Here is a 48,558-nt window from a genome sequence, read left to right as displayed (position 1 = left end):
CCTCACCCGGCTCAATCTCGGGAATAACCAGCTCACCGCCCTGCCCCCCGAGATCGCACAACTCCAACACCTCACCCTGCTCGACCTCTGGGATAACCAGCTCACCGCCCTGCCCCCCGAGATCGCACAACTCCAACACCTCACCCTGCTCGACCTCAGGAATAACCAGCTCACCGCCCTGCCCCCCGAGATTCAAGAGTTGGACGACTTGCGTGGGTTGGGGCTCGAGGAAAATGCGATGGAGGCGCCTCCTTTAGAAGCCCTCGACCCGGAAACCGAGTATTCACCGCACTACATTCAAGGAGCGGTGGACATCACCAAACTCCGCAACTGGTTCCGCCAAGCCGCCGGCGAAGGGGTGGACTACCTCTACGAGGCCAAGCTCCTCATCGTCGGCGAGGGCGGCGCCGGCAAGACCAGCTTGCTGCGCCGGCTGGTCAACCCCGACGCGGAACTGCCGGAACCGGACGACTCCACCCGCGGCATCGACATCCAGCGCTGGGAGTTCGACTGCGAGCCCCGCCACCAACCGGCCGACGCCGCCAAGCCGCAGACCGTCCCCTTCCGTGTCAACTTCTGGGACTTCGGCGGCCAGCAGATCTACCACGCCACCCACCAGTTCTTCCTCACCAAGCGCTCCCTCTACGCCCTGGTGGCCGATACCCGCAAGGAGGACACCAACTTCTACGACTGGCTCAACATGGTGGAGCTGTTCGGTCAAAAAAGTCCTGTCTTCATTGTCAAGAATCAAAAAGACGAACGACCGGTGGAACTGGACGAACCCTCGCTGCGGGAGCGTTTCGGCAACCTGAAGGAGGTGTTCGACTGCAACCTACTCACCAACCACGGACGACAGGAGGTAGTGGATTTCGTCCGTTACCAGATCCAGCGCCTGCCCCACGTCGGCCAGGCGCTGCCCAAGACTTGGCTCCAGGTGCGTCGGGCGCTGGAAAGCGACCCGCGGGACTACGTCACTCTGGAGGAGTATCTGACAATCTGCGACGCCCACGGCTTCAAACGTCGCCAAGACGCCCTCGACCTCAGCGACTACCTCCACGACCTGGGGGTCTGCCTCCACTTCCGCGACGACGAGCTGCTGGAGCGGATCGTCATCCTCAAGCCCACCTGGGGCACCGACGCGGTCTACCGGGTGCTCGACAGCAAGCCGGTGAACGAGGCCCAAGGGCGCTTCACCCGCGACGACCTGAGGCGCATCTGGAGCGAGGAGCGCTACGCCGACCGCCGCCCGGAGCTGCTGCGGCTGATGACCGAATTCAAGCTCTGCTACGAACTCCCCGAGCCCGGCCACTATATCGCGCCGCAGCTGCTCGGCCGCGAGCGGCCCGCCTACGCGTGGGACGAGACGGAGAACCTGCAACTGCGCTACGCCTACCCCCGCTTCATGCCCAGGGGGATCCTCACCCGCTTCATCGTCGAGCTGCACGACCGGATCGAGGCCGGACGCGAGCGGGTGTGGCAGCACGGCGTGGTGCTCGCCGACGACGCCACCCGCGCCGAGGTGCGCGAGGACCCGGAGCGGCGCGAGATCCGCATCCGGGTGAGCGGCGCGCACAAGCGGGACCTGCTCTCCCATCTGGTCTACCGCCTGGAGGAGATCCACGCCCCCTTCCGCAAGGCGGGACTGGAGTATGAGCGGAAGATCCCGTGCAACTGCGAACGTTGCGGCACCCACCGTGAACCGTCGTTCTATGACTACAGCGAATTGACCCATTTCCGGGACGAGGGCTGGTCCACCATCCAGTGCCGGAAGAGCGGTCAGCAGGTCGATGTGCGCGGATTGCTGGACGACGTGATCGACGAACGGGCCGCACAACCCCGAGGCTACGGTCGCAACCGAACGGAGCCGTACGACGAGCATCCGGAGGGTGAAAAACATCTCCACCTTCACCTGCCGTCACCACCGCCCCCATCCGCGCACACCGAACCGCCCCCTGCGGAGCCCTGGTACAAGGCGTGGTGGGTCGTATCGTCCACCGCCGGAGCGGTGGTGGCAGTGGTGATCGGCCTGCTGAGCGCGAACGCGGTCTGGGGTGCCGGCGCGGGGGCGGCCGCCGCGCTGCTGGCCCTCTTCCTCAATCCGCGACGCCGCTTCTTCCGGGTCGGCGTGGGCGTGCTGGGGATGACCGGGCTGGTCAATCTGATTCCCGCGTTGAACCTCCATTTCGCGCACTGGACGAACACGGAGAACGGCGCGAACGGGTTGGTGGTTCAGGGGATTTCCGAAAACCGGGGCGAGATCAGCGGGGTGCTAATCCTGTTGGCCGGCGTGTTGTTCGTTCTGGATCACCTTCAGGACCGCAGGTCATAACACAGCCGCCGCGTCTCACCGAACGACACGCATACCCGGCGTCCGGGAGGACCCCCTGCGCCGCCGCGGTGGGAAGAGCGCAGCGAAACCCACCTTCCCCAAGCCCTTGAAGACGCAACACGGGGTCACAATTCCAGGTAGTGCGGCCCCATGGCCATACCACTACGAATTAAATTCGCAGGCGCCCTTTACGGTTCCTCGACGCCTCAAATGGATTTCAGGATCGAGCGGGCCGGACTGGCGATGAGGTAGATCATGGCGATGAACGTTGCTTTGAACCGGTATCCCCTGGCTCTCGCCCTGGCTGCCTGGAACAGCCCATGGAACCCTTCCAGACGGGCGTTGGTGTAGGTCGATCGCCAGCGCCTGATCACCTGATCGGCCAGGACTGGGAGCGGTTCCTCGACGCCTTGGAAAACCCACCCGCCCCCAACGACCGGCTTCGCGAGGCATTTGCCCAACACCGGAAGCGGGTCGCTCGGTAACGCTTCCGGTGGGCCTGAACATCACGCCGCTGCACAAGCGCCATGACCGCGGCGCCTTCGACTGTGGCGTTCCCGCCCTCGACCACTACCTGCGCCGCTACGCCGGCCAAGACCTCAAGCGGCGGGTCAGCCGAGCCTTCGTCGCCACCTTCACCGACGATCCGCATCGGGTCATCGGCTACTACACCCTGAGCGCGGGCGGCCTGGGCGGTACCGAACTGCCCGAGGAGCGGCGCCGCCGCCTGCCCGGCTACCCGATTCCCGTCGCCATGCTGGGCCGCCTGGCGGTCGCCCGCGACCCCCAGGGCGACGGGATCGGCGCCATCCTGCTGGCCAACGCCCTGAGCCGAGTGGCTCAGGCCGCCCGGGTGATGGCGGTCTACGCCGTGGTCGTGGAGGCCATCGACGAACGGGCCGCGGCCTTCTACGACCGCTTTGGATTCCTGCCGCTGCGGAGCCATCCGCTGAAGCGTTTTCTACCCTTGGATTCCTTTGCCGAATCGGCCGTCTGAGCCTGAGGGCCCGCGAAAAAATAACTTCCTGTTTTGGGACGCCGATCCATCCCCTCCGGCGGCGTTGCGCAAAGGGTTGCATACAACGAGTATGCGCCCCTTTGCGCGCCTTGCCGGACGGGCGTCTCGACGCCCCAAAACACGAAGTTATTCTTTCGCGGGCCCTAAGGGTCCGCGGATGCCTCGACGATGGAATGGCGCCGCGCTTCCCCTCTACGAGGGCTCGACCGGTCCAGTCGACCAGTTGGCCAGCGACCAGTTGGAGATAGTCGAAAAGGTGTTTTAGCGAAGTCGTCGGCGACCCGTTCGTGGGGCGCTTGAAAAATACGGCACATTATTAGCTTGGCTAATGATTAATATAGACAATTGTTATCATGCACAGAGGGGGCCGACTCGGAATTATGGGGTTCTCCGGCCGGCACTATCTATACCAGAGGCTCTAATTCCAATAAAAGTGGAAGACAATCTTACTGAAGCCGCGCAATTTTCGTCGATCGAGCTTGGTCACTATAGCGTACTTATCCCATAGAATAATCACAAGAAGAAAGGAGGAAAAACATGAAGAGCGGAGTAACACGAGGGGCATGGGTTGCATTCTTTTTTATGGCATGGCTTGTGTGCGTAGGCTGCCATGCTGATGACGATGGAAGGAGCGACTTAGAACCGTCAGCAATCTGGTACAAGGATTCTGATGGAGATGGTTACTCCGATGGTTCCATGGTGAATACGACAAAACAACCACGCGAGTATTATTCCGAACGGGACTTGAGGTCTCTTTCTGGAGATTGTGATGATGCTGATCCGTTGATCCATCCTGAAGCAACCGAAACATGTGGAGACGGTCTCGATCAAAACTGTGATGGCCGTGATCCTGAGTGTGATGACGATGAGTGCGCGGGTCCCTGGTATCGCGCCAACCTCACCACCTACACGTCCTATCCGGATCCGGGCAGCGAGGAATGCCTGGAGTACAATGGGTGCACCTGGGCCGGCTATTTTTACGGCCTGGAGGGGCAGCAGACCGGGGAGTGGGTGGCCGCGCACAATATTGTTGCTGTTCATCACAAGGATTGGGGATGGTTAGGCATGAAAACCATCAGGTTGCATCAAGACACCCATGACATACTCGCCACCGTCTACGACCTGTGTTCCGACTCCGATTGCGACGGGTGCTGCACGGAGAATCTTGGCGGTGACGGGTATCTCATCGACATCGAACACGCCACCATGGAACGCTTTGGCTCTGGTGAAGGAATCGTTGAATTTCAGGTGTGTGGTGCAAATCACTCCGGCAGTTTTTGATGAAATGATGCAGTCTAGTGATTCCAAGAAAGTGGAGAGGGTCACCCGGGCGTTTCTCAAGATGAAGAAGTTTGATATTGCAACCTTGCAAAGCGCCTATGATGGGAAATAGGAAAGGGAACAAGACATCATCGGCTAATTGCGGCGTTGGACGGGTCATGATGGATGCCCCGGTTAACGATCATGGACGAGCGTTGAACGGCCCCGGGACGATGAAAGCCGGGTAGGGTGTGCCGACGATAGGAGGCGCATCGGTCGGAAAATGGTGCGCCTCGTACCTCGGCACACCCTACGCTCGCCCCCAATTTCCACGCACTTTAGCAGTAACACACCCCGGTTAATGCACCAAAACTACGCGACCCCCTTCTTAGAACAACCCGCCACTGCGCTCCTGACTCCCGGTCGCACCCCCACTCTTCAGCGCCGCTCCTTCGCCAGTCGGCGCAAGGCTTCGAGGTGCCGCCGCTGCAGGTTGAGCCTCCCCGGCCGGTTCTCCCAATTGCTGATGGTCTGCAGGGATGCGCCCACCTGGCGGGCGAGTTCGGCCTTGTTCAAGCCGAGGCGTTGGCGCAGCCGGGCGATCGCCTCTCCGGTGGGGACGAACACCTCCTCCACCGGATCACCGTTGCCGCCCTTCGTCGTCCGTGCGGGATCTCGTCCGGTGGCGGCCGGGTTGGCGCTTCGTGTCGGCGGCCGCCGGCTCGTGGCGGAGCGCCGCGGGGCGGCCGGGGGCGATGGCTCGCGGTCGTCGATCTCCACGCCGAACAGGCTGGAGAGATCCTCCTCCTCCAGCCGGCGGTGGCGGCCGGCCGCGGGGCCGGTGAGGTCCAGATCGACGGTGATCAGCTCTTCATGATCGACGCCGCGCAGTTCGAACAGCATTTCGGGACGCTGGTCGAGGCGCGCGCCGACGCCGTAGAGGACCGCGGCGCGATGCTTGCACAGGCCGGCCCAGTCGGGACAGGTGCAGCTCATCTCGATCTCGCCGGGCTGGGGGAAGAGGCCGTGGTCGCGGTCGGTGACGATCGCCATCACCTGTTCGGAGAGCTTGCCCTGGAGCAGTTCCAGCAGGGAGCCGATATGCCCCGCGCACTGCTCGCGCAGCCTTTCCCATCGGGCTTCGGGAAGCGGTTGGATCCGGATGTCGACGTCGTAGAGCGTGGAGCCGCTGACGATGGCCTGGATATGCCCCCTGCGGATCGCCAGGTGGCAGATCGAGCCGTTGCGCGCGTAGGTGCGGCCCCTCGGCAGGCGGTTGGCATAGTCGCTGAACCGCTCCAGGTGGTGGCACCACGCCTCGCCCCAGAAGGTGTGGGCGATCTTGCGGCCGTGGATCGCCAACGGTTCGATCTCCAGGCCCTGTTTCTCCATCTGCTTCATCTTCCGGGCCGCGGCGGCTCGCCGTTTGGCGACCGGCACGTAGGGGTTCCAGCGGGGGGCCATGGGGGTCTCCTAGGAGGCTGTCGGGCTATGGGGGATCGAGGTCGAGGGCGACGAGGTCGAGCAGCGCCGCGTCGTCCATTTCGGTGAGGGGGAGTTCGCCGCCGTCGCGCAGCAGGTCGTCGGCCAGGCTGCGCTTCTCCCGGATCAGGGCGTCGATCTTCTCCTCGATGGTGCCGCGGCAGATGAATTTGTGCACCAGGACGTTCTTTCGCTGGCCGATGCGGAAGGCGCGGTCGGTGGCCTGGTTCTCCACCGCGGGGTTCCACCAGCGGTCGAAGTGGATGACGTGGGAGGCCTCGGTGAGGGTGAGGCCGGTCCCTCCCGCCTTGAGGGAGAGGACGAAGAACGGCGGCCCCTCCTCCCGCTGGAAGGCCTCCACCCGCTCGCGCCGCTGCCTGACCGGGGTGCCGCCGTGGAGGATCAGGCCGGGCCGGCCGAAGATCTCCGCGAGGAAGGCGGCCAGGGGCGCGGTGATCTCGCGGAATTGGGTGAAGACCAGCACCTTCTCCTGGCGCGAGGCGATCTCCTCGCACAGTTCGGCCAGGCGCTGGAACTTGCCGCTGTTCTTCGGCTCGTAGTCCCCGCCACCGAGCCCTTGCGCGGGGTGGTTGCAGATCTGCTTGAAGCGCTGCAGGTAGGCCAGCACCAGGCCGCGGCGCTGGATGCCGTCGAGGGTCTCGAGACCGTGCTTCAGCTCCTTCACCGCGCGCCGGTACTGCGCCACCTGGACCCGGCTCAGGTTGCACCACGCATCCACCTCGCTCTTCTCCGGCAGGTCGTCGATGATCCGCCGGTCGGTCTTCAGGCGGCGCAGGATGTAGGGGCCGGTCAGCCTGCGCAGCGGTGCGTACTGGTCGTGCTCGCGTGCGGCCAGGGAGTCGACGAAGCCCTTGAAGCGTTTGGCGCTGCCGAGCAGGCCGGGGTTGAGGAAATCGAACAGCGACCAGAGGTCCGACAGGCTGTTCTCCACCGGGGTGCCGGTGAGGGCGATGCGCGCGTCGGCCTGCAGCCGCTTGACCGCCTTGGTCTGGCGGGTGGCGGGATTCTTGATCGCCTGGGCCTCGTCCAGGATCACCAGCCGCCACGCCGTGCCTTGCAGCCATTCGCGGCGGGTCAGGGTCCCGTAGGTGGTCAGCACCAGGTCGCAATCGGCGAGGGACGGCGGGTGATCGCGCCCTTCGCCGTCGGGCCGGGGGGTGTCGTCGAGTTGGGAGCCGTGGACGAAGCGGGTGCGCAGCGAGGGGGCGAAACGTTCCAGTTCCGTCTGCCAGTTGGCGAGCAGGGAGGCGGGCAGCAGCAGCAGGGAGGGTTTGGCCTCGCCGGCCGGCGGATGCTGTTTGAACCGCAGCAGCAGGGCGATGATCTGGATGGTCTTGCCGAGCCCCATGTCGTCGGCGAGACAGGCCCCCAGGCCCAGGCGGGAGAGCAGCCAGAGCCAGTTCACCCCTTGCTCCTGATAGGGGCGCAGGGTCCCCTTGAGTCCCTTCCCCGGCCGCGCGGCGGCGATGCCTTGCGGCGCGCGCAGCTGTTCGAGCACTCCCGCGAGCCATTCGCCCGGCCGGACCCGGGACCACGCCTGCCGCGCCTGGTCGTCGTCGGCCCGCCCCAGGTCGACCGGCGCGCCGGCCAGCAGGCGCATCCCCTCGGTGAATCCGATCCGCCCCTCGCGGGCCTCCGCCGCCACCGTCCGCCAGTGGCTCAGCGCCTCGTCCAGGCGCTGCCGATCCACCTCCACCCAGCGCCCCTTGAGGAACACCAGCCCCGCCTCGGCGGCCGACAACGCCGCCAGCTCCGCCTCGCTCAACGGTTCGTCGTCGATGACGACCTGGAGTTCGAAATCGAGCAACGCCTCCTTGCCGAGTCCGCCTTGCCGTTCGTTGCCGATGCGCACCCCGACCTGCGGGCGGCTGCGCTTGCGCCACCAGTCGGGCAGGCGAACCACCAGTCCGCTCTCCTCGTAGCGCGGGACTTCGCGCAGAAACCGGTAGGCCTCTTCCGGCGTCCAGGCCAGCGGGTGGTAGAGGTCGCCGCTCTTCACCAGTTCGTCGATCAGCGGGCTCGCCACGGCGGCGCGATGGACCGGCGACAGCAGGCGAACCAGCCCCGGCTTGTCGTCGGCATCGGCATACTCCCGCAACGCGTTGCGCAGCGGCTGGTAGCGCGCCGCGCCGCGCCCTCGGGGCGGCCCCGCATCGTCGGGGGCGTAGGTCGCCATGAAGGCGAAGGGGTAGTCGGGGTCGCGCCGATTCTCCGCCAGATGAAAGCAGACCCGGCCCAGTGGATGCCATTGCGGCGCACGGGCGTCGAGCAGCGCGGCCAGCGAGCCGTGTTCGCGGATCCGTGCGCGCACCCAATGGTCCAGCCGGTTCCACAAGGTGCACAGCAGATCGATGCCGAGATACTCGGCGCCCTGCATCGGTGGTGCGGCCTGAAGCCACCGTTCGGCCTCCGCCGCGGTCAACGGGGCGACGGGGGGGGCGGGGTCTTCGGGGTGATCGGCCGGCAGCGCATCCTGAGTGGCGGGCGGGTCCGGCAGCCGGCAGCGGGCGCCCAGGTAGCTGCCGGCGAAATCATGCCAGTAGCGCAGCGTCGGGGTCAGCCCGTCGGTCGAGCGGTCGGCGGCCAGCTCGAACAGCCCCTCGGCGACGTGGCGGGCGAAGGCGTCGGCGAGGCCGGGCCTCCCCTGCCCACCGGGTGAGGGGACCGCGTCCGCGACGGAAAGGCCGTGTAGGTGGCCGGAGGGCAGCAGGCCGAGATCGAAGGGCATCGGGTTGAACCGGAGTGGGGTTGGCATGTTGCGGGACGGATGAGCCACCCCGGGGGATCGCGCTCAGCGGATCAGGCCGCGCCCTTCCACTTCAACGAAATCGGCCAGCAACTGTACCGCCGATTCGTCGGCGGCGATCCCGCGCAACCGCTCCACCACCTGCTCGCGCTTCAGCCCGGAGCGGTAGATCGTCTTGTAGGCCCGCTTCAGGACGGCGATGGTCTCGGGGGTGAAACCCCGCCGCTTCAATCCCTCGCGGTTGATGCCATAGGGGCGGGCCGGGGAGCCGTCGGACATGACGTAGGGGGGAAGGTCCTGCTTGAGCACGGTGCCGAGGCCGCAGAAGGCGTGGGCGCCGATGCGCACGAACTGGTGGACCACCGCGAAGCCGCCCATGATCACCCAGTCTCCCACCTCGACGTGACCACCGAGGGAGGCGGCGTTGGCGAAAATGGTCTGGCTGCCGATCCGGCAATCATGGGCGACGTGGGTGTAGGCCATGAACCAGTTGTCGTCGCCGATGCGGGTCACCCCGCCCCCCTTCACCGTGCCGCGATTGATGGTGCAGTACTCGCGAAAGTAGTTGCGGTCGCCGATCTCCAGCCGGGTCGGCTCGCCCTTGAACGACTTGTCCTGGGGCGCCTCGCCGATGGAGGCGAACTGGAAGATGCGGTTGTCGCGGCCGATGGTGGTGGGGCCGTTGATCACCACGTGGGGGCCGATGACGCTGCCGGCACCGATCTCCACGTCGGGGCCGATCAGGGTGAACGGGCCGATCTGCACGTCTTCGGCAATGCGGGCCTTGGGGTCGATTACCGCGCGCTGGTCGATCACGATTCGATTTCCCTCGCCGCGCACATCAGTTCGGCCGAGCAGACCACCTTGCCGTCCACCTTCGCCTCGCCGCTGAAGCTCCATACCCCGCGCCGCGAGCGGTTCAGCTTCACCTCCAGGACCAGCTGATCACCCGGCTCCACCGGCTGCTTGAAGCGCGCCTTGTCGATGCCGACGAAGTAGTACATGGTCTCTTCGTCGGGGGTGCTGTCCTGGGTCTTGAAGGTGAGGATGCCGGTGGCCTGGGCCATCGCCTCGAGGATCAGCACGCCGGGCATCACCGGCCGGTGGGGGAAGTGGCCGGGAAAGAACGGTTCGTTGATGCTGACGTTCTTGATCGCGGTAAGGGACTCGCCGGGAGTGTAGTCCACCACCCGGTCGATGAGCAGGAAGGGGTAGCGGTGCGGCAGGTACTTCAGCACCTCATGGATATCGAGCGTGTTCAATTCAGGACCTCTTCAAAAAAACATCCAACGCAAAGGCGCAAAGACGCAAAGGGCGCAAAGCGGAAAGGAGACGGCGGGGTCCCCGGATGAAGTCCGAATCCCCCTTTGCGTCCTTTGCGCCTTCGCGCCTTTGCGTTGAAAACTCTTCCTACTCCGATGACCGTTTGGCGAGGCGTTTCACCTCGCGGGCCAGTTCGTCCAGGTGGCGCAGGCGGGCGGCGTTGCGCTTCCAGTCGCGGTTGGCCATCACCGGCAGGCTGGAGGAGTAGGTCCCCGGCTCGTTGATCGAGCGATCGACCAGCGAAGTGGCGGTGACCACCACGTCGTCGGCGATCTCCAGATGGCCGAGCACCACCGCCGCCCCGCCGATCTGGCAGCGCTTGCCGATCACCGCGCTGCCGGCGACACCGACGCAGCCGGCCATCGCGGTGTGGGCACCGACGCGGACGTTGTGGGCGATCTGGATCTGGTTGTCCAGCTTCACCCCCTCCTCCAGCACCGTGTCCTCCAGCGCCCCGCGGTCGATGGTGGTGTTGGCGCCGATCTCCACGTCGTCGCCGATCTCCACTCCGCCGAGCTGCGGCACCTTGATCCAGCGGCCATCCGTCTCCTGCGCCAGCCCGAAACCGTCGGCGCCGATCACCGCGCCGGGATGGACCAGCACCCGCCGCCCCAGCCGCACCCCGTGACAGAGGGTGACGTTGGCGACCAGGCGACACCCCTCGCGGAGTTCCGCCCCCCGCCCGATCACGCAGCCGGGGCCAACCTCGCAGCCGGCGGCGAGCCGGGCCCCCTCCTCGACCACGCTGTTGGGCCCGATCGAGACCCCTTCGCCGAGGGCCGCCCCGGGGGCGACCACCGCGCTGGGATGGACGCCTGCCGTCCCGGGCGGTACGGGATGGAGGAGAGCGGCGGCTCGCGCATAGGCGAGGTGGGGACGCTCGTGGACCAGTGCCGCCACCGGACAGGCAGCCCGCTCGGCGGGGGCGAGGATCACCGCGGCGGCGCGGGTCTGCCGCAGCGGTCCGCGGTACCTGGCATTGTGGAAGAAGCTCAGCTGGCCGGGGCCGGCGCGCTCCAGGGTGGCGACGCCGGAGACGCGCAACGCGCCGTCACCGTCGAGCGCGGCGCCGATCGCCTCGGCCAGCTCCGCCAGGGTCACCCCTTCGCTCATCGGCTTCGACGGCGATCAGGGGGCCGGGGCCGCCTTGAACTGGCTCTTCAGGCGATCGAGCAGCTTCTGCGTCAGGTTGACCTGGTCGCTGGCGTAGACCACCCCTTCGCTGATCACCAGGTCGTAGTGCTCCTCCTTGGCCAGCTCGGCGACGGTGGCGAGGGTCTCCTTGAGCAGCTTGCGCAGCTCCTCGTTGCGGCGGATGTTGTAGTCCTCGCGCACCTCGCGCTGCAAGCGCACCAGCTCCCGCTGACGGGAGCGGATGTCGCGCTCCAGGCTGCGGCGCTCGGTCTCGCTCATCACGTCGCCGTCGCGCTCCAGCTTGTCCTCCATCCCCTTCAGCTCCTTCTGCTGGGATTCCAGCTCCCGCTGGCGGGGGGCGAACTCGCGCTCCAGCTGCTTCTGCGCGGCATCGGCCTGGGGCATCTGCTCGGTCACCTTGGTCAGGTTGACCGCCCCCACCTTGATCCCCTCGGCGACGGCGGCGGCGGAGAACAGCGGGCCCAGCAACAGCGTGGCCCCCAGCACCATCGGCCCCACCACGGGGAGGACCATCTCGCGCATCGTTTCACTCCTGCGTATGCTCTGAATCACTCTTGAATCCTCCGGCCTGACGCGTCGCTCAAAATAAGGTCATGCGCGACGCAGCGCGTTAAAACTGTCTGCCCATGGTGAACTGGAAGCTCTGGGTTTCGTCCCCGCCCTTGTCGTTGAGCGGCGTGGCGACCACGAAGGTCAGTGGACCGAAGGGCGACAGCCAGGTGGCGGTCAAGCCCGTAGAGTAACGCAGGTCGCCGAGATCCACCTCCTGGTTGACCCCCCAGACGTTGCCGGCGTCAAGGAAAGCGGACATGCGGAAGTTGGAGGACTCCTTCCAGAACAGCGGCGGCAGCAGCAGTTCGGCGTTGCCGACCAGCTTCACGTCACCACCCATGGTGTCGCCGTTGGAGTCGTGGGGACCGAGGGTGTTGTCGCGGAAACCGCGCACCGATTTGACGCCGCCGGCGAGGAAGTACTCGTAGTAGGGCAGCGCATCGGTGCCGCCGACCCCGTCGCCGTACTGGAACTGCACGTTGCCCATCACGGTCCAGTCGTCGTTCAACGGGAAGTAACGCTGGGCCTTCAGGTTGATGTCGTAGTAGGTGAGTTCGCCGAAGGTCATTCCCGCCCCCGCCGCGAGGTAGGTCCCCCGGTCGGGGAATATGGCACTATTGCGGGTGTCGTGGGACCAGCCGACGCGGGTGTTGAGACCGAGGAAATCGTTGCCGTTGGCGGCCAGCCAGTCGGCCAGTTCGACCGAGGGGGTGGCGCCGGTGGTAACGCTCTTCTGATCCAGTCCGAGGGTGAACAGCAACTTGTCGTACTCGTTGATCGGCACGCCCCAGGTGACGTTGCCACCGATGTTGTCGAGCACGTAGCGGGAGATGTTGGCCGCCTCGGCATCGGTCTCCCGCGAGTAGAGGCTGAAGCCGCGGCTCACCCCGTCGACGGTGTAGTAGGGGTTGAGGTAGGAGACGCTGTAGACGGTGTTGACGTCGGAGTTGTTGAAGGAGAAACCGAGCCGCTTACCGCTGCCCATGAAGTTCTCCTGGGTGATGCTGGTGGAGAAGATCACGCCGGAACCGGAGGAGTAGCCGATACCGGCCATCAGGTTGCCGGAGGGCTTCTCCTTCACCGAGAACTCCACGTCCACCTGGTCGGTGGTACCGGGCACCGGCTTGGTCTCGACGTTGACCCCGTCGAAGTAGCCGACCACGTCGAGGCGGTCGCGGGAGCGGTTGACCTTGGCGGTGTCGATCCACGCCCCCTCCATCTGACGCATCTCGCGGCGCAGTACCTCGTCGCGGGTCTTGGTGTTGTTGACCATGTTGATGCGGCGCACGTAGACCCGCTTGCCCGGATCGACGAAGAAGGTGAGGCTCACCTGTTTCTCCTTCTCGTCGACATCGGGGATCGCGTTGACATTGGCGAAGGCGTAGCCCTCCTGGCCGAGCCGGTCGCTGATCGCCGCCGAGGTCTTGGTGGAGTCGCGCCGCGAGAAGGTGTCGCCGGCGTGCAGCTTGACCAGACCGAACAGCTCGTCCTGGGGCACCACCAGTTCCCCGGCCAGCTTCACCTCCTTGACCGTGTACTCCTCCCCCTCGGAGACGTTGATGGTGATGTAGATGTCGTGCTTGTCGGGGGTGATGGTCACCTGGGTGGAGGTGATGTTGAAGTTGATGTAGCCACGATCGAGGTAGTAGGAACGCAGCGACTCCAGGTCGGCGGTCAGCTTCTCCTTGGAGTACTGGTTGTCGTCGGTGATCCACGACATCCAGTTGCCGGTGGTCAACTGGAACTCATCGAGCAACTCGTCGGTGGGGAAGACGTGGTTGCCGACCAGGTTGATGGCGCGGATGCGCGCCGCCTCGCCCTCGTCGACGGTGATCGTCACTCCCACCCGGTTGCGCTCCAGCGGGGTGACCGTGGGGGTGATCTTCACCGCGTACTTGCCGCGGTTGAAGTACTGCCGGCGCAGCTCCTTCTCGGTGGTGTCGAGCAGCGAGCGGTTGAACACCCGTCCCTCGGCCAGACCGATCTGCTTGAGCGCCTCGAGCAGCTGATCCTTGTCGATGTCCTTGTTGCCGGAGAGTTCGATGGAGGCCACGGCCGGGCGCTCCTGGACCAGGATCACCAGCACGTCGCCGTCGCGTTCGAGGCGCACGTCCTTGAAGAAACCGGTCTTGAACAGGGCGCGGATCGCCTCGGCGCCGCTCTTCTCGTCCAGCCTCTGGCCCACCTTCACCGGCAGGTAGTTGAAGACGGTGCCGGCGGAGATCCGCTGCAATCCCTCGATGCGGATGTCGCTGACGGCGAAATCGTCGGCGGCGAGCGCCGAGGCGCCCCACAGCATGAGGGCGGCGAGCGGTGCCAGGCGGAGGCCGCGATGGTTGTTGGTCATTGAGTTGTTCCAGCAAGCGCGCTCAGCGGCAGGAGGGCGCCGCCAAATCATTATTCTCTGACTACCCGTCCCGACTACCGGCCCCGACTATCCGCCGAAGAGCCGGGCCAGGTCGTTGTAGAAGGCCAATCCCATGAGGGCCAGCAACACCGCCAGCCCCGCCCGCTGCCCCAGCTCCTGGGCCTGGTCCGAGAGCGGGCTTCCCTTGGCGAATTCTACAAGGTAATACAGCAGGTGCCCACCATCCAGTATCGGGATCGGCAACAGGTTGAGCACGCCGAGAGTGAGGCTGATCATCGCCAGGAAGGTGAGGAAGGCGACCGCCCCGGCCTGGGCGAACTGGCCGGCGTACCGGGCGATGCTGATCGGCCCGCTGACGTTGTCCAGGGAGGCCTCGCCGGTGACGATCTTGCCGAGCATGCGCAGGGTCAGCAACGACATCCGCCAGGTCTTCTTCACGGCGGGGATGAACGCCTCCAGCGGACCGTAGCGCAGCTCCGCGCGCAACGCCTCCAACTGCGCGGGTTCGATCCGCGCCGCGGCCCCGACCCGGCCGACCGGCCCCTCCCCCCCCTGCACCTCCCGCGGGGTGACCGTCAGGGTCAGCGACGCGCCGCCGCGTTCCACCGACACCTGCAGGGGAACGCCGGGGCGGGCCTTCACGTAGTCCGCCCACCAATCCCAGTCGGGGACCGGCAGACCATCCACCGCGGTGACCCGATCGCCCGGCCGCAACCCCGCGGCAGCGGCGGCGCCGTCGGCCATCACCTCGTCGATCACCGGCTCCAGCTTCAGCCGGTAGGGGGCGATCCCCAGGTTCTTCAGCAGCTCGCCCCCCTCGGCCAGCGCCGCCCCCGCCTCCAGGTCGATCGTCCGCCAGCGCCGCGCGCCGGAGGCATCGCGCACCTCCAGCGGGGTCTCGCCGGCATCCAGCACCGCCTCCAGCAGCGCCGCGAGGGCGACATCCCAGGTGGGGGTGGCGCGCCCGGCGACGCTGACGATCTCATCGCCCGCGTGCAATCCGGCATAGGCCGCCGGGGTGTCCGCCGCGATCTCGCCGACCAGTGGCTTGGGGCCGACGACGCCGATGGTGAGGACCGCCCAGTAGGCGGCGATGGCGAACAAAAAGTTGAACAGCGGCCCGGCACAGACGATGGCGATACGCCGCCCCACCGAGGCCCGGTTGAAGGCGAGGTGAAGCTCCTCCGGGGCCACCTCACCCTCGCGCTCGTCGAGCATCTTGACGTAACCGCCCAGGGGCAGCGCGGCCACCACGTACTCCACCCCGTCACGGCCGTTCCGCCGCCACAGCGGCCGGCCGAACCCGATGGAGAAGCGCAGCACCTTCACCCCGAGCTTGCGCGCCACCCAGAAGTGGCCGAACTCGTGGACGGTGATCAACACCCCGATGGCGACGAGGAAGGCGGCGGCGGCGGAGAGGAATTCACTCATGGGGGTATCTAAATAGAAGAGGGTCCGCAAATGAACGCGAATGAACGCAAATGGAAGAAAGAGAAGAGCAAACCGCAGATTAACGCAGATTTACGCAGATATTTCTCGTCTGAATCTGCGTAAATCTGCGTTAATCTGCGGTTCAGTCTTCCATTCCAACGATCCGCTGAATAGTCACCGATTTTCTTCTTATTCGCGTTCATTTGCGTTCATTTGCGGACAAATCCTATTGCAATCTCGCGGGCGCGGCGATCGGCTTCGAGGACCACCTCCAGGGAGACCGCATCCGCGGCGTCGAGTTCCGTGAGCGTCCGCTCGATCACCTCGGCGATGGCGGTGAAACCGAGCCGCCGGTCGAGGAACGCCGCCACCGCCACCTCGTTGGCGGCGTTGAGGATCGCCGGTGCGGTGCCGCCGGTACGGATGGCGTCGTAGGCCAGTCGCAGGCAGGGGAAGCGCTCGAAGTCGGGCGCCTCGAAATCGAAGCGCGCCAGCGCGAACAGATCGAGATCGGCCACCCCGGAGGCGATCCGCTCCGGCCAGGCCAGGGCGTGGGCGATGGGGGTGCGCATGTCGGGGTTGCCCAGCTCGGCGAGCACCGAACCGTCGCTGTACTGGACCATGGAGTGGATCACGCTCTGCGGATGGACCACCACCTGCACGTCGTCGGGCGAGCAGCCGAACAGCCAGCACGCCTCGATCACCTCCAGCCCCTTGTTCATCATGGTGGCGGAGTCCACCGAGATCTTGCGCCCCATGGACCAGTTGGGGTGGGCCACCGCCTGCTCGGGGGTGACCTCCGTCAGTTGGTCCAGCGGGGTGGAGCGGAAGGGGCCGCCGGAGGCGGTGAGCAGGATCCGGCTCACCCCCACCTGCGCCAGGCCACGGCCGAAGTCGCCGGGCATGCACTGGAAGATGGCGTTGTGCTCCGAGTCGATCGGCAGCAGTTCGGCGCCATGGGCGCGCACCTCCTCCATGAACAGCGCGCCGGACATCACCAGCGCCTCCTTGTTGGCCAGCAGCACCCGCTTGCCGGCCCGCGCCGCGGCCAGGGTCGGCAGCAGCCCGGCGGCGCCGACGATGGCAGCCATCACCTGCCCCACTTCGTCCAGGGAGGCCACCTTCACCAGCCCGTCGTTGCCGGAGAGCACCTCAACCGCCAACCCCGCATCCGCGGCGAGCGCGGAAAACCGCGCGGCGGCGGCCTCGTCGGCGAGCACCGCATAGCGGGGGCGGTGAACGCGACACTGCTCCAGCAGCCGCTCTACCCCGGTATTGGCGGTCAGCGCCACCACCCGGTAGCGCTCGGGGTGGCGGGCCAGCACGTCCAGCGTACTTACCCCGATGGAGCCGGTGGCCCCCAGAACCGTCACACCGATCATCGTGCCGTTACCCCGCTCAACCACCCAAAAACCACGAAGGGAAAAGGACTCCCTCCGTGAAGGATCTCTCCGACATCAACCCAGGTTCAGCGCCACCCAGCCGGCCCAGAAAAGGGGAGCGGCGGCGGTGAGGCTGTCGATGCGGTCGAGGATGCCGCCGTGGCCGGGGAGGATGGAACCGCTGTCCTTCAGTCCCACCTCGCGCTTGAGCAGGCTCTCGAACAGGTCACCCACCACCGAGACCAGGGCGGCGACCACGCTGATCAGCACGAAGCCGGCCAGCTCCATCCAACCGAAGCCGAGCCATGCCCCCACCAACGCGGCATAGAGGGCGACCAGCGCCATCCCACCGTAGACCCCTTCGCGACTCTTTCCCGGGCTGACCTCCGGCGCCAGTTTGACCCGCCCCCAACGGGTCCCGGCGAAATAGGCCCCGCTGTCGGCAACCACCGTGAGACCGATGACGTAGAGCACCCACCAGTGCGAGGTGGCATGCAACACCGCCAGGGCGAACCACGCCGGCAGCAGCGTGACCAGCCCCGCCCACCCCTTCACCGCCGCCCCCTGGAACGGCGAGGCCCCGGGGGCGATCCCCCGCAGCAACAGCCAGGCGAGCAGCATCCACCACACCAGCGAGGCGGCGAGCACCGCCACCACCACCTCCAGCGAGTGACCGAAGAGGACCAGCAGCGCCATGGCGAAGGCCAGGGCCAGGGGATAGAGACCACGGACCGCGATCCGCCGCGCACCGAGCAGGCCGCTCCACTCCCAGCCGCCGACCAACACCACCACCCCGGAGAAGAGTGCGAAGTGGGCGGTAGGCAGCAGCAACACCCCGGCGATCACCAGGGGAATCAGGACGACCGAGGTGAGCAACCGCAGCTTAAGCACCCTTGAGACTCTCCACCTGATGTCCGGTCATCCCGAAGCGGCGCTGGCGACTACCGAAGGAGGCGATCGCCTCGTCGAGGGCCTCGGCATCGAAATCGGGCCAGAAGCGGTCGGTGAAATAGAGTTCAGTGTAGGCCAACTGCCAGAGCAGGAAGTTGGAGATGCGCTGTTCGCCACCGGTGCGGATGAAGAGGTCGGGCTCGGGCAGATCGGCCAGGGAGAGCTCGGCGGCCAACCGCTCGGCATCGACCTGACCCGGCTCCAGGGTCCCCGCCTTGACCTGCCCGGCCAAGCGGGCGGCGGCCTGCGCGATGTCCCAGCGGCCACCGTAGTTGGCGGCGATCACCAGGGTCAGGCCGTCGTTGTCGGCGGTCACCCGCTCGGCCTCGGCGATGCGCTGCTGGAGCTTCTCGGGAAAGGCGGAGAGGTCGCCGATCAGGCGGATGCGCACCTTGTTCTTGTGCAGCCGCTTGATCTCCTTCTGCAGGGTGGTGAGGAAGAGCTCCATCAACAGCCCCACCTCCTTGGCCGGACGGCGCCAGTTCTCCGAGGAGAAGGCGAACAGGGTGAGCACCTCGATGCCGCGCTCGCCACAGGCCGAGACCACCTTGCGCACCGCATCGACCCCCGCCTTGTGGCCGAAGTGACGCGGTAGTTTGCGCCGCTCCGCCCAGCGCCCGTTACCGTCCATGATGATGGCCACGTGCCGAGGCATCGAACGCCCGAGACGCCCCTCCTCGACCACCGCGGTGTCACCCTCCTCCGCCATCACCGATCACTCCAAGTAGACACGAAACACCAAATGCTCGAAAAAACCGGGGCTGGGCGCCGCGGGGCTTTTGCCCCGCGGCGCCCAGCCCCGGTTTTTTCGCGTCAGATTTCCATCAGCTCCTTTTCCTTGACCTCGACCACCTTGTCCACCTCGGCGACATACTTGTCGGTCAGCTTCTGCATCCCCTCCTCCGCCCGACGCGCCTCGTCCTCGCTGATCTCCTTCTCCTTGAGCAGGTCCTTGAAGTCGCCGTTGGCATCGCGGCGGATGTTGCGGATGGCGACCTTCGCCTGCTCGCCCTCCTTGCCCACCACCTTGGCCAGATCGCGGCGGCGCTCCTCGGTGAGCGGCGGCAGCGGGATGCGGATCATGGTGCCGGCGGTGGCCGGATTGAGCCCCAGGTCCGACTCCAGGATCGCCTTCTCCACCGGCCCGACCATGGCCTTCTCCCACGGCTGGACGGTCAGGGTGCGCGCATCGCCGACACCGACGTTGGCCACCTGGCTGATCGGCACCGGAGAGCCGTAATAGTCGACCCGCAGGTGGTCGAGCAGGCTGGGGTGGGCGCGACCGGTACGCAGTTTGGTCAGCTCGGTCTTCAGCGCGTCGATGCTCTTGCCCATGCGGACCTCTGCATCCCGGGTGATTTCGTCGATCATCGTCTAACCCTCCACCAGACTGCCGATCTCCTCGCCGGAACAGATGCGGGGAAGATCGCCGTGGTTGTTGATATTGAAGATACGCAGCGGCATGGCGTGGTCGCGGCAGAGCACGATGGCGGTGAGGTCCATCACCATCAGCCGGCGATCGAGCACCTCGTCGTAGGAGAGCCGGGGGAAGTGCTCGGCGGCGGGGTCCTTCACCGGATCGGCGGAGTAGACCCCACTCACCTTGGTCGCCTTGAACAGCACCTCGGCACCGATCTCGATGGCGCGCAGGGAGGCGGCCGAATCGGTGGTGAAGAAGGGGTTGCCGGAACCGCCGGCGAACAGTACCACCCTGCCGGCCTCCAGGTGGCGCACCGCCTGATCCCGCTGGAAGCGTTCGCACACCCCCTCGATGGCGAAGGCCGACATCACCCGCGCGGGCACCCCGATCTTCTCCAGGTACTGGGCCATGGCCAGCGAATTCATCACCGTGGCGAGCATCCCCATCTGGTCGCCCACCACCCGGTCCATGCCGCCGGAGGCGAGACCGGCGCCGCGGAAGATGTTGCCCCCGCCGATCACCATCCCCACCTGGGTCCCGGCCTTCACCACATCGCGGATCTCCCCGGCGATCCGGTCGGCGACATCGGGGCTGATGCCGTAGACATCGCTCCCCATCAACACCTCGCCACTCAGCTTCAGCAGGATTCGCCGGTACATAAACTTCAGCCCCATTTTCGTAATCTAGCCGCAGATGAAGGGAAACCATCGGATACGCGATTCCCCTTCGTCTGCGCCCTCCCCGCGAACGACTCGCGGGGAGGATCGACGGAATCGGTTTGCCACGGAGCCACGGAGGGCACGGAGCCGTTTCGTTTTCGCTCCGTGTCCTCCGTGGCTCCGTGGCGATCCTCTCCTCTGCGGAATCAGGAGCCCTTCACCTGGGCCATCACCTCGTCGGCGAAGTTCTCCTGCTTCTTCTCGATGCCCTCGCCCACCTCGTAGCGGACGAAGGAGACCACCTTGGCACCCTTGGAAGCGAGCAGCTTCTCCACGGTCTGGTCGGGATCCTTGACGAAGGGCTGACCCACCAAGGTGATCTCCTGGAGGTACTTCTTCATCCGCCCCTCGACCATCTTCTCGACGATGTTGTCGGGCTTGCCGCTCTCCTTGGCCTGGGCGGTGACGATCTCGCGCTCCTTCTCCAGCAGCTCGGCGGGCACCCCGGTCTCGTCGACGCAGACCGGCTTGGAGGCGGCGATGTGCATGGCGATGTCCTTGCCCAGCTCGGCGTCGCCGCCCTCCAGGTCGACCAGCACCGCGATGCGGGTGCCGTGCTGGTAGCAGGAGACGGCACCGGCCGCGTCGACCACCTGGCAGCGGCGCACCTGGATGTTCTCACCGATCTTGGCGACCAGCTCCTGGCGGGCGTCGTCGACGCTCTTGCCGTTCATCTCCGCAGCCTTCAGCGCCTCGGCGTCGGCAGGCTTGGCGACCAGCGCCAGATCGGTCACCGCCTGGACGAAGCCCTGGAAATCGTCGCCCTTGGAGACGAAGTCGGTCTCGCAGTTGATCTCCACCACCGCGGCGCTCTTGCCGTCGGCGGCCACCGCCACCCCGAGCAGGCCCTCGGCGGCGACCCGGCCGGCCTTCTTGTCGGCCTTGGCCAGACCCGCCTTGCGCATCATCTCGACGGCGGCCTCGATGTCGCCATCGGTCTCCACCAGCGCCTTCTTGCACTCCATCATGCCCGAGCCGGTGCGCTCGCGCAGTTCCTTCACCATCGCTGCGGTAATCGCCATCACTAAACCTCTGAAACGGTGATGGGCCGCGTTGGCAGGCGGCCCAGTTGAAAAGAATCCGGGACGGCGCCCCCTTCCGGGAAGGGGACCGCCGCCGGCCCGCGACCGCATCACTCGGCGGCGGCAGGCTCCTCGACCTCGACGAAGTCGTCCTGGGCGCTGCCACCGACGGTGACGGTACCGCGTCCCTCGATCACGGCGTCCGCCGCACCGGCGGCGTAGAGTTTCACCGCACGCATGGCGTCGTCATTGCCGGGAATGACGTAGTCGACGTCGATGGGCGTGTTGTTGGTGTCGACCACGCCGACCACCGGGATGCCGAACTTCTTCGCCTCGGCCACCGCGATCTTCTCGTGGCCGGTGTCGATGACGAAGATCGCATCGGGCAGGCTACCCATGTCCTTGATACCGCCCAGGGAGCGCTCCAGCTTCTCCTGCTCGCGACGCAGGCGCAGCCCTTCCTTCTTGGTGAGGCGCTCGACGGTGCCGTCGGCCATCATCGCCTCGATATCTTTCAGGCGTTTGATGGACTGCTTGACGGTGCGGAAATTGGTCAGCATGCCGCCCAGCCAGCGGTTGTTGACGTAGGGCATGCCGCAGCGCTCGGCCTCTTCCTTGATCAGGTCGCGGGCGGCGCGCTTGGTGCCGACGAAGAGGATGGTCCCCTTGTTGGCGGCCAGCTTGGAAATGAAGTTCATCGCATCGTTGTAGAGGGGAAGGGACTTCTCCAGGTTGACGATGTGAATCTTGTTGCGCTCGCCGAAGATGTAGGGGGCCATCTTCGGGTTCCAGTAACGGGCCTGGTGGCCGAAGTGGACACCGGCCTCCAGCATCTGACGCATGGTCACGTTGGCCATGTTTATGACTCCAAATTAATAGGAAGCACTGATTTAAGCGTACGCGGACCGCGTTGCTTAAATCAGTGCTTCCTCTAGGGTTGAACCTCCACGCGCCCCATGAGACAACACCCCGCAAGGGTGCACCCAGTCCCATGTGACGGCACGTGTGCGGACTTGTGCCGGGCCATCCCGGCGCCGCCCGGATCCTAAAACAACGCCGGCATGAGGCCGGCGGAGCACTAGAATTGGGCGCGGTTGCGAAAAAAGCCGGCGATTTATACCATAGCCGGCCTTTTGCGGCAAACCGCCGCCCTCCCCCGAGGCGCCCATGACCATCCATATCAAGACCCCCGAAGAGATCGAAAAGATGCGCGTCGCCGGGCGCCTCGCCGCGGAGGTGCTGGAGATGATCGCCCCGCACGTCAAGCCGGGGGTGACCACCGAGGAGCTGGACCGCCTCTGCCACCACCACATCGTCGACGTGCAGCAGGCGATCCCCGCGCCGCTCAACTACCGCGGTTTCCCCAAGTCGATCTGCACCTCGCTCAACTATCAGGTCTGCCACGGCATTCCCGGCCCGAAGAAGCTGAAGAACGGCGACATCGTCAACATCGACATCACCGTGATCAAGGACGGCTTCCACGGCGACACCAGCATGATGTTCCAGGTGGGCAAGCCCAGCGTGCGCGGCGAACGACTCTCCCGGATCGCCCGCGAGTGCCTGCTCATCGGCATCGAACAGGTCCGCCCCGGCGTCACCCTCGGCGACATCGGCCACGCCATCCAGCGCCACGCGGAGGCCAACCGCTGCTCGGTCGTGCGCGAATACTGCGGCCACGGCATCGGCCGCGAATTCCACGAGGAGCCCCAGGTGCTGCACTATGGCCAACCCGGCACCGGCGTCGCCCTGGAGCCCGGCATGACCTTCACCATCGAACCGATGATCAACGCCGGCAAGCGCCACGTGAAGCTGCTCTCCGACCTGTGGACCGTGGTCACCAAGGACCACTCCCTCTCCGCCCAGTGGGAGCACACCATTCTGGTCACCGACAGCGGCCGCGAAGTCCTCACCCGGCGCTCCGACGAGACCTTTTGATCTATACTGGGCCCCTGCATCTCCACCGGCGCTGCTCGACATCGAGGAGATTTGCGACTTCATCACCCGTCTCTCTCCACCCCAGTGGGACGTCTGACGCTTCCCCGCCGAACACCGCCCCATGAACACCCCCCCCACCTTCGACCTCACCCAATTCGAACAATCCCTCGTTCGCGCCCTCGGCGCGAACGAGCCGCCGGGCCCGCTGTTCAAGCAAGCGGTGGCGCAAGCCACCGGGCAACTGGAGTCCCGCTGCATGGCGGGCGAACCGATCCGCGAGCTGGTGCACGCCCGAGCGGACTTCATGGACCGGCTGCTCACCCTGGCCTGGAACCACGTCGCCGCCATGGAGGGGGAAGCGGCGGCGCTGGCGGCGGTGGGCGGCTACGGCCGGCGGGAGCTCCACCCCGCCTCCGACATCGACCTGCTGATCCTGCTGCCGGCCGGCTGCGACGACCCGCTGGCCCAGCGGATCGAGCCCTTCCTGCGCATGCTCTGGGACGTCGGCCTGGAGATCGGCAGCAGCGTCCGCTCCCCGGAGGAGGCGATCGAGCTGGCCGCCCGCGAGGTCACCGTGATCACCAACCTGATCGAATCGCGACTGCTCGCGGGCGATCCACTGCTGTTCGAGACGGTCCGCCAGGGCACCGCCCCCGAGCGGATCTGGCCCAGCACCGAATTTTTCGCCGCCAAGCTGGAGGAGCAGCGCGCCCGCCACCGGCGCTACGGCGACACCGCCTACAACCTGGAACCCAACATCAAGGAGAGCCCCGGCGGTCTGCGCGATCTGGCCAGCATCGGTTGGGTGGCGAAGCGCCACTTCGGCGTGCAGACCTTCCGCGACCTGATCCCCCACGGCTTTCTCACCGAGGCCGAATACGAGGAGCTGATGGCCTGCGAGGCGTTCCTCTGGCGTATCCGCTTCGGCATCCACACCCTCACCGGCCGCCACGACGACCGTCTGCTGTTCGACCATCAGCGCCCGCTGGCCGAGCGCATCGGCTACCGGGAGCGCAACGGCCGGATGGCGGTCGAACACCTGATGCACGACTACTACCGCACCGTGCAGGCACTCTCCCGGCTCAACGAGATGCTGCTCCAGTTCTTCGAGGAGGAGATCCTCTATCGCGACGCCGACAACCGCCCCCAGCTGCTGACCCAGCACTTCCAGGCGCGCAAGGGGTTCCTGGAGGTACGCAACCCGCCGCTCTTCCCCTACCGCCCCTTCGCGCTGATGGAGGTGTTCCTGCTGCTCGCCCAGCACCCGGAACTGAAGGGGGTGCGTGCCGGCACCATCCGGCTGATCCGCGAGAACCTCTACCGGGTCGACGACGCCTTCCGTTGCGACGTGCGCGCCCGCGACTACTTCATGGAGCTGCTGCGCCAGCCCCGCGGCATCACCCTGGCCCTGCGCAAGATGCACCGCTACGGGGTGCTCGCCGCCTACCTGCCGGTATTCGGGCGCATCGAGGGACAGATGCAGTACGACCTCTTCCACACCTACACGGTGGACGAACATACGCTGTTCGTGCTGCGCAACACCCGACGGATCTTCATCGAAAAGCACGCCGGCGAACTGCCGCTGGCCAGCGCCATCGCCAAGGACCTGCCGAAGCCGGAGCTGCTGCACATCGCCGCACTGTTCCACGACATCGCCAAGGGGCGAGGAGGCGACCACTCGACCCTGGGCGAGCAGGAGGCGGAGGTGTTCTGCGCGGGCCACGGCCTGAGCGAGTGGGACACCCGGCTGGTCTCCTGGCTGGTACGCAACCACCTGCTGATGTCCTCCACCGCCCAGCGCAAGGACGTCGACGACCCCGAGGTGATCCACGAATTCGCCACCCGGGTAGGCGAGCAGACCCGCCTCGACTACCTCTACCTGCTCACCGTCGCCGACATCCGCGCCACCAATCCGGAACTGTGGACGTCATGGAAGGCGAGCCTGTTGCGCGAACTCTACGGCCGCACCAAGCGGGCCCTGCGCCGCGGTTTGGAGAACCCGGAGGACCGCGACGAGCGGATCACCGAGATCCGCAAGGAGGCGCGCGCCCAGCTGATCGCCGAAGGGATACCCAGCGAGGCGATCGAACGGGTGTGGGCCGAGTTCGACGACGACTATTTCCTGCGCCACAACCCGGCGGAGGTCGCCTGGCATACCACCACCATCGCCTGCGCCCGCCCCGGCGAACTGCCGCTGGTCGAGGTGCGCCTCTACCGCGAACGGGGCGGCACCGCGATCTTCGTCTACGCCCCCGACAACGACCGCCTGTTCGCCCATACCGCCTCGGTGCTGGAGCAGCTCGACCTGAGCGTCGCCGACGCGCGCATCATCGGCTCGCGCGACCACCGCACCCTCGACACCTACATCGTCATGGAGAGCGACGGCCGTCCGGTGGAAGAGGGACACCGCTGCCAGGCGATCCGCCAGGCGCTGCGCGAGCGCCTGGTCAATCCCGATGCGGAACCCGTCGGCGTCAACCGCCGGCTACCGCGGCGCCACAAGCACATGGCGGTGACCACCCAGATCCATCTCAGTCTGGACGAACGGCGCGAATGCACCATCCTGGAGCTGTTCACCCTCGACCGACCGGGCCTCCTGTCGCGCGTCGGCCGCGCCTTCACCCGCTGCGGAGTACGCCTGCACAGCGCCAAGATCGGCACCTTCGGCAGCCATGTCGAAGACGTCTTCTTCCTCACCGACCAGCACAATCTCCCCCTCGACGATACCGCCGGCCAATGCCTCCGCGGCACCATCCGCCAGCTCCTCGACGAAACCGACTGAGCCCCTGCGCAAGGGACCCGCCCAAAGCGGACACCGGCCGAACTACACCCCGTATCCCATCATCGGTATAATGTCCACCCTTTGGCCTCGGAAATTATCCGCCCGATGAATCCCGATCTCGACAAACTCCAGCCCTACCCCTTCGAAAAGCTGGCGAGCCTCAAGCAGGGAACCACCCCGCCGGCAGGACTGGCCCACATCGCACTCTCCATCGGCGAGCCGAAACATCCCACCCCCGGCTTCATCGCCGAAGGGGTGATCGAGCACCTCCACCTGCTCTCCAGCTACCCCACCACCAAAGGCGTCGCCCCCCTGCGCGAGGCGATCGCCGGCTGGGTCGAACGGCGTTTCCGCGCCAAGCTGGACCCCGAACGGCAGATCCTGCCGGTCAACGGCACCCGCGAGGCGCTCTTCGCCTTCGCCCAGGCGGCGATCGACCGCACAACCGCCCCCGCGGTGCTGATGCCCAACCCCTTCTACCAGATCTACGAAGGGGCGGCGCTGCTCGCCGGCGCCGAGCCGCACTATCTCAACTGCACCGCCGCCAACGGCTTCATCCCCGACTACGACGCGGTGAGCGACGAACAGTGGCGGCGCTGCCAACTGCTCTTCCTCTGCTCACCGGGAAACCCCACCGGCGCGGTGACCGGCCGCGAGACCCTGCGCCGGCTGATCGAGCTGGCCGACCGCCACGACTTCATCCTCGCCGCCGACGAGTGCTATTCGGAGATCTACCCGGACGAGGAGAATCCGCCGCCGGGACTGCTTCAGGTGGCGGCCGAGATGGGACGTGACGATTTCCGCCGCTGTATCGTCTTCCACAGCCTCTCCAAGCGCTCCAACGCGCCGGGCCTGCGCTCCGGCTTCGTCGCCGGCGACGCCGCAGTGATCCAGGCGCTCTTCCGCTATCGCACCTACCACGGCTGCGCCATGCCGCCCGCCCACCAGGCCGCCAGCATCGCCGCCTGGAACGACGAACACCATGTGCGCGCCAACCGCGACGCCTACCGCGAGAAGTTCCAGCGGGTGCTGACGACCCTCGACGGCTGCCTGGAGACCGGCCAGCCGGACGCCGGCTTCTACCTCTGGGCCAAGGCGCCGGGAACGGACACCGACCTTGCCCGCGAGCTGTACGCCGAGTGCAACCTTACCGTCCTCCCCGGCAGCTACCTCTCCCGCCAGGCCGACGGCATCAACCCCGGCGACGGCTACATCCGCATGGCCCTGGTGGCACCGCTGGAGGAGTGCCTCGAAGCGGCCTCGCGGATCGAACGGTTCCTATCCTGAGAAGCCGACGACGACAACGGCCCACAGGCCGCGTCCGCCTCGGCATCGACATCGGACTCCCGCTTCGCAGCCGAAAGGCGGCTCCCACCACCCAACCCATCGAATTAAGGAGCGACCCATGAGCGACCTTCAACCGATCATCGAAGAGGCCTTCGAAAACCGCGCCGACTACACCCCCTCCAGCGCCCCCGCGGAGATCCGCGAAGCGGTCAACCAGGCCCTCGCCATGCTCGACCGCGGCGAGGCCCGGGTGGCCGAGCGCCGCGCCGTGGGCGACTGGGTGGTCAACGAATGGCTGAAGAAGGCGGTCCTGCTCTCCTTCCGCCTCAACGACAACTACGTCCAGAAGGGCGGTTTCACCGACTACTTCGACAAGGTTCCCTCCAAGTTCGGCGACATGAACTCCGAGCAGTTCCGCGCCGGCGGCGTGCGCGTCGTCCCCCCGGCGGTGGCCCGCCACGGCTCCTACATCGCCTCCGGCACCGTGCTGATGCCCTCCTACGTCAACATCGGCGCCTATGTGGACTCCGGCACCATGGTCGACACCTGGGCCACCGTCGGCTCCTGCGCCCAGATCGGCAAGAACGTCCACCTCTCCGGCGGCGTCGGCATCGGCGGCGTGCTCGAGCCGCTGCAGGCCGCCCCCACCATCATCGAGGACAACTGCTTCATCGGCGCACGCTCCGAAGTGGTCGAAGGGGTCATCGTCGAGGAGGGCTCGGTGATCTCCATGGGGGTCTACATCGGCCAGTCGACCAAAATCTACGATCGTGAAACCGGCGAAGTGCACTACGGCCGCATCCCCGCCGGTTCGGTGGTGGTCTCCGGCAACCTGCCGAGCAAGGACGGCAGCCATAGCCTCTACTGCGCGGTGATCGTCAAGAAGGTGGACGAGAAGACCCGCTCCAAGGTGGGGATCAACGAACTGTTGCGGGATATCTGATTCGAAAAATTCGGCTCCCGGCGGGAGGGGCATGCAGAGATACGGGCGGAAGACCACACCACTCGTCGCCCCTCTCGCCGGCCCTTACGGCACTCCTATATTACGCCGCCCATCCGCAAAGATCGGCGACCGGTATAAATCAGAAATATCGTACACCCTCCCCAACGCCGCCGATCCTATCATTACCTCCCGCCTGCCCTTCGACGTAATTAAAACAATTAATTGATGACCCGAACTATCAATTAATATCATTCACCCCTGTTCAGAATCGTAAAATATGGTTATTATCTACGGCATCAGGAATTGCGATACGGTAAGAAAGGCACTGAAGTGGCTCGACGCCCGCGGCATTGAACATCAGTTCCATGATTTCCGTATCCACGGCACGGACCGCGCCCAGCTTACGGTCTGGGCCGAAGAGGTGGGGCTGGATATATTGATCAACCGTCGCGGACCCTCGTGGCGCAAGATTCCGCAGGAGCGTCGAGAATGTATCGACGTCCCCACCGCGGTCGAATTGATGGTGGAATTCCCCACCATCATCAAACGACCGGTGCTCGACCTGGGCGATCGACGTATCGTCGGCTTCTCCGAAGCCACATATGAACAACTTTTCGGTTAACACCGACTCAACGAGGAAACCATGGCCAAGCGCAAACCGATCGAAAAGATGTCCGCCGAGGAGCTCTACGCCCTCGCCCAGCAACGTGAACAGGAGGAGCGCGACGCGCAGTCCGCCGCCACCGCGGAACAGCTGGAGGAGCTGAAGGCCCGTCGCAAGGAACTCTCCGTCCAACACAAGGCGGCGATCCGGGAGCTGGAGAAGGAGCACGCCAAGGAACTCAAGGCGATTGACCGTGAAATCGCCGCCCTGGGCGGCCGCGCGCCGCGCCGCACGGGCGGAGGCGGTGGCCGCCGCAGCGGCGCCTCCCAGGCGATCCTGGAGCTGATCGGCGCCCTCGGCCCGGTCTCCACCAGCGACCTGAAGGTCAAGCTCGAGGAGCAGGGCATCGATACCAAGAACCTTCCCCAGCAGCTTGCCTACCTCAAGCGCCAGGGCAAGGTGACCGCCCCCTCCCGCGCGGTCTACGCCCTGGCCTAAGGGTTGGCCGGATGGCGCTGGTAGTTCGCAAATGAAATATTGAAGAACGGCTAGCGCCACTCATTATGATCCTTGTGAAACACCCGTAGGATCATAAGGGGCAAGCACCCGTCACACAGGCGCGAAGATGCGAGAAGCGCAAAGAGCCGATGGATCTTTGCGCCTCCGCGTCTTCGCGTCTTCGCATTTCACTACCCGATAGCTCCGCTACTCCCCCGATGTCCGAAACCATAGAACTGGCCAAGGCGTTGGTCGCCCGGCGCTCCATCACTCCCGACGATGCCGGCTGCCAGGCATTGTTGATTTCACGACTGGAGCCACTCGGCTTTTACTGCGAAAGACTGCGTTTCGGCGAGGTCGACAACCTGTGGGCCCGGCGCGGGAACGACGGGCCGCTACTCGCCTTCGCGGGACACACCGACGTAGTCCCCAGCGGACCCGAGGAGCGCTGGAACTCCCCCCCGTTCGAACCGACCATCCGCGATGGCCTGCTCCACGGCCGCGGCGCGGCTGACATGAAAGGGTCGATCGCCGCCTTTGTTACCGCCTGCGAACGCTTCATCGACCAACACCCGAAACATGGCGGCTCCCTCGCCTTGCTGATCACCTCCGACGAGGAGGGACCAGCCACCGACGGCACCATCAAGGTCGTGGAGACCCTGGAGTCTCGGGGAGAGAAAATCGACTGGTGCCTGGTGGGCGAACCGACCTCCGTCGACCACCTCGGCGATACGGTCAAGAATGGCCGCCGCGGCTCGCTCAACGGACGACTCACCGTGTACGGGATCCAGGGCCACGTCGCCTACCCCCACCGCGTCCGCAATCCGATCCACCTCGCCGCGCCAGCCCTGGCGCAGCTGAGCGCCACCGAATGGGATCGCGGCAACGACCACTTTCCGCCCACCAGTTTCCAGATCTCCAATATCCACGGCGGCACCGGCGCCACCAACGTGGTCCCCGGCGAACTGGAAGTCACCTTCAACTTCCGCTTCTCCACCGAGCAGAGCGCCGAAGGTTTGCAGCGGCGGGTCGAAGAACTGCTCATCCACCACGCCCTTGACTTCCGCATGGAGTGGACGCTGTCGGGCGACCCCTACCTCACGCCCGCCGGCTCCCTGGTGGAGGCCGCTCGCGAAGCGATCGCCGAGATCACCGGCACGGAGACCCGCCTCTCCACCTCCGGCGGGACCTCCGACGGCCGGTTCATCGCCCCCACCGGCGCCCAGGTGATCGAACTGGGGCCGCGCAACGCCACCATCCATCAATTGAACGAGGGGGTCGAACTGACACACCTCGACCAGCTCTCCGCGGTCTACGAGCGGACCCTGGAGAAGCTGCTGCTTCAGCCCTGACGCACCGTCCGGCCGGGAAATCAGGACACCACTCCCGCAAAACAGCAACGAGCCGAATCGCCACTACGACTTCCCTTAGGGCTCGCGAAAGAATAACTTCCTGTTTTGGGGCGTCGATACGCCTCTCCGGCAAGGCGCGCAAAGGGGCGCATACTCGTTGTATGCAACCCTTTGCGCAACGCCGCCGGAGAGGATGGGTCGGCGTCCCAAAACAGGAAGTTATTCTTTCGCGAGCCCTTAGAGCTCCATGAACACCCCACTACGAAATATCCTATTCCCCCTACTGGCAGCCCTGCTGCTGTCCGGCTGTGGCAACACCCCACCAACGCTCACCCGCCTCGCCCCCGACGCGGTGATCCTCGCCTTCGGCGACAGCCTGACCCATGGCACCGGCGCCGAAGCGGAGGCCTCCTACCCGGCGGTGCTCGCCAAACTCACCGGCCGCACCGTAATCAACCGCGGCGTGCCGGGCGAACTCTCGACCGCGGGGCTGGCACGGCTCCCCGGGGTGCTCGACGAGACCCACCCCGACCTGCTGATCCTCTGCCACGGCGGCAACGATCTGCTACGCAAAAAGGACCTCCGCGAGACCGCGGAAAACCTGCGCCGAATGGTTCGGCTGGCCCGCGAACAGGGGGTGGAGGTGATGCTCATCGGCGTCCCGGCCCCGGGACTGCTCCTCGGCACCGCGCCGCTTTACGAAACCGTGGCCGAGGAGCTGGACCTTCCCATCGAGTCGCGAGCGCTGGCCGACATCCTCGGCAAGCGCACCCTCAAATCCGACACGGTCCACCCCAACGCCGCCGGCTATCGCGCCCTGGCCGAGGCCGTCCGGCACACCCTCGAAGGGGCCGGAGCACTCTGATTCGGACTCAGGAATCACACCATGAAGCAACCGACCGTTCTGCTGATGGCCGCACTGCTCATCGCCGGCTGCCAGAACCCCACCCGACAGGAGACCGGCATGGTCGTTGGCGGCGTCCTCGGCACTCAAATGAGGAGCAACAGGAGGTGATGGAGGGGCACGGCTGCCGCGAACCCGATGGACGGTGGCTAACAACCCCTTAACGGTGCCCGATGACACCGTTTTCACAACTAATTAACCAAATCACCCTGGGCAACCAACTCATTTGAATCTAAACTGGGGCTTCCAAGCCGGGGCCCGGAACCCGAGCCCTAAAACCTAATGAAATCCTTATCAAAGAAGACAGAGGGGAGAACATGAAGACCACCCACGTGCAACTGAAGAAGACGCTGACCCTGGCCGCCGCCGGCAAGATGACCCTCGCCGCCGGCAACGCCTCCGCCGCCCTCGGCAAGGCCGACACCACCCCCACCGACCAGGCGCTGCCGACGGTCACCCTGGAAGAGATCGGCTACCCCCTCGACCTGGTAACCCCGCCCACCTCCGGCATCAACGCCGGCGAGGCCGACGCCGCCCTCGGCAAGGCCTCCGGCGGCACCGGCGGCACCTCCAACTACACCGGTTCCGCCAACGGTTTCATCTGGGCCGGTGAAATGGCCCAGTCCGTCGAGTCCAACGGCGGCGACGGCAGCAAGAGCGGCGGCGACACCACCAGCGCCTCCCCCGCCCAGAACCGCATCGACTTCATCGTCACCGGCATCCGCAACGACATCCCGATGCAGATCTTCCTCGCCTACTCCCCCGCCCAAAACCCCTCTGGCTGGGCCCCCACCGCCGTCGGTCAGCTGCAGCTCGACATCAACGGCTTGGCGGTCCTCGCCGGCGTCTCGACCCAGCCGGTGGCCACCTTCGCCGACTTCGGCGAAACGCCGTTCGGCTTCGTCCCCCAGCGCGACAGCCGTGAAGTCACCATCCCGGTGGTCCTCAAGGATCTCAACGACACCACCAACAACTATGCCGGTCGCGACATCTACTTCCAGGCCATCGCCATCCCGGTGAGCGAGACCGGAGATTTCCAGTGGGATCAGGCCCAGGTCTCCGAAATCGACCACTTCGTGATCGAGCGTTACGAGAGCTCCACCGACTCCGGGAGCAAGAACTCGGACGCCAGCGCCTCCGCCAGCAAGACCGGCGGTGACTCCGGCACCAACACCACCGATACCGGCGGCAAGTAAACACGGATGATCGCCGCCCGCCCGGTCGGCCTCGAGCCGCTCGTCGGTAGTCGACTGGTCCTCGAACGCAGCGCCCCGGAGCACGCCGCCTTCATGCGCGAGTGCTACCGGGACGAGGCGTTCATGGACCTCTACCGCCTGGCCCAGCGTCGCACCGAGAGCGAGGCGGAGATCGCCGTCCGCCTGGAGGCGGAATCCGCCACCCTGCCGCAGCAGCGGCGCTTCATCGAGTGGGTGATCCAGCGCACCCGCGCCGACGGCTCGCTGGAGCCCATCGGCCTCGGCTCCCTGGCCGACTTCCAGCACAAACACCGCCGCGCCGAATTCCTCATCGGCATGCTCGACCGGGGCGATCGCCGCACCGGCGCGGCTCTCGAGGCGACCCTGCTGATCCTCGACTTCGCCTTCAATCGGGCGGGGCTCAACAAGGTGATGAGCCTGGTCTACGCCTTCAACCAGGACTCCCAGGACAATACCCTCCAGCTCGGCTTCGTCCAGGAAGGGCATCTGCGGGAGCACATCTACAGCGACCAGTACGGCTTCATCGATCTCTACCAGAACGGCATGATCGAAAAGGAGTTCCGCACCAACCAACGGCTCGCCCGCCTCTCCCGGCGGATGCTCCGGCGCGACATTACCCAGCGCCCCGAGGTGCCCACGGTGATGTCCCGCGAGGAGCGCACCGCCGCCACCGCCGCCCTGATCGACGCCCTCGCCAAACGCCCGCAAAGCTGACCCCCTCGAAGCCCGACAGACCCATGGACCACGCGCGACTCAGTTTCCCGCTCAACGCCTACGCCTGCGCCGTCACCCTTGAAGAGGGCGAGCTGCACAGCCTCCACTACGGATTCGACCCCGGCGACGACAACATCCTCGCCGCCCAGCGGCGAGCCAGTGAGTTTCTTCTCGGGCGACTGCCCCCGCCGCCGGCCCGACTGCTGGAGGTCGGCGTCGGCCTCTGCGCCACCGGCCGCGAGCTGCTTGCACGGGGCTACGACTACACCGGCGTCACCCCCGACGCCACCCAGGTCCAGACCTGCGCGGCTGCCGGCCTGCGGGTGGTGCACGCCTACTTCGAACGTCTCCCCCCGGCCGAGCCGCGCTACGACCTGATCCTGTTTCAGGAGTCCGCGCAATACATCCACCCCCGCGCCCTGCTGGTGCAGGCCGCCCGCCTGCTCCGCCCCGGCGGTCGGGTGATCATCGCCGACGAGGTGGACACCCGGATTCTCGACCAGGCCCGCCACCTGCTGGGCGACGCCGGCTTCGAGCTGCTTCGCGAAGAGGACGTCACCGACCGCGCCGCCCCCACCCTCGACTACCTGATCGGCATCCTGCTCAAGCATCGGGAGGCGGTGATGGAGCGGATCGCGGTGGACGGCATCCGCTACAGCCGACTGATCACCTCGCTGGAGACGCGCCGTCAGGCCTACCACGACGGCCATTACCGCTACCTGTTTCTCGAATTCCAGCGTCTCTAATCCTGTAGGATCGGGAGCCGGCCCCTTCTGCGTACCGTCCCCTCTTCCCAATCATGACGACCGCCCGCAGCGAACGCACCCTCACCGTCGAGCAGGCCCTGGCCGAGGCCGACGCCCACCGGCAGCGCGGCGAGTACCCGCAAGCCGAGCAACTCTACCGCGCGATTCTCGCCCACCAGCCCCACCACCCGGAGGCCAACCACCGCCTCGGCATGATGGCCCGCCAGCTGGGCAGACCGGCACTGGGCCTATCCTTCCTGCGAGCCGCCCTCGATGCGGCCCCGGAGCGGGAAAAGCTCTGGATCGACTACGCAGAGGCCCTGCTCGCCGCGGGACAGCCTGAGGGCCTCCGCCCGTTGCTCCACACGGCGACGGAGCAGCAGCGGATCGGGCCGCCGGCCCTCGCCCGGCTGCGCGACGAGGCCGACGCCTGCCGCAAGGCGTTCGACGAACTCCTCCACGGCTACCACACCGCGCCCCCCGAAACGCTCGTCGAAACCGCGCGCCGGGCGACTCGGCACTGGCCCGGCGCGGCGCTCCCGTGGACGCTCCTGGCCGCCCTCCTGCGACGCCTGGGCGAGCCGGAGGAGGCACTGCGCGCTGCGGAACGAGCCGTGGAGGTGAACCCCGCAGACCCCGCCGCCCACTCCAACCTCGGCGCGATGCACACGGAAACAGGGCAACTCGAAGCGGCGGAGACCGCCCTGCGCCGGGCGCTGGAACTCCAGCCCGACCAACTGGAGGCCCTCAACAATCTCGCCAACCTGCTGCACAAGCGCGGGCGGATGGAGGAGGCGCAACGCCACTACCGACGCGCCCTGGAGCGGCGCCCCGACTACGCCGAGGCCCACAGCAACCTCGGCAATCTACTGCGCGACCTGGGGCTATACGCGGAGGCGGAGGCCGCCTGCCGCCGGGCGATCGAGGTTCGGCCCGACTACGCCGAGGCCCACAACAACCTAGGCACCGCGCTCCGCGGCCTCGGGCGGGCCGAGCAGGCCGAGGCCGCCTTCCGCCGCGCGATCACCCTCGCGCCGCAGCAGGCACGCCTCCACGACAACCTCGGCGGCGCCCTTCTGGACCAGGGGCGCTGGCCGGAGGCGGAGGCCGCCTACCGCGAGGCACTACGACTCGCCCCGGATGACCTGGAGGCCCACAGCGACCTCCTCTTTTGCCTCGACGGCTCGGCTCGGTCGACCCCACAGGAACGCCTCGCCGAGGCGCGCCGCTACGGGGAGAAGGTCGCGGCGAAGGCCCGGCCCTACACCGGGTGGGAGGGCACCCGGGAGGGCGGACGCCCCCTGCGCGTCGGCTTCGTCAGCGGCGATCTGCGCAGCCACCCGGTAGGCCACTTCCTGGAGGGAATCCTGCCCCACCTGAGCGGCGGACGGCTGACCCTCTTCGCCTATCCCACCCGCCACCACGAGGACGCCCTGACCCGGCGGATCCGCCCCCGCTTCACCGGCTGGCGCCCCTTGCAGGGGCTGCCGGACCCAACCGCCGCGCGGCTCATCCACGACGACGCCGTCGATCTGCTGATCGACCTCTCCGGACACACCGCCGACAACCGTCTCCCGCTGTTCGCCTGGAAGCCCGCCCCGATCCAGCTCAGCTGGCTGGGCTACACCGCCACCACCGGGGTGGCCGCCATCGACTACTACCTCACCGACCCGCTGCGCGTCCCCCGAGGTTGCGAGGCGCGTTACACCGAGCAGGTGTGGCGTCTGCCCGAGACCCGCGTCTGCTTCACCCCGCCCGCCACCCCGCTGGCGGTCGCCCGCGCTCCGGTGTTGGACAACGGCCACCTCACCTTCGGCTGCTTCCAGGCCCTGGCCAAGCTGGGCGACCCGGTACTCCGGACATGGAGCGAGATCCTGCGCGCCGTGCCCACCGCCCGGCTGCGCATCCAGAACCGGCAGCTCGCCGACCCGACCCTGGCGGCCCGCTTGCGCGAGCGCCTGGAACACCACGGCATCCCCCCCGCCCGGGTAACGCTGCACCCGGCCGTGGGACGCGATGCCTACCTGGAGGCGCACCGCGAGGTCGACCTGATCCTCGACACCTTCCCCTACCCCGGCGGCACCACCACCTGCGAGGCGCTCTGGATGGGGGTACCGACCCTCACCCTGGCCGGCGACACCGAGACCTCACGCAACGGCGCCAGCCAACTGGCCTGCGCCGGGCTGGAGGCGTGGGTCGCGCGCAGTGAGGAGGAGTACGTGGAAAAGGCGGTGGCCGCCGCCGGAGAGGCCGCCGGATTGGCCGCACTGCGCAGCGAACTGCGCGGGCAGGTCGCCGCATCCCCGCTGTTCGACGCCCCCCGTTTCGCCCGCCACTTCGAACGCGCCCTGCGCGAGATGTGGAACCACTACTGCTCCGAAGACTGAAGCCATGGGCCCCGAACGCACCCTCACCCTCGACCAGGCCCTCACCGAAGCCGCCGACCACCACCGCAGGCGCTGCTACCCGGAAGCGGAACGGCTCTATCGCGCAATCCTCGCCCACCAGCCCGACCACCCGGTGGCCAACCACCGCCTCGGAACGATGGCCGTCGAGCTGCACCGACCGGTCCCCGGCCTGCCCTTCCTGAAGGCGGCCGTGGAGGCGGCCCCCGAACGGCAGCGTTACTGGGCGGACTACGCCGAGGGATTGATCGTCAGCGGGGAGCCCGACGAGGCGCTGCGCCTGATCGAGCAGATGGGCTCGATGAAGAAGAAGGAGCGCGCCGCACTGCGCCGGCGCGCCGAGACCTGTAAGGACGCACTCGCCCGCATGCTCCACGCCCCGGCGCAGACCCCGATGGCGCAGCGACTCGCATCCGCCGACGCCTTCATCGCCCGCTATCCCGGCGCCCCGATCGGCTGGGCGGTCCGCTTCGACGTGCAGCGAGCCCTCGGCGCCCGCGACGAGGCGTACGAATCCGCCCGCCAACTGACGCTGCTCAACCCCGATAACCCCACCGCCCACACCAACCTGGGCGTCGCCCTGTGGGAGCTGGGGCGGCGGGAGGAGGCGATCGAGGCGACCCGGCGGGCCACCGAACTGGCCCCCGCCGACCTCGCCGCGACGACCAACCTGAGCGCCCTGCTGCTCGCCGCCGGCCGACTCGACGAGGCGGAGACGAGCTGCCGGCGGGCCCTGGAGATCGACCCCGCGGCAGCCGCCGCCCACCTCCGCCTGGGCGACGTGCTGAACGCCAACGACCGCTTCGACGAGGCACTCGCCTGCTACGAGCGGGCCATCGCTCTCGCCCCGCAATTGGTGGAGGCAATCGTCAACCGCGCCCTCCTCCTCGCCTCCCTCGGCCGTCTGGACGAGGCGGAAGCGGCCTACCGGCAGGCCCTGACGCTCGCCCCCGAGGCGGTGGAGATCCACAACAACCTGGGCACCCTCCACTTCGTGCGCGGCCATATGGCGGATGCGGAGAGCGCCTATCGACGGGCCCTGGAGATCGCCCCCGGACAGACCAAGGCACTGCGCAACCTGGGCAACACCTACCGCACGATGCACCGCCTGGACGACGCCGAGGCGTGTTACCGGCAGGCCCTGCAAGGGACCCCGAACGATGGCGAGAACCTGGTCGGCCTGGGGATCGCGCTGGCCGAGCAGGGGCGGGCGGAGGAGGCGGCCACGTGCTACCGCCGCGCCCTGGAGCTCGATCCGGACGACGCCGAAGCCCACAGCAGCCTGCTCTTCACCCTCGACGCGGCACCCCGCCTGGCGCCCCCCCGGGCGCGCTACGCCGAGGCGCTGGCGTTCGCCGCACGGGCGCGGCGACGGGCCACCCCGTTCACCCGCTGGCCCGCCCCCCGCGACCCCGACCGCACGCTCCACGTCGGGCTGATCAGCGGCGACCTGCGCAACCACCCGGTGGGCCACTTCCTGGAATCGATCCTCCCCCACCTCGCAACCGAGCGGCTGCGCCTGAGCGCCTACCCCACGCGCCACTGCGACGACGACCTCTCCCGCCGCATCCGCCCCGCCCTCTCCCACTGGGAACCGCTCCACGCACTCTCCGACCGGAGCGCCGCCCGCCTGATCCACGATCATCGGATCGACCTGCTGATCGACCTCGCCGGCCACACCGGCCACAACCGGTTGCCGCTGTTCGCCTGGCGCGCGGCGCCGCTCCAGGCGAGCTGGCTCGGCTACTCGGCGACCACCGGGATGAGCGAGATCGACTACTACATCACCGACGCGGTACGCCTCCCCCCCGGCGACGAGGCGTACTACGCCGAGCGCATCTGGCGGCTGCCGGAGACCCGGCTCTGCTTCACCCCGCCGCAGGACGCCCCCGCCGTCGCCCCGCTGCCGGCACTGGAGAACGGCCACGTCACCTTCGGCTGTTTCCAGAACCTGATCAAGGTCGGCGACGAGGTTCTCATCCTGTGGAGCCGGATCCTCCAGGCACTGCCCGGCGCCCGGCTGCGCATCCAGAGCAAACCGCTCGCCGATACGGCGGCGCGGCAGCGGCTGGAGCAGCGCCTGCGCGACCACGGCATCGATCCACGGCGGGTGGCGATGCACCCGGCAGAGGGGCGCGCCGCCTACCTGGAGGCCCATCGCGAGGTCGACCTGATCCTCGACACCTTCCCCTACCCCGGCGGCACCACCACCTGCGAGGCGCTGTGGATGGGGGTTCCCACCCTCACCCTGGCCGGGGAGACCGAGACCTCGCGCAACGGCGCCAGCCAACTGGCCTGCGCCGGCCTGAGCGAGTGGATCGCCCACAGCGAGAGGGAGTACGTGGAAAAGGCAGTGGCCGCGGCCGAAGCACCGGAGAGGCTGGCCGCGCTACGCGCCGAACTGCGCGGGCGGGCCGCCGCCTCCCCGCTGTTCGACGCCCCGCGCTTCGCCGGCCATTTCGAGCAGGCGTTGCGGGAGATGTGGCGACGCTACTGCGCACAGGGGGAGTGAGGATGGAAAGAGCGCGGACAGCGATTCCGCACAGGCTGTTCTTTGGGAACCGTAGGGTGGACAAGCGATAGCGCATCCACCAAGCGCTGGCCGAACAGGGCGATCCCCGCTGCCTTTTCTTTGGATGCGCTATCGCTTATCACCTACAACCAACAAAGTCATCCGAAACGAACGACGGGCCCCATCCGGGGCCCGTCGTCGCTTCCCGGATCGTCCCCCGGGATCACTGCATCGCAGCGGCGCAGTTCGGGTCGTTCGCCGGGCAGGAACCGTCGTCGGTCGGCTGCACGCAGTTCGCAACGCCGGGAGCACACCCCGTGTCGCCCGCTGCGGCGGGGTCCGGCCCCATCGGCTGGAGCGGCTGCGCACCGCCGAGCGCCCAGTGATAGCCGCCGGTATAGACGAGGTCCGCCTGATAGGCTTCGGAATCGACCATGACGCACGGGAGGTGCAGGTTGAATCCGGACTCCACCGTGGCGCAGCTCTGCAACGCGCCGTTATCCCCGGAAACCGTGATACCGCAAGAGGCCGGATCGGCCTGACACTGGACCCGGCCGGCCTCGACCCCGGCATCGAATCCGGCGGCATAGCCCCCGTCGTCACTGCCCATCGAGCCATCGGCCGCGGGGCAGGTGGGATCCACCATGGGATCGCAACCACCGGGCGTCGGCTGCGGGGTGGCCGTGGGGGTGGGCATCGGACTGGATGTCGGGGTTGGGCTCGGCGTCGGGCTCGGACCGGCCGTCGGGGTCGGGGTCGGGGTCGGGGTCGTCCCCGGCGTCGGCGACGGCGTGGCCCCACCCCCACATTCGCTCACCTCCGTCACACACAGGCCGTCGGGGCAGGCAAACTGCCCGGTAGGACACGCCGCGACCGGCGCCGCCGGGCAGAGGGCGGGATCAAAATCCGCATCCGCGGGATTGCAGACATCGGCGGCGGCCGGCTGGAACAGCGCCGACACCAACCACAGCCCGCCGGTCAGTCCGAGGCGGGAGACGAGCGATCGCATTTTCATACCTGGCACCCTCATAGATACAGTTTCCGGGACAGGAATGATAACCCGCCTCGCCGCAGGCACAAGGGAATCCCGTCCAGGGGCCTATCGGAGAGAAATCTCCTTCCCCGCGCCCGCTCAGGACCCGCCGCAGTAGTCGCGCCACATGGTCCGCAACGCCGCCTCGAAATCGGCGGCGAAACGCGGCGCGTCGAACAACGGCGAGCGGGCCGCCTGCTCGCGCAACCCCGCCCGCAGGGCGGCGAGGGCGGGCAGGTCGGCGGCGAACCGTAGCGCCTTCTCCACGTACTCCCCCTCGCCATGGGCGACCCACTCGGTCAGACCGGCGCAGATCAGCTGGCTGGCGCCGTTGCGCGAGGTCTCCGTCGCCCCGATCCGGGTCACCGTCGGCACCCCCATCCACAGCGCCTGGCAGGTGGTGGTACCGCCGGGATAGGGGAAGGTGTCGAGCAGCAGGTCCACCTCGCCGTAGGCGGCCAGATAGGCCGCGCGGGCCACCGGCGGCAGCAGATCGAAGCGCTCTGCGACCAACCCCAAGTCGTCGAGGCGCCGGCGAAACTGCGTGCGCACCGCCTCGTCCGCGAACGGCTTGCACTGGAAACGCAGCCGCGCCCCGGGCGACCGGCGCAACACCTCGCCCCAGGCGCGCAGCACCGCGTCGCTGACCTTGTGCAGCGGCTGGAACGAACCGAAGGTGACGTAGCCGTTGCGCTCCGCCGGCAGCGGCGCCACCGGCGGCGCCTCCTGCGGGGGCGAGAAGCAGACCCGGGTGTGGGGCAGACAGAAGACCCGCTCCACATACTCCGCCTCGTGCTCCGGCGGCACGCGAACCGCATCGGTCAGGTACCAGTCGACCGCCTTCACCCCGGTGGTGGCGGAGTAGCCGAGCCAGCTCGCCTGCACCGGCGCCGGCTTCCAGGCGAACACCCCCAGCCGGTTGTGGGCGGTGTGACCGGAGAGGTCGATCAGCAGATCGATCCCGTCGTCGCGGATGCGCCGCGCCGCCGCCGGATCCGGCAACCCGTCCAGCGGCGTCCACGCGGCGAAGTTGGCGCGCAGACGCTCGGCAACGGCATCGTCACAGCGTGCGGTGGGATAGGCATGGAGGATCAGAGGACGGCGGGCCAACTCCGGCAGGATGGTCTCCAGGAACAGGCCCACCGAGTGGTCGCGCAGGTCACCGCTGACGAAACCGACGTGCAGCGGGCGATCGGCCTCGCGGCTCCCCGGCCAGTCGGTGAACGGGGTCGCCCGCTCCGCCACCGCCTCGCCGAAACGCACCGCCTCGGCCAACCGGCTCGCGGCATCCCCCAGCGCACCACCATCGAGACAGAAGAGCAGGTTGCTGCGCAACTCGGGCCTCCCCGGATCGCGCGCGCAGGCCTCACGAAAACACTCCGCCGCCGCGGTCAGGTCCCCCAGATCGCGCAGCAGGCTGCCGAGGTTGGCGTATCCGCGGCCATCGCGCGGCTGCACCGCGATCGCCCGCCGGTAGCACGCCTCCGCCTCGGCGAACCGCCGGGCATCGGCCAACAACACGCCGAGATTGGAGAGGGCGGCGTAGTGGCCCGGATCGCCGGCGAGGACCTGGCGATAGATCCGCTCCGCCTCCTCCGCCCGCCCCTGAGCCCGCAACAGATCGCCGCGGGTCACCTGGACCGCAAGGAAACCGGGGTCCGCTGCGATCGCCCGGTCGCACAGCTCGGCCGCCTCGTCGAGGCGCCCCCTTTGCATACGGTGGTAGGCGAGATCGTTGAGGGCCTGGAGATGGCCCGGATCCCGTTCGAGCGCCCCGACCAACTGCCCCTCGGCCTCCTCCGGCAGACCGGCCGAGACCAGCGCCGCCGCCAGATTGACCCGGTGCTCGGCACTCGCCGGGTCGATCCGCAGCGGATGGCGGAGGGCGGCGACCGCCTCGTCCCAGCGACCGAGGGCCAGATAGGCCGCGCCCAGCACGCTCCACCCCAGCGGCGCCCGGGGCCAACGGCTGGTGAAGCGCAGCGCGACCGGCACCACCGCCGCGGGATCGCCCCCCTGATGGAGGGCCAGCACCCCCTCCACCTCCGCCTGGCACGCCGCCGCCGCATCGCGCAGCCGGCGCAACGCCGAAGCATCGAGCAGGCGATGCTGCTCCGCCACCGCCAGCATCTCGAACACCGGCGCCGGCTGCGCCAGGGCGAGCAGCGCCTCGGCGTAGTCGAACCAGCGGGAGGGCCGCTTCAGGTCGGCCTCCAGCGCCGCCTTCAGGCGGGGGAGCGCCTCGACCGGGCTGAGCGGCGCGGCGGGGCGGGAGTCACGGGACTTTTTTTTGCGGCGGGACGCGGATCGCCTCGTTTTCATGAAGCTCACTCCCCAGCGAAAAAAAAGGCCTACCCCGAATCGGGATAAGCCATCGAATAGAGATGGTGCCGGTGAGAGGAGTCGAACCCCCGACCTACTGATTACGAATCAGTTGCTCTACCAACTGAGCTACACCGGCGAAGAGGCGGAAGTATAAGGAACGCCATGGGGCGGAAGCAACCGCGTTCGGCCCGTTTTCCCATTCCGAATACCGGCAACGCCACCCCCTCCTGTACCATGATGACCTGACACGACATGAACGCCACTGGACACCACCGATGCGATCCCCCGACCTCCTCCCTGCACCGCGCATGCCCCCCCTGCTGTTCGCCCTCCTGCTCTCCCTCGCCGAGGCCGGCCACGCCGACACCGGCGAGGGGCTCGACGCCTATCGGCGCGGCGCCTACGGCGAGGCGCGCACCCACTGGGAACCCATGGCGGCCGGCGGAGACGCCACCGCCCAGTGTTATCTGGGGTACCTCTATGAGCAAGGCCTTGGGGTCAAGCGCGATCTCCAGCGTGCCGTGTCGTGGTACCGCAACGGCGCCACCGACGCCCCCCTCTGCCAACGCAGTCTGGGACTGCTCTATCGTGATGGACGGGGCGTCGGGCAGGACCTGCGGGAGGCGGTGCGCTGGTTCCGCCGGGCCGCGTTCCGCGGCGACACCCCCGCCCGCCGCCTCCTTGGCGAGGCCTACCTAGACGGCCAAGGGGTAGCACGCAGCGAATCCATGGCGCGGGCCTGGTTCCGTCAGGCGGCGGACCAGGGCGACCGCCAGGCCGCGGCCCACCTCGACGCGTTGCGCGCCCGCTCCGCCCCGGTCGCAGCCGACGCGACCGCCCCTGCCGACGCCCCGATGCTGGCGACTACCGAAACGGCCGCAACAGCGGCGCCCCCCCCGGGAGTCCGCTACCGAGTCCTGCGGCGGAGCGTGCGCCTACGGGCGCAACCCGGGACCCACAGCGAGGTGATCGGCGGACTGGAGCAGGGAGAGATCGTCGATGGAGTGATGCCCGCCGAAGAGGGTTGGGTAAAGGTCCGCCGACCGGCCACCGGCCAGACCGGCTACGTCGCGCAGTTCCTGCTGGCCGCCGAAGCCGCGCCCTGACGGTGGCGGCAGGAGGAGACGGCGCCCTTCCAGCGCAACGGCGGTTCTGCCCCCAACCGAGAGGTAATAATCCCGCACATGCCGACTGGCCGTAGTCGGCCAGGAGCGGTCATTAGGCAGCCGTCTCGTGACGCTCCACCGCTCCAAGTCGGAAAGGGCGCTCCGACGAGTTCCATCTCCTGCCGATACGCCACAACCCGAATGGGCTGCGGCGCTGTTGGCTATATGTCGGCTCGTCAGCAGAATCAGTGGGTGAAATTAGGTTCGGGTAGAACACCAACCGCATGATCCTTTTGCCTGCGCGCAAAAGGAAAGACTTTACCCCGCTCCCGACATGATCCCGACAACGAGCCTCTGGGGCACTCCGGCACCTATCGGCAGGTTACGCTGGCCGCATCCTGCCAGAGGCCCTTGGCTATCTTTGAACGAACCGCCAAATATATGAGGTAAAGCGTGTCTTCCGACTTGGGCGCCATCCGGCGTACACCGTCGTAATCAACGAAACCGACTTCCATCAGTGTCTTCAGTGCCTCTGCCAAAATAGTCGCCGATTCTTCGAAGCTGATGTTGTTATCCGGCATGGTTCCGCATTTATGCGCGACAAACATCCAGTCGTGAACGATGTAGCCGGGACCGTACCACCATGCCGAGAATTTCGGGAGGGAATGCAAAATGAGCGGCACCGAGCCGCCATCGGTATTCATCAGTCCCGGCATGATCGTTCGTCCCGAAGCAGTACGGAAAGAAAAGGCATTTATTTCGTTAGGAACAAAGACAAAACTCGGGCGATCGTTATCGAAGCCGTTCCACTTCATGGTCGGTGTATTGGCGAAGGCGCCAACACCGAGCTTGCTGTAGAAATCGTCCGCCAGATAGGCCGTCATCCAAGACCTGCCCACCTCTGCGCCAGAACGGATGAATTGGGCCACCTCCTCGTCGATCTGGTGCCGTACCTGCTCCGCCAGTTCCTGGCTGAACATCTGATCCGCCTGGCGCTTCAACGCAGCGATAGAGGTCTTGCCCATTTTGCTTCCAGCGGCCGTTGAACCAACGCAGGCCGCGGTATCGCTCATGCAGGAGACAACCCAACCGGAAAGCTTCGCGACATTGGTGTAAACACCGTATTTGAAAGGTTCGGCGCAGCCTTCTCCCCAGCTGACGATACCGTAAAGCTTGCGATCGGCCACCGCCGGGCCGCCGCTGTCTCCCTGGCAGGAGTCCTGTCGGCCTTCGTCGTGGCCAGCACAGATCATGGTGTCGGTGATGTTGCCGTGGTAGCTCGGGGGGCTATTGCATTTCCTGCGCGACACATAAGGAACGCTCACCCGCTTCAGGCGCTTGGATGTCTGCCCCGTTTCGGTGATACCCCAACCGGAGATGGTGAGACTGGAAACACTCCTGCCCAGATTCGCCTCATCAGCGGCAGAAGCTAGGGCGATTGCCTCCCCCTTTAGTTTCCCGTCGACGTGCAACAGGGCGATATCGTTGTTGTATGGTAGATCGTCGTAATTCTGGTGCGTGAAGATTTCCAGCACATTGAGCCGTTCTCCGCCATTGCCCAGCGTATCCGTTCCGCTCAGAACGTTCAGGTCGGCAGGATGCATGTCATCGCTCACGCAGTGGGCGGCCGTAACCACCCAGCTTTCCCCGATGATAGATCCACCGCAGAACTGCGCTCTTGCAGGATCCGATATCCACGAAACGAGCAGAGCAACCTGCCATTTGTGATCTTTCCACTTCGCATATTCGCCGCCCAGTATTTTTCCCTTCACGGGAACCGGCTTCTCATAATAACGATAGACGGCTTCGCGATATGGTTTTGATCCGCGCATCTCGGTAGCCAAGGCCGCAGAGGCCGTCAGCAAAGACATTAGTGCGACAAAAATACCTACGAAATTTATTTTGGCCATAACTTCCTCTAAATGTCGATTAATACACACGCGGAAAAAATATCTGAATGCGGTCCAGTGGATTTTGCGACGCCTCGTCCTCCCCCTCATTTCTTGATACGACCTCGTTGATGACGATGTTCTCGCGCTTAATCCCAATTTTATTCAAATAACTGCTCACTTGAAGGTTGCGTAGGTAAAGCAGAGCGTTGAGTGTATTCTCTCCACGCCCCTCGCCAGCAGGTTGTGAGAGCACCACTTTTGAAAACGCCAACCTCATATCGGGGAGTGCCACGCTTTCCGACGATTTATATATGCTTTCGATATAGGGGACCACCTCCCCAAGACTGAGGTCATTCTTGATCTCCAACGTATCAAGACCACTCTTTCCGATTGTTTGGTGAGCGATCGCCGCCACCCGAACATTGTCGCGTATAACATCTTCGTCATTCATCGGCTTCAGTTCGATAGACACCCAAAACGGATAGTTCCAGAACTGCTCGCGCTCAAAGGCATCTTTGATAAAGACTTTTTTCGAATATTTACTGTCAGGATTGATTTCAACCTCGGTGAAGTTGCTGGCCGGACCGTTGCTATCCAGCGCCGGAAGGTTAACTACCCTAACAAGCTGTCCGGGCGAGATGGAGCCAACCGGCATGCTGTGCGCATCAGGCTTTGTGTAGGCCAAGAAATTGCGCTCGACACGGGCGAGATTTGTGAACGCATTGCGCGAAGCCATATCGGATGGCCTGACGAATGAGCCATTCAGGTTGAGCCCCCGCGAATCGACTCTGGAGACAAAGGCTGAGTGATCGACAGCTCCTGCCACAATATTCACAGACAAATCGACACCGGCACGCATATTTTCGGCATCCTTACGCTTCTTGTTGTCCGTCAGCCACGCGCGCGCCTGCGCCGCGTAGCGACCGACAGGCCAATGCCATAAGAACGTTTCCACCCCTCGGTATTTGTCAGCCAGGGCTTTATTCCAGGTATTCTCCTCAAGAGCATCGGCAAATGCACCCGGCCTTGGAAAAAAATAGCCCGAGGGTAGTGATCTCGTTTCCGGGACCTGCCCTGGCTGTGCGGCGTGGACGTCTGGTCCAACATATCGGACCAGGATATCGAGGATGTCAGTGTCTTCACGATCGATATATCGATTGAGATAACGGGTATAGGTGCTGTTTTCATTGGGATCAGTGGAACTCTGTGCAGTTTTTCCGAAGTAGGTGGCGAATCCCATAATCATATTCGGCGGGGGTGTTTGTACGGAGCTATATCCGCCGTTTCCGACAGCTTTTGCAGTGCCATCCGGATACTTGATCTCCGAGGTATTTTCCCGGCAAGCATCGATAAGAATCAGGCTGAATCCTGGCTTTCTTCTTCTAAGTCTGGAAACGATATTATCGAGCGGAACGGTCACGTAGAGCAGGTCATCGACGGGAATCGGCTTGGGCGTATCACGGGCAGTCATGTAGTTCAATCCATCATACTGGAATCCATGACCGGAATAGTAGAATAGCGCCACATCTCCCGGATTGAGCGAAGACTCGAACTGACTGATTCTTTTCCAAATCGTATCGGCATTTTCATCGATGGAAGAGGTTACTGAGAACCCTAGAGACTCAAGCTTTTTACCGAAGGAAACGGCATCTAGACGGCCGCTTTGGAGTTCGTTCAGAACATCGTACTTCCGAATACCGATTACCAATGCCTTGCGTGGCGCGGCATAGGATTTCGGCTTATCGATATCGGGAGCTGCTGAGACTGGATCTGAAACACCTTTCGACATGGCTGGTGGTGCGTCATCAGAAGCATGAGCGATTGACACTGGCGCCAGTCCGCAACAAATTGTAGTCACAAACACCAGGAAAACAAAATTATATAATTGATGCAATATCATGATGACTCCTCCACAAGGCCCAATACAGGCAACTTCAGCACCAGAAAACCGCCCCTGCCATTCTAACAATCCATAATTTCAAAAAAATCTGTCGCCCCCATGAGTTTATAACAATTCTAACTGACCGAAATATCAGCAAGTCGCCGCGTCAGCAACTGGCCGGATTTTCTTATTAAGCATGTGAAGCGCCTAGTGGCCACAAACCAATATTTACACAAGCCATAAAACCCACCAATGAATCGAATATATCAGGAAGCGCCGGATTAATCGGAGATCGCCCCGCCTCCACTTCGAAAAATATTAGTTATGTTTCTTAATGCATTTGCAAAATCGATAAAATCAGCGCGTCCTTAGCGTACATTCATAATACCTATAATCTGATGCCGAGTGGCGCGTGTTTTTTCTTTGACGCGAGCTCTTCGCGCCATTCAAACAACTTGCGACAAAGCTCACTTATATGAACATTCCAGCAATCAACGAGCGGCAAAAAAAATCGACGTTCTCGTAGCCCGCACACGCAAAAGCCGTTCTTGGCTTTCACATGACTACACTTCGACCCGTTATCGGCGGGAATACGCTATCACTTGATTCCACGAGCTGGGCGATATGCCATCCATGACAGGAGTAGGCTACGCTGTGGATTCAAGAAGTGCAACAAAGGAGGTTCGCCGCCGCTCTACAGCATAACCCTGGAAGCATAGCACTCCATCTAAAATTCAAATATCTGTTATCAAAACAATAAGATAGCGATTCACGACGCATGAAAGTCGGAGCCACTCTGGAAACCTTTAAGCCATGCTCACCATTTCCCAAACGTGTCTTCCGTTCTCCACCTTGATAACCGCTACTGATCGACGCCCGACGGCTTCAATCCTGAAATGGATGTCCGAGTTCGAGGCGGGATCCGGCGTTCATCGAGTTGACCGACCACGCGCACCCTCCAGCGCCATCAACCATGAAGGTATATCGTGTTGGCCGTGAAGCACGCGCCAAACATCGACATGCTCTTCGCGCTTCACGCAGGAAACGATATGGGGAAAAAGCTATCCACCGACGCGGAAAACGACGCCCGACCGTTGGCACGATCACCGCTCCGTCCCCCGCTTCGCCTCTTCGATCAGCGCCGCGAAATCTCCGGAGTGCTCCGTGCGCTCCAGGCAGTGCGCACGAATGGCGCGTAGCGCACGTCCGACAGAGAACAATAGGTAGAGTAGAGAGCAGGCT

General features: G+C 65.7%; 40 protein-coding genes and 1 tRNA gene. 19 read left to right on the top strand and 22 right to left on the bottom strand.

The genetic code is table 11. The annotated features are described in order from the left end of the window. A partial coding sequence (locus ACYQ2W_RS10840; protein WP_459866332.1) for a COR domain-containing protein occupies nucleotides 1-2,329 on the top strand: 2,329 nt, incomplete at its 5' end. A 206-nt stretch (nucleotides 2,330-2,535) separates the two neighbouring features. On the opposite strand, the gene ACYQ2W_RS10835 is transcribed toward ACYQ2W_RS10840, so the two are convergent. Then, nucleotides 2,536-2,703 carry a transposase gene (locus ACYQ2W_RS10835; protein WP_459866329.1) on the bottom strand — a complete coding sequence of 56 codons (168 nt, stop codon included), beginning with the start codon at nucleotides 2,701-2,703 and terminating at the stop codon, nucleotides 2,536-2,538. Between ACYQ2W_RS10835 and ACYQ2W_RS10830 the strand changes: the two genes are divergently transcribed. The 3 genes from ACYQ2W_RS10830 (at nucleotide 2,650) to ACYQ2W_RS10820 (ending at nucleotide 4,628) form a co-directional block, all read left to right on the top strand. Further along, entirely contained in the window at nucleotides 2,650-2,814 is a 165-nt protein-coding gene (locus tag ACYQ2W_RS10830) for a type II toxin-antitoxin system TacA family antitoxin (protein WP_459866326.1), read from the top strand. The two genes, ACYQ2W_RS10835 and ACYQ2W_RS10830, sit on opposite strands and share 54 nt — an antisense overlap. 8 nt (nucleotides 2,815-2,822) lie before the next feature. After that, complete coding sequence (locus ACYQ2W_RS10825; RefSeq protein ID WP_459866323.1) at nucleotides 2,823-3,326, top strand: GNAT family N-acetyltransferase; 504 nt, start codon at nucleotides 2,823-2,825, stop codon at nucleotides 3,324-3,326. 558 nt (nucleotides 3,327-3,884) lie between these two features. Then, nucleotides 3,885-4,628: a putative metal-binding motif-containing protein gene (locus ACYQ2W_RS10820; protein WP_459866319.1), complete on the top strand. Its 744-nt coding sequence runs from the start codon at nucleotides 3,885-3,887 to the stop codon at nucleotides 4,626-4,628. 417 nt (nucleotides 4,629-5,045) lie between these two features. Here ACYQ2W_RS10820 and ACYQ2W_RS10815 read toward each other — a convergent pair whose 3' ends face one another. From ACYQ2W_RS10815 to rpsB, 15 genes are all read right to left on the bottom strand, one after another. Then, entirely contained in the window at nucleotides 5,046-6,071 is a 1,026-nt protein-coding gene (locus tag ACYQ2W_RS10815) for a helix-turn-helix domain-containing protein (RefSeq protein ID WP_459866316.1), read from the bottom strand. Between the two features lie 25 nt (nucleotides 6,072-6,096). Next, nucleotides 6,097-8,838, bottom strand: coding sequence for a DEAD/DEAH box helicase (locus ACYQ2W_RS10810; RefSeq protein WP_459866313.1), 2,742 nt, complete (start codon nucleotides 8,836-8,838; stop codon nucleotides 6,097-6,099). Nucleotides 8,839-8,901: 63 nt separating this feature from the next. Beyond that, on the bottom strand, nucleotides 8,902-9,672 hold the full coding sequence (gene lpxA, locus ACYQ2W_RS10805) for an acyl-ACP--UDP-N-acetylglucosamine O-acyltransferase (protein ID WP_459866310.1): 771 nt from the start codon (nucleotides 9,670-9,672) through the stop codon (nucleotides 8,902-8,904). Continuing rightward, on the bottom strand, nucleotides 9,669-10,118 hold the full coding sequence (gene fabZ / locus ACYQ2W_RS10800) for a 3-hydroxyacyl-ACP dehydratase FabZ (RefSeq protein ID WP_459866307.1): 450 nt from the start codon (nucleotides 10,116-10,118) through the stop codon (nucleotides 9,669-9,671). Before fabZ ends, lpxA begins: the two co-directional genes overlap by 4 nt. 148 nt (nucleotides 10,119-10,266) lie before the next feature. Next, on the bottom strand, nucleotides 10,267-11,292 hold the full coding sequence (gene lpxD, locus ACYQ2W_RS10795) for a UDP-3-O-(3-hydroxymyristoyl)glucosamine N-acyltransferase (RefSeq protein WP_459866304.1): 1,026 nt from the start codon (nucleotides 11,290-11,292) through the stop codon (nucleotides 10,267-10,269). Between the two features lie 15 nt (nucleotides 11,293-11,307). After that, nucleotides 11,308-11,856, bottom strand: a complete 549-nt coding sequence (locus tag ACYQ2W_RS10790) for an OmpH/Skp family outer membrane protein (RefSeq protein WP_459866301.1) — start codon at nucleotides 11,854-11,856, stop codon at nucleotides 11,308-11,310. A gap of 88 nt (nucleotides 11,857-11,944) precedes the next feature. Next, nucleotides 11,945-14,233 carry an outer membrane protein assembly factor BamA gene (gene bamA, locus ACYQ2W_RS10785; protein WP_459866298.1) on the bottom strand — a complete coding sequence of 763 codons (2,289 nt, stop codon included), beginning with the start codon at nucleotides 14,231-14,233 and terminating at the stop codon, nucleotides 11,945-11,947. A gap of 87 nt (nucleotides 14,234-14,320) precedes the next feature. Next, on the bottom strand, nucleotides 14,321-15,685 hold the full coding sequence (gene rseP, locus ACYQ2W_RS10780) for a sigma E protease regulator RseP (RefSeq protein ID WP_459866295.1): 1,365 nt from the start codon (nucleotides 15,683-15,685) through the stop codon (nucleotides 14,321-14,323). Between the two features lie 209 nt (nucleotides 15,686-15,894). Next, the gene (ispC, locus tag ACYQ2W_RS10775; RefSeq protein ID WP_459866292.1) at nucleotides 15,895-17,067 is read right to left on the bottom strand and encodes a 1-deoxy-D-xylulose-5-phosphate reductoisomerase; all 1,173 of its coding nucleotides are present in this window, start codon (nucleotides 17,065-17,067) and stop codon (nucleotides 15,895-15,897) included. 75 nt (nucleotides 17,068-17,142) lie between these two features. Next, the gene (locus tag ACYQ2W_RS10770) at nucleotides 17,143-17,958 is read right to left on the bottom strand and encodes a phosphatidate cytidylyltransferase (protein ID WP_459866289.1); all 816 of its coding nucleotides are present in this window, start codon (nucleotides 17,956-17,958) and stop codon (nucleotides 17,143-17,145) included. Continuing rightward, nucleotides 17,951-18,727 carry an undecaprenyl pyrophosphate synthase gene (gene uppS / locus ACYQ2W_RS10765; protein WP_459866286.1) on the bottom strand — a complete coding sequence of 259 codons (777 nt, stop codon included), beginning with the start codon at nucleotides 18,725-18,727 and terminating at the stop codon, nucleotides 17,951-17,953. The genes ACYQ2W_RS10770 and uppS overlap by 8 nt, the downstream gene beginning before the upstream one ends. Before the next feature lie 104 nt (nucleotides 18,728-18,831). Further along, complete coding sequence (gene frr, locus ACYQ2W_RS10760) at nucleotides 18,832-19,389, bottom strand: ribosome recycling factor (protein WP_459866283.1); 558 nt, start codon at nucleotides 19,387-19,389, stop codon at nucleotides 18,832-18,834. A 3-nt stretch (nucleotides 19,390-19,392) separates the two neighbouring features. After that, nucleotides 19,393-20,097, bottom strand: a complete 705-nt coding sequence (pyrH, locus tag ACYQ2W_RS10755; protein WP_459866280.1) for a UMP kinase — start codon at nucleotides 20,095-20,097, stop codon at nucleotides 19,393-19,395. Nucleotides 20,098-20,303: 206 nt separating this feature from the next. Further along, nucleotides 20,304-21,179, bottom strand: coding sequence for a translation elongation factor Ts (gene tsf / locus ACYQ2W_RS10750; RefSeq protein ID WP_459866277.1), 876 nt, complete (start codon nucleotides 21,177-21,179; stop codon nucleotides 20,304-20,306). 110 nt (nucleotides 21,180-21,289) lie between these two features. After that, nucleotides 21,290-22,036, bottom strand: a complete 747-nt coding sequence (rpsB, locus tag ACYQ2W_RS10745) for a 30S ribosomal protein S2 (protein ID WP_459866274.1) — start codon at nucleotides 22,034-22,036, stop codon at nucleotides 21,290-21,292. A 310-nt stretch (nucleotides 22,037-22,346) separates the two neighbouring features. Here rpsB and map point away from each other — a divergent pair, with 310 nt between their 5' ends. From map to ACYQ2W_RS10675, 14 genes are all read left to right on the top strand, one after another. Then, nucleotides 22,347-23,114, top strand: coding sequence for a type I methionyl aminopeptidase (gene map / locus ACYQ2W_RS10740; RefSeq protein ID WP_459866271.1), 768 nt, complete (start codon nucleotides 22,347-22,349; stop codon nucleotides 23,112-23,114). A gap of 121 nt (nucleotides 23,115-23,235) precedes the next feature. Then, a complete protein-coding gene (gene glnD / locus ACYQ2W_RS10735; protein ID WP_459866268.1) occupies nucleotides 23,236-25,896 on the top strand; it encodes a [protein-PII] uridylyltransferase in 2,661 nt (886 codons plus the stop codon). 105 nt (nucleotides 25,897-26,001) lie between these two features. Beyond that, nucleotides 26,002-27,183, top strand: a complete 1,182-nt coding sequence (dapC, locus tag ACYQ2W_RS10730) for a succinyldiaminopimelate transaminase (RefSeq protein ID WP_459866265.1) — start codon at nucleotides 26,002-26,004, stop codon at nucleotides 27,181-27,183. A 118-nt stretch (nucleotides 27,184-27,301) separates the two neighbouring features. Next, entirely contained in the window at nucleotides 27,302-28,126 is an 825-nt protein-coding gene (gene dapD, locus ACYQ2W_RS10725; protein WP_459866262.1) for a 2,3,4,5-tetrahydropyridine-2,6-dicarboxylate N-succinyltransferase, read from the top strand. A 277-nt stretch (nucleotides 28,127-28,403) separates the two neighbouring features. Continuing rightward, the gene (locus tag ACYQ2W_RS10720; RefSeq protein WP_459866259.1) at nucleotides 28,404-28,748 is read left to right on the top strand and encodes an arsenate reductase; all 345 of its coding nucleotides are present in this window, start codon (nucleotides 28,404-28,406) and stop codon (nucleotides 28,746-28,748) included. 21 nt (nucleotides 28,749-28,769) lie between these two features. After that, a complete protein-coding gene (locus ACYQ2W_RS10715; protein ID WP_459866256.1) occupies nucleotides 28,770-29,228 on the top strand; it encodes a hypothetical protein in 459 nt (152 codons plus the stop codon). Between the two features lie 218 nt (nucleotides 29,229-29,446). Continuing rightward, nucleotides 29,447-30,580 (top strand): succinyl-diaminopimelate desuccinylase, encoded by a 1,134-nt coding sequence (gene dapE, locus ACYQ2W_RS10710; protein WP_459866253.1) that lies wholly within the window; start codon nucleotides 29,447-29,449, stop codon nucleotides 30,578-30,580. A gap of 247 nt (nucleotides 30,581-30,827) precedes the next feature. Beyond that, nucleotides 30,828-31,445: an arylesterase gene (locus ACYQ2W_RS10705; protein ID WP_459866249.1), complete on the top strand. Its 618-nt coding sequence runs from the start codon at nucleotides 30,828-30,830 to the stop codon at nucleotides 31,443-31,445. Nucleotides 31,446-31,466: 21 nt separating this feature from the next. Further along, nucleotides 31,467-31,595: a hypothetical protein gene (locus tag ACYQ2W_RS10700; protein WP_459866246.1), complete on the top strand. Its 129-nt coding sequence runs from the start codon at nucleotides 31,467-31,469 to the stop codon at nucleotides 31,593-31,595. A gap of 206 nt (nucleotides 31,596-31,801) precedes the next feature. Beyond that, a complete protein-coding gene (locus ACYQ2W_RS10695) occupies nucleotides 31,802-32,680 on the top strand; it encodes a hypothetical protein (RefSeq protein ID WP_459866244.1) in 879 nt (292 codons plus the stop codon). Between the two features lie 6 nt (nucleotides 32,681-32,686). Next, nucleotides 32,687-33,415, top strand: coding sequence for a GNAT family N-acetyltransferase (locus ACYQ2W_RS10690; protein ID WP_459866241.1), 729 nt, complete (start codon nucleotides 32,687-32,689; stop codon nucleotides 33,413-33,415). Nucleotides 33,416-33,438: 23 nt separating this feature from the next. Beyond that, entirely contained in the window at nucleotides 33,439-34,161 is a 723-nt protein-coding gene (locus ACYQ2W_RS10685) for a class I SAM-dependent methyltransferase (protein ID WP_459866238.1), read from the top strand. 53 nt (nucleotides 34,162-34,214) lie between these two features. Then, entirely contained in the window at nucleotides 34,215-36,548 is a 2,334-nt protein-coding gene (locus ACYQ2W_RS10680) for a tetratricopeptide repeat protein (protein WP_459866235.1), read from the top strand. 4 nt (nucleotides 36,549-36,552) lie between these two features. Beyond that, on the top strand, nucleotides 36,553-39,078 hold the full coding sequence (locus tag ACYQ2W_RS10675) for a tetratricopeptide repeat protein (protein ID WP_459866232.1): 2,526 nt from the start codon (nucleotides 36,553-36,555) through the stop codon (nucleotides 39,076-39,078). A 223-nt stretch (nucleotides 39,079-39,301) separates the two neighbouring features. Here the strand turns inward: ACYQ2W_RS10675 and ACYQ2W_RS10670 are convergent, their stop codons facing one another. The 4 genes from ACYQ2W_RS10670 to ACYQ2W_RS10655 all read right to left on the bottom strand — a co-directional run bounded on the left by ACYQ2W_RS10670 (nucleotide 39,302) and on the right by ACYQ2W_RS10655 (nucleotide 42,572). Next, complete coding sequence (locus ACYQ2W_RS10670) at nucleotides 39,302-39,688, bottom strand: hypothetical protein (RefSeq protein WP_459866229.1); 387 nt, start codon at nucleotides 39,686-39,688, stop codon at nucleotides 39,302-39,304. Continuing rightward, nucleotides 39,678-39,887 carry a hypothetical protein gene (locus ACYQ2W_RS10665; protein WP_459866226.1) on the bottom strand — a complete coding sequence of 70 codons (210 nt, stop codon included), beginning with the start codon at nucleotides 39,885-39,887 and terminating at the stop codon, nucleotides 39,678-39,680. The genes ACYQ2W_RS10670 and ACYQ2W_RS10665 overlap by 11 nt, the downstream gene beginning before the upstream one ends. Nucleotides 39,888-40,210: 323 nt before the next feature. Beyond that, a complete protein-coding gene (locus tag ACYQ2W_RS10660; protein WP_459866223.1) occupies nucleotides 40,211-42,433 on the bottom strand; it encodes an O-linked N-acetylglucosamine transferase family protein in 2,223 nt (740 codons plus the stop codon). Between the two features lie 63 nt (nucleotides 42,434-42,496). Further along, nucleotides 42,497-42,572 (bottom strand) — tRNA-Thr (locus tag ACYQ2W_RS10655). Nucleotides 42,573-42,711: 139 nt separating this feature from the next. Here ACYQ2W_RS10655 and ACYQ2W_RS10650 point away from each other — a divergent pair. Further along, nucleotides 42,712-43,542, top strand: coding sequence for an SH3 domain-containing protein (locus ACYQ2W_RS10650; RefSeq protein WP_459866220.1), 831 nt, complete (start codon nucleotides 42,712-42,714; stop codon nucleotides 43,540-43,542). A 371-nt stretch (nucleotides 43,543-43,913) separates the two neighbouring features. Here the strand turns inward: ACYQ2W_RS10650 and ACYQ2W_RS10645 are convergent, their stop codons facing one another. Both ACYQ2W_RS10645 and ACYQ2W_RS10640 read right to left on the bottom strand, forming a co-directional pair. Beyond that, nucleotides 43,914-45,452: a serine protease gene (locus tag ACYQ2W_RS10645; RefSeq protein WP_459866217.1), complete on the bottom strand. Its 1,539-nt coding sequence runs from the start codon at nucleotides 45,450-45,452 to the stop codon at nucleotides 43,914-43,916. A gap of 19 nt (nucleotides 45,453-45,471) precedes the next feature. Next, entirely contained in the window at nucleotides 45,472-47,334 is a 1,863-nt protein-coding gene (locus ACYQ2W_RS10640) for a caspase family protein (RefSeq protein ID WP_459866213.1), read from the bottom strand. Between the last annotated feature and the right edge of the window lie 1,224 nt (nucleotides 47,335-48,558).

Source organism: Endothiovibrio diazotrophicus (assembly GCF_054657215.1).
The sequence above is the reverse complement of the archived record's forward strand: the minus strand, read 5'-3'. Positions and strand labels throughout refer to the sequence as shown.

What these genes read in the sequence shown, in the direction of transcription:
- ACYQ2W_RS10815 (WP_459866316.1), bottom strand. Translation starts at nt 6,071, where the DNA reads ATGGCCCCCCGCTGGAACCCCTACGTGCCGGTCGCCAAACGGCGAGCC.
- ACYQ2W_RS10820 (WP_459866319.1), top strand. Translation starts at nt 3,885, where the DNA reads ATGAAGAGCGGAGTAACACGAGGGGCATGGGTTGCATTCTTTTTTATG.
- uppS (WP_459866286.1), bottom strand. Translation starts at nt 18,727, where the DNA reads ATGGCGGAGGAGGGTGACACCGCGGTGGTCGAGGAGGGGCGTCTCGGG.
- dapD (WP_459866262.1), top strand. Translation starts at nt 27,302, where the DNA reads ATGAGCGACCTTCAACCGATCATCGAAGAGGCCTTCGAAAACCGCGCC.
- pyrH (WP_459866280.1), bottom strand. Translation starts at nt 20,097, where the DNA reads ATGTACCGGCGAATCCTGCTGAAGCTGAGTGGCGAGGTGTTGATGGGG.
- ACYQ2W_RS10650 (WP_459866220.1), top strand. Translation starts at nt 42,712, where the DNA reads ATGCGATCCCCCGACCTCCTCCCTGCACCGCGCATGCCCCCCCTGCTG.
- rseP (WP_459866295.1), bottom strand. Translation starts at nt 15,685, where the DNA reads ATGAGTGAATTCCTCTCCGCCGCCGCCGCCTTCCTCGTCGCCATCGGG.
- map (WP_459866271.1), top strand. Translation starts at nt 22,347, where the DNA reads ATGACCATCCATATCAAGACCCCCGAAGAGATCGAAAAGATGCGCGTC.
- ACYQ2W_RS10665 (WP_459866226.1), bottom strand. Translation starts at nt 39,887, where the DNA reads ATGTGGGGGTGGGGCCACGCCGTCGCCGACGCCGGGGACGACCCCGAC.
- tsf (WP_459866277.1), bottom strand. Translation starts at nt 21,179, where the DNA reads ATGGCGATTACCGCAGCGATGGTGAAGGAACTGCGCGAGCGCACCGGC.
- ACYQ2W_RS10640 (WP_459866213.1), bottom strand. Translation starts at nt 47,334, where the DNA reads ATGATATTGCATCAATTATATAATTTTGTTTTCCTGGTGTTTGTGACT.
- glnD (WP_459866268.1), top strand. Translation starts at nt 23,236, where the DNA reads ATGAACACCCCCCCCACCTTCGACCTCACCCAATTCGAACAATCCCTC.
- ACYQ2W_RS10790 (WP_459866301.1), bottom strand. Translation starts at nt 11,856, where the DNA reads ATGCGCGAGATGGTCCTCCCCGTGGTGGGGCCGATGGTGCTGGGGGCC.
- ACYQ2W_RS10675 (WP_459866232.1), top strand. Translation starts at nt 36,553, where the DNA reads ATGGGCCCCGAACGCACCCTCACCCTCGACCAGGCCCTCACCGAAGCC.
- lpxD (WP_459866304.1), bottom strand. Translation starts at nt 11,292, where the DNA reads ATGAGCGAAGGGGTGACCCTGGCGGAGCTGGCCGAGGCGATCGGCGCC.
- ACYQ2W_RS10690 (WP_459866241.1), top strand. Translation starts at nt 32,687, where the DNA reads ATGATCGCCGCCCGCCCGGTCGGCCTCGAGCCGCTCGTCGGTAGTCGA.
- ACYQ2W_RS10810 (WP_459866313.1), bottom strand. Translation starts at nt 8,838, where the DNA reads ATGCCCTTCGATCTCGGCCTGCTGCCCTCCGGCCACCTACACGGCCTT.
- ACYQ2W_RS10670 (WP_459866229.1), bottom strand. Translation starts at nt 39,688, where the DNA reads ATGGGCAGTGACGACGGGGGCTATGCCGCCGGATTCGATGCCGGGGTC.
- ACYQ2W_RS10830 (WP_459866326.1), top strand. Translation starts at nt 2,650, where the DNA reads ATGGAACCCTTCCAGACGGGCGTTGGTGTAGGTCGATCGCCAGCGCCT.
- ACYQ2W_RS10705 (WP_459866249.1), top strand. Translation starts at nt 30,828, where the DNA reads ATGAACACCCCACTACGAAATATCCTATTCCCCCTACTGGCAGCCCTG.
- ACYQ2W_RS10685 (WP_459866238.1), top strand. Translation starts at nt 33,439, where the DNA reads ATGGACCACGCGCGACTCAGTTTCCCGCTCAACGCCTACGCCTGCGCC.
- ACYQ2W_RS10700 (WP_459866246.1), top strand. Translation starts at nt 31,467, where the DNA reads ATGAAGCAACCGACCGTTCTGCTGATGGCCGCACTGCTCATCGCCGGC.
- ACYQ2W_RS10695 (WP_459866244.1), top strand. Translation starts at nt 31,802, where the DNA reads ATGAAGACCACCCACGTGCAACTGAAGAAGACGCTGACCCTGGCCGCC.
- ACYQ2W_RS10715 (WP_459866256.1), top strand. Translation starts at nt 28,770, where the DNA reads ATGGCCAAGCGCAAACCGATCGAAAAGATGTCCGCCGAGGAGCTCTAC.
- ACYQ2W_RS10660 (WP_459866223.1), bottom strand. Translation starts at nt 42,433, where the DNA reads ATGAAAACGAGGCGATCCGCGTCCCGCCGCAAAAAAAAGTCCCGTGAC.
- ispC (WP_459866292.1), bottom strand. Translation starts at nt 17,067, where the DNA reads ATGATCGGTGTGACGGTTCTGGGGGCCACCGGCTCCATCGGGGTAAGT.
- dapC (WP_459866265.1), top strand. Translation starts at nt 26,002, where the DNA reads ATGAATCCCGATCTCGACAAACTCCAGCCCTACCCCTTCGAAAAGCTG.
- rpsB (WP_459866274.1), bottom strand. Translation starts at nt 22,036, where the DNA reads ATGGCCAACGTGACCATGCGTCAGATGCTGGAGGCCGGTGTCCACTTC.
- frr (WP_459866283.1), bottom strand. Translation starts at nt 19,389, where the DNA reads ATGATCGACGAAATCACCCGGGATGCAGAGGTCCGCATGGGCAAGAGC.
- bamA (WP_459866298.1), bottom strand. Translation starts at nt 14,233, where the DNA reads ATGACCAACAACCATCGCGGCCTCCGCCTGGCACCGCTCGCCGCCCTC.
- ACYQ2W_RS10720 (WP_459866259.1), top strand. Translation starts at nt 28,404, where the DNA reads ATGGTTATTATCTACGGCATCAGGAATTGCGATACGGTAAGAAAGGCA.
- dapE (WP_459866253.1), top strand. Translation starts at nt 29,447, where the DNA reads ATGTCCGAAACCATAGAACTGGCCAAGGCGTTGGTCGCCCGGCGCTCC.
- ACYQ2W_RS10680 (WP_459866235.1), top strand. Translation starts at nt 34,215, where the DNA reads ATGACGACCGCCCGCAGCGAACGCACCCTCACCGTCGAGCAGGCCCTG.
- ACYQ2W_RS10645 (WP_459866217.1), bottom strand. Translation starts at nt 45,452, where the DNA reads ATGGCCAAAATAAATTTCGTAGGTATTTTTGTCGCACTAATGTCTTTG.